This is a genomic window from Chitinilyticum aquatile DSM 21506 (assembly GCF_000430805.1).
Classification (GTDB): Bacteria; Pseudomonadota; Gammaproteobacteria; order Burkholderiales; family Chitinibacteraceae; genus Chitinilyticum; species Chitinilyticum aquatile.
In genome coordinates, this window is the sequence record NZ_AUMS01000015.1 from 54,037 (window position 1) to 109,273 (window position 55,237).

The 55,237-nt window shown below is 61.6% G+C and carries 60 protein-coding genes and 1 tRNA gene (2 of these 61 running past the window's edge); 25 read left to right on the forward strand and 36 right to left on the reverse strand.

Annotation, left to right across the window (positions count from 1 at the left end; translation table 11 throughout):
- Positions 1 to 770, reverse strand: the 5' portion of a protein-coding gene (locus H559_RS0111035) for a LysR family transcriptional regulator (protein WP_028452758.1). 130 nt of this gene lie to the left of the window's left edge; 770 of the gene's 900 nt are visible here — the first part of the coding sequence; the start codon lies at positions 768 to 770; its stop codon lies beyond the left edge, outside the window.
- 124 nt (positions 771 to 894) lie between these two features.
- Between H559_RS0111035 and H559_RS0111040 the strand changes: the two genes are divergently transcribed.
- The 5 genes from H559_RS0111040 (at position 895) to H559_RS0111060 (ending at position 4,512) form a co-directional block, all read left to right on the forward strand.
- On the forward strand, positions 895 to 1,488 hold the full coding sequence (locus H559_RS0111040; protein WP_028452759.1) for an FMN-dependent NADH-azoreductase: 594 nt from the start codon (positions 895 to 897) through the stop codon (positions 1,486 to 1,488).
- Between the two features lie 129 nt (positions 1,489 to 1,617).
- Positions 1,618 to 2,085 carry an NUDIX hydrolase gene (locus H559_RS19995; protein WP_034640876.1) on the forward strand — a complete coding sequence of 156 codons (468 nt, stop codon included), beginning with the start codon at positions 1,618 to 1,620 and terminating at the stop codon, positions 2,083 to 2,085.
- Complete coding sequence (gene mnmA / locus H559_RS0111050) at positions 2,082 to 3,152, forward strand: tRNA 2-thiouridine(34) synthase MnmA (RefSeq protein ID WP_028452760.1); 1,071 nt, start codon at positions 2,082 to 2,084, stop codon at positions 3,150 to 3,152. The genes H559_RS19995 and mnmA overlap by 4 nt, the downstream gene beginning before the upstream one ends.
- Complete coding sequence (locus tag H559_RS0111055; RefSeq protein ID WP_028452761.1) at positions 3,149 to 3,628, forward strand: WbuC family cupin fold metalloprotein; 480 nt, start codon at positions 3,149 to 3,151, stop codon at positions 3,626 to 3,628. The genes mnmA and H559_RS0111055 overlap by 4 nt, the downstream gene beginning before the upstream one ends.
- Before the next feature lie 125 nt (positions 3,629 to 3,753).
- Positions 3,754 to 4,512: a substrate-binding periplasmic protein gene (locus tag H559_RS0111060; RefSeq protein WP_028452762.1), complete on the forward strand. Its 759-nt coding sequence runs from the start codon at positions 3,754 to 3,756 to the stop codon at positions 4,510 to 4,512.
- A gap of 13 nt (positions 4,513 to 4,525) precedes the next feature.
- Here the strand turns inward: H559_RS0111060 and H559_RS0111065 are convergent, their stop codons facing one another.
- The 10 genes from H559_RS0111065 to H559_RS20010 all read right to left on the reverse strand — a co-directional run bounded on the left by H559_RS0111065 (position 4,526) and on the right by H559_RS20010 (position 11,926).
- The gene (locus H559_RS0111065) at positions 4,526 to 5,422 is read right to left on the reverse strand and encodes a tyrosine recombinase XerC (protein ID WP_028452763.1); all 897 of its coding nucleotides are present in this window, start codon (positions 5,420 to 5,422) and stop codon (positions 4,526 to 4,528) included.
- Between the two features lie 5 nt (positions 5,423 to 5,427).
- A complete protein-coding gene (locus tag H559_RS0111070) occupies positions 5,428 to 5,787 on the reverse strand; it encodes a hypothetical protein (protein ID WP_028452764.1) in 360 nt (119 codons plus the stop codon).
- Between the two features lie 9 nt (positions 5,788 to 5,796).
- The gene (locus H559_RS20000; protein WP_081413013.1) at positions 5,797 to 6,528 is read right to left on the reverse strand and encodes a DUF484 family protein; all 732 of its coding nucleotides are present in this window, start codon (positions 6,526 to 6,528) and stop codon (positions 5,797 to 5,799) included.
- Positions 6,529 to 6,650: 122 nt separating this feature from the next.
- On the reverse strand, positions 6,651 to 7,481 hold the full coding sequence (gene dapF / locus H559_RS0111080; RefSeq protein WP_028452765.1) for a diaminopimelate epimerase: 831 nt from the start codon (positions 7,479 to 7,481) through the stop codon (positions 6,651 to 6,653).
- A 90-nt stretch (positions 7,482 to 7,571) separates the two neighbouring features.
- Positions 7,572 to 8,360 (reverse strand): DUF3658 domain-containing protein, encoded by a 789-nt coding sequence (locus H559_RS21745; protein ID WP_081413014.1) that lies wholly within the window; start codon positions 8,358 to 8,360, stop codon positions 7,572 to 7,574.
- Positions 8,353 to 8,772 (reverse strand): CoA-binding protein, encoded by a 420-nt coding sequence (locus H559_RS0111090; protein ID WP_028452767.1) that lies wholly within the window; start codon positions 8,770 to 8,772, stop codon positions 8,353 to 8,355. Before H559_RS0111090 ends, H559_RS21745 begins: the two co-directional genes overlap by 8 nt.
- A 68-nt stretch (positions 8,773 to 8,840) precedes the next feature.
- Complete coding sequence (locus tag H559_RS0111095; protein ID WP_028452768.1) at positions 8,841 to 9,224, reverse strand: Rid family detoxifying hydrolase; 384 nt, start codon at positions 9,222 to 9,224, stop codon at positions 8,841 to 8,843.
- Between the two features lie 120 nt (positions 9,225 to 9,344).
- Positions 9,345 to 10,130: a substrate-binding periplasmic protein gene (locus H559_RS0111100; RefSeq protein WP_028452769.1), complete on the reverse strand. Its 786-nt coding sequence runs from the start codon at positions 10,128 to 10,130 to the stop codon at positions 9,345 to 9,347.
- Between the two features lie 84 nt (positions 10,131 to 10,214).
- Entirely contained in the window at positions 10,215 to 10,814 is a 600-nt protein-coding gene (locus H559_RS0111105; protein WP_028452770.1) for a flavin reductase family protein, read from the reverse strand.
- Between the two features lie 158 nt (positions 10,815 to 10,972).
- Positions 10,973 to 11,926 (reverse strand): TraB/GumN family protein, encoded by a 954-nt coding sequence (locus tag H559_RS20010; protein WP_051279314.1) that lies wholly within the window; start codon positions 11,924 to 11,926, stop codon positions 10,973 to 10,975.
- Between the two features lie 202 nt (positions 11,927 to 12,128).
- Here H559_RS20010 and arfB point away from each other — a divergent pair, with 202 nt between their 5' ends.
- On the forward strand, positions 12,129 to 12,530 hold the full coding sequence (gene arfB, locus H559_RS0111115) for an alternative ribosome rescue aminoacyl-tRNA hydrolase ArfB (protein ID WP_028452771.1): 402 nt from the start codon (positions 12,129 to 12,131) through the stop codon (positions 12,528 to 12,530).
- A 15-nt stretch (positions 12,531 to 12,545) separates the two neighbouring features.
- On the opposite strand, the gene H559_RS0111120 is transcribed toward arfB, so the two are convergent.
- From H559_RS0111120 to H559_RS0111140, 5 genes are all read right to left on the reverse strand, one after another.
- Positions 12,546 to 13,802, reverse strand: coding sequence for an ABC transporter permease (locus H559_RS0111120; RefSeq protein WP_028452772.1), 1,257 nt, complete (start codon positions 13,800 to 13,802; stop codon positions 12,546 to 12,548).
- A complete protein-coding gene (locus H559_RS0111125) occupies positions 13,795 to 14,514 on the reverse strand; it encodes an ABC transporter ATP-binding protein (RefSeq protein WP_028452773.1) in 720 nt (239 codons plus the stop codon). The genes H559_RS0111120 and H559_RS0111125 overlap by 8 nt, the downstream gene beginning before the upstream one ends.
- Positions 14,515 to 14,532: 18 nt before the next feature.
- A complete protein-coding gene (locus H559_RS0111130) occupies positions 14,533 to 15,027 on the reverse strand; it encodes a ZrgA family zinc uptake protein (RefSeq protein ID WP_051279316.1) in 495 nt (164 codons plus the stop codon).
- Positions 15,024 to 15,695: a DUF3299 domain-containing protein gene (locus H559_RS21750; RefSeq protein ID WP_051279318.1), complete on the reverse strand. Its 672-nt coding sequence runs from the start codon at positions 15,693 to 15,695 to the stop codon at positions 15,024 to 15,026. Before H559_RS21750 ends, H559_RS0111130 begins: the two co-directional genes overlap by 4 nt.
- A 220-nt stretch (positions 15,696 to 15,915) precedes the next feature.
- Positions 15,916 to 17,442 (reverse strand): PTS transporter subunit EIIC, encoded by a 1,527-nt coding sequence (locus H559_RS0111140; protein ID WP_211230928.1) that lies wholly within the window; start codon positions 17,440 to 17,442, stop codon positions 15,916 to 15,918.
- Between the two features lie 385 nt (positions 17,443 to 17,827).
- Here H559_RS0111140 and H559_RS0111145 point away from each other — a divergent pair, with 385 nt between their 5' ends.
- The 10 genes from H559_RS0111145 (at position 17,828) to H559_RS0111190 (ending at position 26,874) form a co-directional block, all read left to right on the forward strand.
- On the forward strand, positions 17,828 to 18,565 hold the full coding sequence (locus tag H559_RS0111145) for a response regulator (RefSeq protein ID WP_051279320.1): 738 nt from the start codon (positions 17,828 to 17,830) through the stop codon (positions 18,563 to 18,565).
- Positions 18,565 to 20,034, forward strand: a complete 1,470-nt coding sequence (locus H559_RS0111150; RefSeq protein WP_211230929.1) for an ATP-binding protein — start codon at positions 18,565 to 18,567, stop codon at positions 20,032 to 20,034. Before H559_RS0111145 ends, H559_RS0111150 begins: the two co-directional genes overlap by 1 nt.
- Positions 20,031 to 21,287, forward strand: coding sequence for an ABC transporter substrate-binding protein (locus H559_RS0111155; RefSeq protein ID WP_028452778.1), 1,257 nt, complete (start codon positions 20,031 to 20,033; stop codon positions 21,285 to 21,287). Before H559_RS0111150 ends, H559_RS0111155 begins: the two co-directional genes overlap by 4 nt.
- Before the next feature lie 114 nt (positions 21,288 to 21,401).
- On the forward strand, positions 21,402 to 22,037 hold the full coding sequence (locus H559_RS20020; protein ID WP_051279322.1) for a hypothetical protein: 636 nt from the start codon (positions 21,402 to 21,404) through the stop codon (positions 22,035 to 22,037).
- A gap of 84 nt (positions 22,038 to 22,121) precedes the next feature.
- On the forward strand, positions 22,122 to 22,478 hold the full coding sequence (locus H559_RS0111165) for a hypothetical protein (RefSeq protein ID WP_028452779.1): 357 nt from the start codon (positions 22,122 to 22,124) through the stop codon (positions 22,476 to 22,478).
- Between the two features lie 206 nt (positions 22,479 to 22,684).
- Complete coding sequence (locus H559_RS21755; protein WP_155845381.1) at positions 22,685 to 23,635, forward strand: helix-turn-helix domain-containing protein; 951 nt, start codon at positions 22,685 to 22,687, stop codon at positions 23,633 to 23,635.
- 156 nt (positions 23,636 to 23,791) lie between these two features.
- Positions 23,792 to 24,268, forward strand: a complete 477-nt coding sequence (locus H559_RS0111175; protein WP_155845382.1) for a GNAT family N-acetyltransferase — start codon at positions 23,792 to 23,794, stop codon at positions 24,266 to 24,268.
- Between the two features lie 283 nt (positions 24,269 to 24,551).
- Positions 24,552 to 25,718, forward strand: coding sequence for an NHL repeat-containing protein (locus H559_RS0111180; protein ID WP_028452782.1), 1,167 nt, complete (start codon positions 24,552 to 24,554; stop codon positions 25,716 to 25,718).
- Positions 25,719 to 25,720: 2 nt separating this feature from the next.
- A complete protein-coding gene (locus tag H559_RS0111185) occupies positions 25,721 to 26,221 on the forward strand; it encodes a hypothetical protein (RefSeq protein ID WP_028452783.1) in 501 nt (166 codons plus the stop codon).
- A 137-nt stretch (positions 26,222 to 26,358) separates the two neighbouring features.
- Positions 26,359 to 26,874, forward strand: a complete 516-nt coding sequence (locus H559_RS0111190) for a GNAT family N-acetyltransferase (protein ID WP_028452784.1) — start codon at positions 26,359 to 26,361, stop codon at positions 26,872 to 26,874.
- A 113-nt stretch (positions 26,875 to 26,987) separates the two neighbouring features.
- On the opposite strand, the gene H559_RS0111195 is transcribed toward H559_RS0111190, so the two are convergent.
- The gene (locus H559_RS0111195) at positions 26,988 to 27,914 is read right to left on the reverse strand and encodes a LysR family transcriptional regulator (protein WP_028452785.1); all 927 of its coding nucleotides are present in this window, start codon (positions 27,912 to 27,914) and stop codon (positions 26,988 to 26,990) included.
- Between the two features lie 97 nt (positions 27,915 to 28,011).
- On the opposite strand from H559_RS0111195, the gene metE reads away from it, so the two are divergent.
- The gene (gene metE, locus H559_RS0111200; RefSeq protein WP_051279324.1) at positions 28,012 to 30,378 is read left to right on the forward strand and encodes a 5-methyltetrahydropteroyltriglutamate--homocysteine S-methyltransferase; all 2,367 of its coding nucleotides are present in this window, start codon (positions 28,012 to 28,014) and stop codon (positions 30,376 to 30,378) included.
- A 53-nt stretch (positions 30,379 to 30,431) separates the two neighbouring features.
- Here the strand turns inward: metE and H559_RS0111205 are convergent, their stop codons facing one another.
- Complete coding sequence (locus H559_RS0111205; RefSeq protein WP_028452787.1) at positions 30,432 to 30,902, reverse strand: ecotin family protein; 471 nt, start codon at positions 30,900 to 30,902, stop codon at positions 30,432 to 30,434.
- Between the two features lie 184 nt (positions 30,903 to 31,086).
- Between H559_RS0111205 and H559_RS20030 the strand changes: the two genes are divergently transcribed.
- A complete protein-coding gene (locus H559_RS20030; RefSeq protein ID WP_051279326.1) occupies positions 31,087 to 31,578 on the forward strand; it encodes a GAF domain-containing protein in 492 nt (163 codons plus the stop codon).
- Positions 31,579 to 31,659: 81 nt separating this feature from the next.
- On the opposite strand, the gene H559_RS0111215 is transcribed toward H559_RS20030, so the two are convergent.
- The 14 genes from H559_RS0111215 to rtcR form a co-directional block, all read right to left on the reverse strand.
- Entirely contained in the window at positions 31,660 to 32,832 is a 1,173-nt protein-coding gene (locus tag H559_RS0111215) for an FAD-dependent monooxygenase (protein WP_028452788.1), read from the reverse strand.
- Positions 32,833 to 32,951: 119 nt separating this feature from the next.
- Positions 32,952 to 33,371 (reverse strand): BLUF domain-containing protein, encoded by a 420-nt coding sequence (locus H559_RS0111220; RefSeq protein WP_028452789.1) that lies wholly within the window; start codon positions 33,369 to 33,371, stop codon positions 32,952 to 32,954.
- 39 nt (positions 33,372 to 33,410) lie between these two features.
- The gene (gene folE, locus H559_RS0111225) at positions 33,411 to 34,112 is read right to left on the reverse strand and encodes a GTP cyclohydrolase I (RefSeq protein WP_028452790.1); all 702 of its coding nucleotides are present in this window, start codon (positions 34,110 to 34,112) and stop codon (positions 33,411 to 33,413) included.
- A gap of 118 nt (positions 34,113 to 34,230) precedes the next feature.
- On the reverse strand, positions 34,231 to 34,782 hold the full coding sequence (locus tag H559_RS21760) for an SMI1/KNR4 family protein (RefSeq protein ID WP_051279328.1): 552 nt from the start codon (positions 34,780 to 34,782) through the stop codon (positions 34,231 to 34,233).
- A gap of 46 nt (positions 34,783 to 34,828) precedes the next feature.
- Positions 34,829 to 36,172 (reverse strand): Xaa-Pro aminopeptidase, encoded by a 1,344-nt coding sequence (gene pepP, locus H559_RS0111235; protein ID WP_034640882.1) that lies wholly within the window; start codon positions 36,170 to 36,172, stop codon positions 34,829 to 34,831.
- 167 nt (positions 36,173 to 36,339) lie between these two features.
- Entirely contained in the window at positions 36,340 to 37,242 is a 903-nt protein-coding gene (locus tag H559_RS20040; protein WP_051279330.1) for a M48 family metalloprotease, read from the reverse strand.
- Positions 37,242 to 37,793: an SH3 domain-containing protein gene (locus H559_RS0111245; RefSeq protein WP_028452792.1), complete on the reverse strand. Its 552-nt coding sequence runs from the start codon at positions 37,791 to 37,793 to the stop codon at positions 37,242 to 37,244. Before H559_RS0111245 ends, H559_RS20040 begins: the two co-directional genes overlap by 1 nt.
- A complete protein-coding gene (locus H559_RS20045) occupies positions 37,793 to 39,610 on the reverse strand; it encodes an adenylate/guanylate cyclase domain-containing protein (RefSeq protein ID WP_155845383.1) in 1,818 nt (605 codons plus the stop codon). Before H559_RS20045 ends, H559_RS0111245 begins: the two co-directional genes overlap by 1 nt.
- Before the next feature lie 126 nt (positions 39,611 to 39,736).
- Positions 39,737 to 40,465, reverse strand: coding sequence for a YebC/PmpR family DNA-binding transcriptional regulator (locus tag H559_RS0111255; RefSeq protein WP_028452793.1), 729 nt, complete (start codon positions 40,463 to 40,465; stop codon positions 39,737 to 39,739).
- Positions 40,466 to 40,695: 230 nt separating this feature from the next.
- The gene (locus tag H559_RS0111260) at positions 40,696 to 41,538 is read right to left on the reverse strand and encodes a hypothetical protein (RefSeq protein WP_028452794.1); all 843 of its coding nucleotides are present in this window, start codon (positions 41,536 to 41,538) and stop codon (positions 40,696 to 40,698) included.
- Between the two features lie 3 nt (positions 41,539 to 41,541).
- Positions 41,542 to 42,414: a 4-hydroxybenzoate octaprenyltransferase gene (gene ubiA / locus H559_RS0111265; protein WP_028452795.1), complete on the reverse strand. Its 873-nt coding sequence runs from the start codon at positions 42,412 to 42,414 to the stop codon at positions 41,542 to 41,544.
- Positions 42,415 to 42,512: 98 nt separating this feature from the next.
- The gene (locus H559_RS0111270) at positions 42,513 to 43,457 is read right to left on the reverse strand and encodes a 5'-nucleotidase (RefSeq protein WP_028452796.1); all 945 of its coding nucleotides are present in this window, start codon (positions 43,455 to 43,457) and stop codon (positions 42,513 to 42,515) included.
- 34 nt (positions 43,458 to 43,491) lie between these two features.
- Complete coding sequence (locus tag H559_RS0111275; RefSeq protein ID WP_028452797.1) at positions 43,492 to 44,028, reverse strand: chorismate--pyruvate lyase family protein; 537 nt, start codon at positions 44,026 to 44,028, stop codon at positions 43,492 to 43,494.
- 179 nt (positions 44,029 to 44,207) lie between these two features.
- Positions 44,208 to 45,797, reverse strand: a complete 1,590-nt coding sequence (gene rtcR / locus H559_RS0111280) for an RNA repair transcriptional activator RtcR (protein ID WP_028452798.1) — start codon at positions 45,795 to 45,797, stop codon at positions 44,208 to 44,210.
- Positions 45,798 to 46,128: 331 nt separating this feature from the next.
- Between rtcR and H559_RS0111285 the strand changes: the two genes are divergently transcribed.
- From H559_RS0111285 to bioH, 7 genes are all read left to right on the forward strand, one after another.
- A tRNA-Asn gene (locus tag H559_RS0111285) sits at positions 46,129 to 46,192 on the forward strand.
- A 212-nt stretch (positions 46,193 to 46,404) separates the two neighbouring features.
- Positions 46,405 to 47,541: a slipin family protein gene (locus H559_RS0111290; protein ID WP_245579366.1), complete on the forward strand. Its 1,137-nt coding sequence runs from the start codon at positions 46,405 to 46,407 to the stop codon at positions 47,539 to 47,541.
- An 82-nt stretch (positions 47,542 to 47,623) separates the two neighbouring features.
- Positions 47,624 to 48,844, forward strand: coding sequence for an RtcB family protein (locus tag H559_RS0111295; RefSeq protein WP_028452800.1), 1,221 nt, complete (start codon positions 47,624 to 47,626; stop codon positions 48,842 to 48,844).
- Between the two features lie 73 nt (positions 48,845 to 48,917).
- Complete coding sequence (locus H559_RS20050) at positions 48,918 to 49,748, forward strand: nucleotidyltransferase domain-containing protein (protein ID WP_051279334.1); 831 nt, start codon at positions 48,918 to 48,920, stop codon at positions 49,746 to 49,748.
- A 12-nt stretch (positions 49,749 to 49,760) separates the two neighbouring features.
- Positions 49,761 to 50,798, forward strand: coding sequence for an RNA 3'-terminal phosphate cyclase (gene rtcA, locus H559_RS0111305; RefSeq protein WP_034640885.1), 1,038 nt, complete (start codon positions 49,761 to 49,763; stop codon positions 50,796 to 50,798).
- Between the two features lie 80 nt (positions 50,799 to 50,878).
- The gene (gene bioF, locus H559_RS0111310; RefSeq protein WP_028452802.1) at positions 50,879 to 52,036 is read left to right on the forward strand and encodes an 8-amino-7-oxononanoate synthase; all 1,158 of its coding nucleotides are present in this window, start codon (positions 50,879 to 50,881) and stop codon (positions 52,034 to 52,036) included.
- A gap of 78 nt (positions 52,037 to 52,114) precedes the next feature.
- On the forward strand, positions 52,115 to 52,882 hold the full coding sequence (bioH, locus tag H559_RS0111315; protein WP_028452803.1) for a pimeloyl-ACP methyl ester esterase BioH: 768 nt from the start codon (positions 52,115 to 52,117) through the stop codon (positions 52,880 to 52,882).
- Between the two features lie 100 nt (positions 52,883 to 52,982).
- Here bioH and H559_RS0111320 read toward each other — a convergent pair whose 3' ends face one another.
- From H559_RS0111320 to grxC, 4 genes are all read right to left on the reverse strand, one after another.
- The gene (locus H559_RS0111320) at positions 52,983 to 53,975 is read right to left on the reverse strand and encodes an NAD(P)H-dependent glycerol-3-phosphate dehydrogenase (protein ID WP_028452804.1); all 993 of its coding nucleotides are present in this window, start codon (positions 53,973 to 53,975) and stop codon (positions 52,983 to 52,985) included.
- Between the two features lie 62 nt (positions 53,976 to 54,037).
- Positions 54,038 to 54,490 carry an SH3 domain-containing protein gene (locus tag H559_RS0111325; RefSeq protein WP_028452805.1) on the reverse strand — a complete coding sequence of 151 codons (453 nt, stop codon included), beginning with the start codon at positions 54,488 to 54,490 and terminating at the stop codon, positions 54,038 to 54,040.
- Positions 54,462 to 54,941 carry a protein-export chaperone SecB gene (gene secB / locus H559_RS0111330; RefSeq protein WP_028452806.1) on the reverse strand — a complete coding sequence of 160 codons (480 nt, stop codon included), beginning with the start codon at positions 54,939 to 54,941 and terminating at the stop codon, positions 54,462 to 54,464. Before secB ends, H559_RS0111325 begins: the two co-directional genes overlap by 29 nt.
- A gap of 95 nt (positions 54,942 to 55,036) precedes the next feature.
- Positions 55,037 to 55,237: the 3' portion of a glutaredoxin 3 gene (gene grxC / locus H559_RS0111335; protein WP_028452807.1), read on the reverse strand. The gene runs 60 nt beyond the window's last position; only the last 201 of its 261 coding nucleotides appear in the window; its start codon lies beyond the right edge, outside the window; it ends in the stop codon at positions 55,037 to 55,039.

Genomic DNA, 55,237 nt, shown 5'->3' on the forward strand with positions numbered 1-55,237 from the left:
TGCAATTCACCGCTGCGCACGAAAGCATCGGCATAGAGCGTGCCGACTGCCGCAATGCCCAGCCCCTGCACGGCGAGCCTGGCGAGCATGTCGGGCGAGTTGATTGCCATGCGTGCCGATGGCTGGATGGTATGCAGTTCCGAGCCGCGCTGCAGCGACCAGCTCTCCGTCTCGCCATTGCCGCGCAGCAGGCACAGGCAGGGATGCTGGTACAGGTCTTCCGGAGTGAGTGGCATGCCGCTGGCTGCTAGATACGCCGGCGCCGCGTAGAGCTGGGGGCTGTAAAGCCAGATGCGCCGAGCCACCAGCGAGGTTTCCACCGGCTTCTGCCCCATGCGGATGGCGAGGTCATAGCCTTCCGCAATCAGGTCAACGCGACGCGGCGAGAGATCCAGCTGCAGCATCACCTGGGGAAAGCGCCGGCTGTATTCGGCAATCACCGGTGAAATCAGCTGGATCGCCAGATCGCCCGGCATGGAAATGCGCAGTGTGCCAGCCGGCTCCTGCTGGCGCTGCCGCGCCAGCGACAGCGCCGCTTCGGTTTCATTGTCGATCTGCCGCGCATGCTCCAGCACGGCCGCGCCCAGATCGGTAAGGCTGAGCGAGCGCGTGGTGCGGTGGATCAGCCGCTCGCCCAGCAGTGCTTCCATGTGCGAGAGGCGGCGCGACAATGTTGATTTCGGGATCTGCAGGCGCTCTGCCGCTCGGGTGAAACTGCCGGCATCAATGATGCGGGCAAACAACAGCAGGTCGTTGGGTTCAAGGTGCATGGCGCGTTATTGTTCCATTGATGAAACAATCATATCCGATTTGACGGGTTTATCGCGGTATTTGCGATGGATAGAATCGCTTCATCGACTGCAATCACGCAGCCAACCCAAACCGGAGCACACCATGAACATCCTGCAAATCAACAGCAGCGCCAAATCCACCGGCTCCCAGTCCACCGAACTGGCCAACCGCATCACCGCCCGTTTGCTGGAGCGCAATCCGGCCGCCAGCCTGACGCTGCGCGATCTCGCCGTAACGCCGCACCCGCTGCTCGACGAGGCGGCGCTGACCGCGCTGATGACGCCCGCTGAAGACCGTACCACTGAACAGGCCGCCCGCGTGGCACTCGACGATGCGCTGATCGCCGAAGTGCAGGCAGCCGACGTGCTGGTGCTGGGCGTGCCGATGTACAACTTCAGCGTGACCGCGCAACTGAAGAACTGGATCGATGCCATTGCCCGGGCACGGGTGACGTTCCAGTACACCGCCAATGGCCCGGAAGGCTTGCTGACCGGCAAGAAGGTCTACGTCGCACTGACCCGTGGTGGCGTGCATCGTGATCTGCCCAGTGACAATCAGGTGCCTTATCTGCGTACCGTACTCGGCTTTCTCGGCATGACCGATGTTGAATTCATCTATGCCGAAGGGCTGGCGATGGGTGATGCGGATGGCGTGCTGGCTGCGGCCAATGAGGCGATTGCGGCTGCCGTGGCTTGATTCCAAGGTATACCCTTGTAGCCTAAATAAATGATGGTTTGCAAGGGTATACATGACAGCGTACCAACTGGCGCCTGACGCCGTGCCGGCTTGCGGTAAAATTGCGTTTTGCCCTGCAGGCGCAGTCCCATGTGGAAACCCAATACCACCGTTGCGGCCATCATCGAGCGTGATGGCCACTTCCTGATGGTCGAGGAGCGTATCCTCGGCGAACTCAAGCTCAACCAGCCTGCCGGCCACGTCGAGAAGAACGAATCGATTGTGGCGGCCTGCGTGCGCGAAACGCTGGAAGAAACCGCCTACGCCTTCACGCCGACGGCGCTGGTCGGCATCTATCAGTGGACCGTTCCCGGCACTGATCTCACCTATCTGCGCTATGCCTTTGCCGGCGAGCTGGGCGCCCACCATGCCGAGCGCACGCTGGACGACGGCATCGAAGCGGCCGTGTGGCTCAGCCGTGATGAACTGCTTGCCCGCGGCGCCCAGCACCGCAGCCCGCTGATTCTTGCCTGTGTCGACGACTATCTGGCCGGCAAACGCTACCCGCTGGAGCTGCTGCGCGATTTCGACGCCCGCAACGAAGGAGCACTGGCATGAGCAAGATCGTGGTGGGGCTTTCGGGCGGTGTTGATTCCTCGGTCACCGCGCACCTGCTGAAAGCACAGAGGCACGAAGTGCATGGCGTCTTCATGCAGAACTGGGAAGACGACAACAACGACGAATATTGCTCGATCAAGGAAGACAGCATGGACGCCATCGCGGTGGCCGACCTGCTGGGCATCGACATTGAGCTGGTGAATTTTGCGTCCGAGTACAAGGATCGCGTGTTTGCCTATTTTCTGGCCGAATACCAGGCCGGGCGCACGCCAAATCCGGACATCCTGTGCAATAGCGAAATCAAGTTCAAGTGTTTTCTGGATTACGCGATTGCGCTGGGCGGCGCCAAGATGGCGACCGGCCATTATTGCGGCAACCGTGTGCGTGCCGACGGGCGTACCGAGCTGATCCGCGCGAAGGACCAGAGCAAGGATCAGACTTACTTCCTCTATCGCCTGTCCCAGGCGCAGGTCAGCCAGGCAGTGTTCCCGCTCGGTGACCTGCTGAAAAGCGAAGTGCGCGCGATTGCCGAGCAGATCCAGCTGCCCAACGCGAAAAAGAAGGACAGCACCGGCATCTGCTTTATCGGCGAGCGGCCGTTTCGCGAATTCCTGAACCGCTACCTGCCGACCAAGCCCGGCCGCATGGTCACGCCGGAAGGGCGCGTGATGGGCGAGCACATGGGGCTGATGTTCTACACGCTGGGCCAGCGCCAGGGGCTGGGCATTGGCGGCGACAAGTCGGGTAGCGGCGAGCCGTGGTTCGTGGCGGCCAAGGATATGGCCAGTAATGAATTGATCGTCGTCCAGGGCCATGACCACCCGCTGCTGCTGAAATCAACGCTGGTCGCGCAGGATTGCTCGTGGATCCTGGGCGAAGCGCCGGCCCCGGGCCGTTACACCGCGAAAACCCGCTACCGCCAGCAGGACGCCGCCTGCGAGCTGGTTGATTTGGGCGACGGTCGCTGCGAGTTGAAGTTCACCGAGCCGCAATGGGCGGTGACGCCGGGGCAGTCGATGGTGCTCTACGATGGTGATGTGTGTCTGGGCGGCGGGATCATCCTGTGACCACGCTGTTCGATGCCGCCCTGTTCAGTGATCTCTGCGCGCGTGCGGCCAGTGCGCCACGGTTGCGCGTGCACCACAATCTGCATACGCAGAACGAGGACCCGTGCCATCGGCTGCTGGTCGCGATCGCGCCGGGCAGTTATGTGGCGCCTCACCGCCATCTGGATGCACGCAAGAGCGAGCTGCTGGTCGTGCTGCAGGGCGAGCTGGGTGTGCTGCTGTTCGCCGGTGATGGCAAGGTCGAGCGGGCGCAGCGCCTGCGGGCGGGGACAGTTGAGTGCGGCATCGACATCGCACCTGGGCAGTGGCACTGTGTAGTTGCGCTGCAGCCGCAGACCGTTTTTCTGGAGTGCAAGGCCGGCCCCTACCAGCCGCTGGGTGCGGAAGAATGGGCTGCGTGGGCGCCGCGCGAAGGCGAGGAAGAGGTGGCCTCCTATCTGTGTGCCCTGCAGGCCAGCCTGGAATCGGCTGCATAAATTACGCCAGTTGTAGGGATTTTGCGACGGCGGTTGCAGTCAAGGGGCCCCATTTTCGCCTTGGCGCAGCAGTTGGCGCACAATGCAAGGCTGGATGGATCGCGGAGTGGTGTGCAGTGAGGAATATGACCAAGGGACTGGCTGTCGGCCTTTTCTCCCTGCTGGCGTCGCCGCTGCTGGCTGCCAGCCTGACGCTCTGCCATGAAGACGTTGATGCCTATCCCTGGATTTTCGGCGAGAAGGACGGACTGGATCGCTATGTGATGCAGACGGTCGCGAAACGGCTGGGGCTTGCGGTGAAATACCGGCCGCTGCCCTGGAAACGCTGCCAGTTCGAAGTGAAAAACGGCATGAGCCAGGGCATGTTTTCCGCCGCCTTCAGCGCCGAGCGCAGCGTATATGCCGATTATCCGCTACAGCCTGATGGCCAGCCCAACCGTGCCATGCGCATGGCACAGGATCGCTATCTGGTTTATCGCCACATGGGCAGCAATGCTGACTGGCGTGACGGCGAATTCCGCCATGTCCGTCTGGCCGGTATCCAGGCGGGTTACAGCATCGGGCCGGAATTGCGCACCATGGGCCTTACGCTCGACGAGCGCTCCAGTTCGACGGATGATCTTTTCCGCAAACTCGACTCCGGCGCTATCGACGTAGCGATTGTCCTGCAGGGGCAGGCCGCGCATGCACTGCAGCAATTCCCGCAATGGACTTCACGGCTGGAAGCGCTGCCCGAGCCTTACCGCGAAAATGACATGTATCTCGCGCTGAACAAGACGTTCTGCCGCCAGAACAAAGATCTCTGCCCGCGCCTCTGGCAGGAAATCAGAGCCGTGCGGGAGAGTCCGGAGTACCGCCAGCTGCAGCAGAAATACGGCTTCTGAGTGGGCGGCGTAATCACTTCTTGGCGCGCGGGTGTGCGGCGTCATACACCTTGGCCAGATGCTGGAAATCGAGGTGTGTGTAGACCTGTGTGGTGGCGATGCTGGCATGCCCCAGCAACTCCTGCACGGCGCGCAGATCGCCGGAGGATTGCAGCAGGTGCGTGGCGCAGCTGTGGCGCAGCTTGTGCGGATACAGTGGTTCGGCCAGTCCCAGTACCTGCTGCCAGTGTTTCAGGCGCAACTGGATCGCGCGCGGTGTCAGCGCACTACCATTCTGGCTGACAAACACCGTGTTCACGCCCGGATGCACCAGCAGCGGGCGCTGCAGCAGCCAGCGCCGCAGGGCTTCACTGGCCGCCTGGCCAATCGGCACCAGCCGCGTCTTGCTGCCCTTGCCCAGCACGCGCGCTTCACCCTGAACCAGATCAAGCTCGTGCAGTTTCAGGCCCGCCAGCTCGGAGACGCGCAGGCCCGACGAATAGGCCAGCTCGAATATGGCCTTGTCGCGGCAGGACAGCGGGTCATCATCGGGCATTGCATCGAGAAAACCGCTGGCGCTGTCCGCAGTCAGCGTCTCTGGCAGCGGTTTGCGCGATTTCGGCGGGCGTACGCCATCCACCGGATTGAGCGGCCAGTGAAAGTCGCGGCACATGATGCGGTAGAAGGCGCGCCAGGCCGACAGCGTGCGGGCAATGCTGCGCCCGGACAGGTTGCGGCTGGCAAGCATGCGCACCATGCCGCGAATATCCAGGGGGGTAAGCTCCTGCAGCCCTTTATCTTTCGCTAGTTCAGCCAGATACCCCAGGTCATGCCGGTAGGCTGCCAGCGTGTGCGGGCTGACCATGCGCTCACCCTGCAGGTGGCGGAAGAAATGCTCGAAGTGTGGGTGATGTGTAGTGTGCTCGGCCATGCTTGTTACCACACCAGTACCCAGCGTGGGAGAAGAAAGTCTGGAAAGAGCACGACATCACTGCCGTAAAGCACGTTCCCGCGCGCCATTGCAGTACGCTCCTCGCTATCCGGCAAACCGAAGTGGTAAGGGATAATCCGTGGTGGCCCGGCAACATCGCGCCAGCTGATCTCAAGCGGGATCAACATCGCAAACAGCCCCGCCACCAGCAGGGTGCCGGGGCGGATACTCGGGAAAAGCCGGCGCCTTGTCAGTAAACACATCAGTAACAGAGCTGCCCAGAACAGGTGTGCACTGAGCAGCAGGCAGAAAATGACGAGGCTGCTGGCAAGAATCCACAGCGCGCCACGCACGCAGGCCATCATCTGTGACGCTCACGCATCCACCGGCGCTTCTTCGTCCAGTACCGGCACGTCGTCAAGGCGAGCCTCTTCGGCGATCTGGTCACAGCGCTCGCCGCTGGTGACGCGGCGGATGGCGGCGGAAACCAGCTCGGACAGGCGCTGCAGATACAGTGTGCCCATGTCGGGGAAGAAGCGCTGCGGATCTTCGCTCGCCATGACCAGAATGCCGAAGGGCTCGCCGGCCGTTTTCAGCGCGAACTGGGCAAACGATTGCAGCGTGCCGGGTTCTGCGCCGAACCAGCCTTGCACCTCGTCGGTCGCATAGGGGCCGCAGTAGGGCGAAACCAGATTCTGCGCGAGCTTGCCGATGGCCTCGCCTACCGGGCTGAATTCGCGCAGATTGCTCTCCACGCCGCTAATCCACAGGCGCAGGGCCACATGCGGCACGCTGAAGCGCTGCTGCAGATGATATTCAAGGGTACCGATGATGCCGGGCAGATCCTGTGCCTGCATCAGGTCGACGGTAAGGCGGTGCAGCTTGTCGGAGATCTGGTCGTTTTCTTCGCCGAAAGCGAGCAGCTCGACGAGCTTGCCTTCCAGTGCCCGGTTGCGCTCGCGCAGCGTCTGCAGCTGGCGCTCGGTCAGCGAAACCGCCTGCCCGCCGTGGCTGTTGGCCACATAGATGTCGGCAATGTCATGGGCGTAGTGATCGAAAAATTCGGGATGCTGGCGCAGCCAGTCGAGCATGTCCTGTTCTTGCATCGCAGTTTCTGCCAATGGGAAAACAAAGGAACATTCAACCACAGAGACGCGGCGAAGAGAGAAAAAAACCGACAATCCGGCGGGGAAATGTCGGTTTTTCGCGCGAAGGCGGTGTCAGGAGCTCAGTCGGCCAGCTCGCCGCTGAAGACGGTCACCGCTGGCCCGGTCATGAACACCGGAGTACCGGCGCCAGCCCAGGCGATGGTGAGGTCGCCGCCACGGGTATGAACCAGCACGCGTTCATTCAGCAGGCCGCGGCGGATGCCGGCCACCACCGCGGCGCAGGCGCCGGTGCCGCAGGCCAGGGTTTCGCCGGCACCGCGCTCGAACACGCGCAGGCGGATTTCATCGCGGCTGACGATTTCCATGAAACCGGCATTCACGCGCGCCGGGAAGCGCGGGTGGTTTTCGATCAGCGGGCCCTGTTCCGCCACCGGCGCGGTGACGACCGAATCGACCACCTGTACCGCGTGCGGATTGCCCATCGAGACGACTGAAATATCCACGACCCGTTCGCCGACGATCAGCGGGTCGATCAGCGCTTCGTTCGGGGCTTCGAAGGGGATTTCTTCCGGGGCGAAACGCGGCACGCTCATGTTGACGGTAACATTGCCATCGGCTTCCAGCTTCGGGTAGATGATGCCTTTGGCAGTTTCGACCGCCAGCTCGTCCTTGTCGGTCAGGCCGGTGTCGCGCACGAAGCGGGCGAAGCAGCGCGCGCCGTTGCCGCATTGTTCCACTTCGTCACCATCGCAGTTGAAAATGCGGTAGCGGAAATCCACGCCGGGCTGGCTGCTTTGTTCCACCAGCAGCAGCTGGTCGAAGCCGATGCCGAAATGGCGGTCGCCCCATTGCTGGATCAGCTCCGGAGTGAGCGTAACCGGCTGGCTGACGCCGTCGATCACCATGAAATCGTTGCCCAAGCCGTGCATTTTGGTAAAGCGCAGTGCCATGTCGAGAAGTCCGCAGTGAAGTTTTCCGGCAATGTAAACCCGGCATGCAGCAGGCGTACAGCAATCTTTTCTGATTGCCGATCAAGCCGGCTAATCAGCGGCTTGCTCGGCCAGTGGCAGGCGCCGCACGCGCGAGCGTGCCAGCGAGAAATCCGGGTCGGCCTCGGCAAATTCGACGCGGCCAGCCTTGCCCAGTAGCGCCATGCGCCAGCTGCCCAGCCAGTCACTGCGGAAGAAACCGTGCGAATTGCCCATCCATTCACCCACGGCCTGGTAGGCCGCTTCCCAGCGGGTGCTTACGCACAGCCAGAGCTCGTCATCGAGGCTGTTGATCGGGCAGCAGCTGAACCGGCCATCCTGCCAGCTGCGCAGGCCGTCGCTGCCGCGCAGTGCTTCCCACTCGGCGGCCAGCGCAGCAAGGGTTTGCTTGCCTGTTTTCTCGCCCAGCTCCGCAGCCGCCTGCAGCTGGGCCGCTTCGCACATTCCTAGCGCAAACATGGCGTCGGGAAACACCGATTCAATCTGCGGCACGCGGATCAGCGTGAACGGGCGACCCCGACGCCACCAGGCGATGCGGCGCAGCATCAGCTCCTCACCGCAGGAATTGCCCACCCACACGGTCAGATCAGCGGGCAGGCTGGCGAGCATTGCGCGTTCCTCGGCGAGCTTGTCGGCAAAGCGGTAGGGGAAGAAAGGGTTGACCTCGCTCCAGAATGCCGCGCGCGCTCCGGCGTCCGCATCGACATCGGCCAGCGGGCCGACGGGCAGGTCGTCGCGGGCGACCAGAATGGCGGCGTCAGGCAGCGCCGCGCGCAATGCATCTGCCGCGCAGTCACCGAGAATCAGGTGGGTGGTCTTGCTCACTGAAGGCTTACTCACTGAAAAGGCGCCCGTACTCGACCATCAGGCAGCGGTCCATCACCACGGTCATGCCGGCGTCCTGCGCGCGCTGGGCGGCGGCGTCATTCACGACATCAAGCTGCAGCCACAGTGCCTGGGCGCCAATGGCCAGCGCGTCGTCGACGATGGCGTCGACTTCTTCCGGCCGGCGGAAAACATTGACCAGATCGACCGGCCCGGGGATGGCGAGCAGGTTCGGATAGCACTTTTCCCCCAGCACTTCGGTCAGGCCAGGGTTGACCGGAATGATGGTGAAGCCCCATTGCTGCATGAGCCGCGCCACGCCGTGGCTGGCACGGCCGGGCTTGTCGGAAATGCCGACCACAGCGATGCGCCGCGTGTTGCCCAGCAGGCTGCGGATTTCATCGTCACCGGGGTTGGGGAAACTCATGCAGGATTCCTTTGTTGGGTATATGGCTGCAGCCATTTTATATGAAGGGCTGCAGCTGTATACGGTGCTTATTCGCCAATCACCATCACGGCATCGGCTTCCACCAGCGCACCCTTGGGAAGCGCGGCGGCCTGGACGGCGGCGCGCGCCGGGAAGGGGGCGCTGAAGTATTCGCCCATGATTTCGTTGAGCTTGGCAAAGTTGGCCAGATCAACAACGAAGACGCCCAGCTTCACGATGTCTTTCAGGTCACCACCGGCGGCCTGGCAGACCGCGCGCAGGTTCTGGAACACGCGGTGTGCTTGCGCTTCGAAGCCATCCACGAGCACGCCGCTTTGCGGTTCCAGCCCGATCTGGCCGGACAGATAAACGGTGTTGCCCACTTTCACTGCCTGCGAATAGGTGCCGACGGCGGCGGGTGCGTGGTCGCTATGGATGATGGTCTTGCTCATGGGTTTATCCTTTGTAGCAGAGTCGGTGTGAAAGGCTTATTAAACCACAGAGAACGGCCTGACGAGCACGCCGGTACAAGCCGGATGGCCGTGTCTGCCAGACACTGGAAGGGCCGGGCGCTACATCAGATAGAAGCCGACCAGCCGCTCGATGTCGCCGTTTTGTCTGGCATCGCGCAGTGCGGCGTTGAGCTTGTCGATGAAATCATCGCGGTAAGCCGGCGGCAGCGCCACGCCGAAACCGACCCGGGCATCCTGGCTGGCCAGCTCGACCGTTTCTGCCAGTTGCAGTCGCTGGATGGCATCCGCAGTCGGGTGTGTTGCTTTCAGCTTTTTCAGCGCATGGGTAATGGCCAGCCGGTCGTTGGCGTAGCAGCCGATGCGTCCGGAGGCGAGTTTGAGCAGATTGGCTTCGTTGCCCTTGGCCTCTTCCACGCGGGCCTTGCCGGCACGGATGGCTGCCTGCAGGCTTTCCGTGAGCAGAAAGCCGGCATTGACACCGATCGTGATGTCGCCGAAATCATCGGGGAAGTGCTGGCGCGGGCGGCTCATCGCCGGCTGGCTGCAGACAATCACGATGGTTTCCCGCAGCAGCGGTGCGGAATACTGCGTAATGTAATTGCGCTCGCCCAACTGGTAGGGTGGAAACAGCGCCATGCTCTCGCCGCTTTTGAGCATGGCCAGGCCGTGTTTCCACGGCACCGGCTTCAGGATCAGGTCATAGCCTTCCAGTCCCGCACCGATCTGCCGCAGCAGATCGACATAGATGCCCTTGAACTGGCCGTATTCGACATAGGAATAGGGCGGGTAGGCGTCATCGCCATACAGGGTGATCTGCTCGCCTGCGCGCGCGGTCTGGACCAGGGCCAGCAGCAGGCCGGCAAGCAGTAGGCAAAGACGCGGCATCGGGTACCCCATTCAGGAAGGGCGGACGCTTCAGCATAGTCTGCCGGCGGGGAGTCTTCACCCCGCCCCCTTCTGTCCGGCGTGTCAGTCCCGGCTGGCCGGAAAGCGCTCGCCGATACTGGCGTAGTCCATGCCACCCAGGCGCATCAGGGGATTGAAGGGCTCGGGATGAATGCGGCCATCCTGCAGGATCGATTCGGCAGCATACACATGCACGATTTCGATCAGGCAGTGGTCGGCAATGACAGGGCTGCCAATCGGAATGTGCTGCCACAGGCGACCTTCCAGTGCCAGCACGGCATTGGCCAGTCGTGGCGGCCTGACCGCCGTGGCGGGGGCCAGTGGCAGGCCGAGCAGTTCCGCCTCGCTTTCGTGCGGCGCGAAATTGCGTCCGCTGGCGGCAACCTGTGCCACATCGTCGCGGCTGGGCAGGTGGATCACGCATTCGCCCTGCTCCAGCAGATTGCGTGCGGTGTCCTTAGCTACATTACCCTTGCCGCGGTTGATGCTGATGGCAACCAGCGGCGGGTCGTCCGTGACCATGTTGAACCAGGAAAACGGCGCAACATTCACGATACCGTCCGGGCTGATCGTGCTGACCCATGCAATCGGACGCGGTACAACCGCATCGCTGAGCAGCGTGTATTTTTCACCGGGCGGCAGCGCCGCCATCGACCATTCCATGTGTCTCGTTTCCTGCTATGGCAGTCTGCTCTGCAGCAGCCTGAACTCTGTGTCCAGCGGCAAAGCCGCTGAAAAGGGTTTGAAAAACAACGCGCCGGAGCTTGCCTGCTGCGTTGCAGGGGGCGGACTATGCCGCCTGGTCGCGTGCGATGCAAGCCTCAGGGGGCAAAGCTGATCCGCTCGACGGTGTAGCCCCGCTTCTGCAGCAGCTCGGGCAGACCGTCCTTGCCGACCATATGCAGCGCACCGACAGCGACAAACAGCCGCTTGCCGCTGCTGTGTGCCGCGTCGATTTTCGGTGCCATCTTGCGGTTGCGCTGCGGCCCCATGCGGTCCATGAATTCCCGGTCTGCCGCCGTTTTGACGCAGTCACACCATTGCTCATAAGCCGCAAGGTCTGCCGCATTGCTGCTGGCCCAGCTTTGCGCCAACCGGCCCGTCTGGGTCAGGACAGCTTTGCTGTCCAGCAGCGCCAGCGATTGCTGGATCATCTGCAGCGTATCTTCGCGCGGCAGTCGCTCGAAAAGGTCAAACTGTTCACGGGCGGACTCCAGTGCCATGACGGGCTTGCCGGTCTGCCTTGCTTGCTGCAGCCACATCATTTCGCTGCCCAGCGTGGCATCGAGGCCGATGCGGCGTGCTTCCAGCATCGTCAGTGTGACCGACAGCATGGCGGCGGACATCATGTCCTTCAGCTGTTCCGGCAGGCAGGCACGGCGCAGTTCAGCGAGGAGTTGCGCCTGCAGCGGCTCTGGCAGGGCGCTGAATGCCAGTCCCCAGGTGGCCGGGTCCTGCATGCCTTTCATCTGCGCTTCATCGGAAGGATCGATTTCCATCACCAGCGTATCGCTGGCGGCAAAAGCGCTTTTCAGTTTCGGGCCGGGAAACACCCATTCCGGCTTGCCCAGGTGCATGGTGCCGTAGAGCCAGGAGCTGTGACCGCCCTTGCTGATTTTCCAGAGCAGGCCGCGATCCCTGGCCTGGCCGGCCAGTGTCTTCCATTCGTCAGCAGTGGGGAGCTCGACAGCAGGGCAGGTGTCAGCGCGGGCGAAACCCTGCAGGCAGACCAGCAGCAGGGTGGCAAGGCAGAGCATCAGGCGGGATCGGAACATGAGGCGGGTCTCGGTCTTCTGTCTGTTTCCGGCAGGCAGGCAAAAGGGAATTATTCAAGGCGTGCCGGCGCCTGTATGGGGGGCTATCGTATAACAAAGCCACATCCGGCGGCTCGAAAATGGGGCATGAAGGCTGTACAGTAGCGACCTTGTCCCGGTTTCAGTTTCCTCCTTGCCGGCATCATCTTCCCAGGCTGAGTCCGTGCACATTACCCGCATTCCCGAGCATGAAATCGAGTTTTCCGCCATCCGTGCACAGGGTGCGGGCGGGCAGAACGTCAACAAGGTTTCCAGTGCGGTGCACCTGCGTTTCGTGATTGCGACGTCGTCATTGCCCGACTTCATCAAGGAGCGCCTGCTGGCGCTTCATGACCAGCGCATCAGCAAGGACGGCGTGGTCATCATCAAGGCGCAAACCTCGCGCAGCCAGGAGGCCAATCGTCTGGATGCCATTGCGCGGCTGCTGGAGCTGGTCAACAGCGTGGCGCACACACCGAAAGCCCGCCGCGCCACCAAGCCCACGCGAGGTTCGCAGCAGCGCCGTCTGGAGGGCAAGCAGTTGCGGGGCAAGGTGAAGGCCTTGCGTGGAAAGGTCTGCGACTGAGCCTGTGCCTTGCGGTCAGCCGGGGTTGAGGCCAGCTGCCAGTGCCATGCGCCAGGCGCGCCAGGCCGGAATGAGGCTGACGAGCATGCCAGCCAGCAGGGTGGCCGCCATCAGCATGAGTTCGCCACCGCCCGGCAAGCCGGGGCTGACCTGCAGGAGCAACTGATCGCGCAGCAGCCGGCCTGCGATCAGCAGCGCAAGCTGCAGCAGGCCATAGCCCAGTGTGATACCTGCCAGCAGCAGCAGCAGTGTTTCTCCAATCACCAGCACGAAGAGTTGCCAGGGGCGTGCACCGACCGAGCGCAGAATGGCCATTTCGCGCCGTCGTTCGTTCAGGCCGATCAGCAGTGCCGACATCATGCCCAGCAGACCGACCAGCAGCACGAACCATGACAGCACTCGCAGCGCCTGTTCGGCCACGCCCAGCAATTGCCACAGTTCCGACAACGCCACGCCGGGCATGATGGCCTGCAGCGGCTCGCCGTCGAAACGGTTTACCGCGCGCTGCACGCCGAAGATGGCGGTGCGTGATTTCAAGCCGACATAGAAGGCCGTGATGCTGGCTGGTGGCGGCAGGGCATGATCTCCGGCCGCGGCCAGGGCCCCGCTGCTGGCCAGTAGCGAGGGACTGCCGGATTCCCAGCCTTCATGGATGGCGCTCAGACCGTCGAGCGACACATGCAGGGTGTCGTCAACCGGCGTGCCGGTCGGCGCCAGAATGCCGGTGACGGTAAAGGGCTGGTCGCTGTGCTCGGTGAGCGCCGCTTCGCCACTGCCGTGCGCCAGCACCACTTGCTGGCCAAGCTGATACTGCAGGTGGCGGGCAATATTGGCGCCGAGCACCACATCATGGGTTCGGGCAAACACAGTGCCGCTGGCCAGCTGCAGCGCCCGATTATCCCCGTAGCGCAGATGGCGGAAATAGTCTGTTGTCGTACCCAGTACCGGGTAGCCCCGGTGGCTGTCACCCAGCGACACCGGGATGGTCCATGCCACGCGCGGGTCGCTGGCCAGCGTCTGATAGCTGTCCCAGCCGATGTTGTTGGTGGCGTTGCCTACGCGGAATACGCTGTAGAGCAGCAACTGGATCGAGCCGGTGCGTGCGCCGACGATCAGATCGGTGCCGCTGACCGTATTCGAAAAACTGCTGCGGGTTTCCTGCCGCAGGCGCTCGACGCCCAGCAGCAGCAGCGAGGCCAGCGCAATCGTCATGACGGTCAGCATGACGGTCAGGCGACGGCTGAAGAGACTGCGCCAGGCGAGTTCAAGCATGCATGTCTCCGTTGGCCGTGTTGAGTTCCGGCAGACTGAGGCTGCGATCGAAGCCACTGGCGAGCCGTGCATCGTGGCTGACCATCAGCACCGCCGTCTGTTGCTGGCTGGCGCAGTCGAACAGCAGAGATACAAAGGCATCGCGCCGTGCTTCGTCGAGCGCCGAGGTCGGCTCATCGGCAATCAGGATTTCCGGCGCACCGATCAGTGCCCTCGCCACGGCGACCCGCTGCTGCTGGCCTACCGAGAGCTGCCGGGCTTGCTGGCTGGCCAGCCCGCCAAGATCAAGGCGTTCGAGCAAGTCCATCGCTTGCCGTTCCGGCGTGCCGGCAATGGCCCGCGCCCGCTGCTGGCGCTGCCGGGAGAAGCGGCAGCCGAGCAGCACATTCTGCAGTACCGGCAGATAGGGTAGCAGGTTGAACTGCTGGAACACATAGCCCATATGGTCGGCCCGGAACTGATCGCGCGCGGAGGCGCTCAGTGCGGCCAGATCCTGTCCGAGAATTTTGATTTGCCCGGTTTGCGGCCAATGGATGCCTGCCAGCAGCGCCAGCAGGGTACTTTTACCGCAGCCGCTGGGGCCATAGAGGAACAGTTTCTCAGCCGGTGCCAGCGTAAATTGTCCGATGCACAGCGCCGGGCTTTTGCTGCCCGGCCAGCCGAATTCGAGTTCACGCAGGTCGATCAGCATCCTGGCAGGTTCGCTGTTCATGCCGTGGTTTTTCCCAGGTTAGCGCAGGCTGATGGCCTGGCCGGGTTGCAGTTTGAGCTGGCGCTGGCCCCGGTCGGTGGCGATGTTCACGATCAGCTGGCGGATGCCCGGGTAGCGTTGCCAGATGGGCAGGGCAATCGTTGCGGGAGCTCGCTTGCAGTTGAAGCCGTATTCGGCGTCCACATCGCTATGTCCGCCCTTGCCCCAAACTGGAGCACTCACCAGCGGGGGCGAAGCCTGGCATTCAGCCGCCGGCTCGGGATTGAACAACAGCTCGGCTTGCGCGAGGTTTTTCACCAGCTGGTCAACTTTGGCGCGTTCGGCTGCCGTTTTCGGCGCATGCTCGAAGCCGAGCAGGTTATCCGCCGGGCTGGACAACTCCAGTTGCAAGGCATTGCCCTCAACGACCACGTCAAGCGTTGCCACACCATGCTGGTGTGCGCCATGCCCGTGGCCTGCGCCATATACCAATGCTGGTATTGCCATAAAGCCAATGATCAAAAAGCGCTTCATTGTGATACCTCCTGTTTTTTTGTGTCCTGGCGTTTGTAGGGACGCACGTCATCGGCCTGCATGCGGTAGCCGGCCTCCACCATGGCCGAGCCGTCCACCAGCGAGAGACTGGCCTTGCTCGTGCCCACCTGCAGCTTGCCGCTGATCGTGACCGGCGCAAACATGCCGGATTGCAGGTAGCCCTGGGGATAGCTCACTACGATCATCTGGTTGGGTGGTGGGGCGGGAACATGGATGCAGGCACCGATGACCGGAACCAGCAGAAATTCGGTGACCTTGCGATCAGTCTGTTTCAGCGGCAGCAGATAACCATCAATACGGACCTCTTTCTGGTTCAGCGCCTGCTTCAGTTCCGAGGTGCGCTTTTTCTCGAAGTTGGCGATCTCGTCAACAAAAGCCGACAGGTCACGCAGATCTTCTTTCAGCAGCTGGCGGTCCTTTTCCGAAAGGGCATCCGGCTTGACGTTGTCCTTCTTCATGGCCTGTTCCAGTTCGCGCTTCTGGACCGCGCGGATCAGGCGGTTTTTCTCGGCGCTGTTCAGTGCCGCCACCCGGGCGCGCAGGGCCGGGTCATCCGGCTGCAGGTCGGCCCAGTTCAGCGTACTGGGTGCGGCGATTGCTGCGCAGCTAAGGCAAAGCAGTGCGATCAGTATCCAGTTACGGATCATGTTATCTCCCGGTGGGGGCAGTCAGTACTCGAGAAGGACATGCCATTGCAGGATGCAGAATAAGGATTGCCCATGATTAATGCAACATTGTTGCGCTACAGTGGCCTGCCATCAGGATCGCTCTCCCATAAGTAAAAACCGGCCCTGGCAATCGAAAGACTGCAAGGGCCGGTTTCCCGGGAGGGTGCGTGCCGGATTCGGCAGCGCTATCCTGCGTGGCTTAACTGCCGTTGCGCATCACATTGATGGCATCCGCGATTTCCTGGGCCTTGGCGCCAAATACCACCTGCACACCATTGCTTCCCAGCGTGATCACGCCCATTGCACCGAGATCCTTCAGGCCCTGCGCGTCGACCTTGCTGGCATCCTTCACTTCCAGCCGCAGGCGGGTGATGCAGGCGCCAACGGAGGTCAGATTGTCCAGCCCGCCCAGCCGTACCAGCACTAGTGCGGTCAGGTCTTCTTCTGCGTGCGTGATTTCGGCCTTCACTTCGCTGGTTTCGGCCACCTTGTTGTCACGGCCCACGGTCTTCAGGTCGAACTTGCGGATCACGAAGCGGAACACGAAGTAGTACGTCACCGCCATCGGAATGCCGTACAGAACAACCTTCAGGTAGTTGGTCTGGTAGCCGTTGAGCGAGGGAATGATGCCGAAGGAAATGTAATCGATCATCCCGGCCGAGAAGGATTTGGCGATGTGGACTTCCATCAGGTACATCGCCATGTAGGACAGGCCCGCCATGATGACGTTGAACAGATACAGCACCGGCGAAACGAAGATGAACATGAATTCGACCGGTTCGGTAATGCCGGTGACGAAGCAGGTCAGGCCGGCCGAAAACAGCATACCGGCGGCGATCTTCTTCTGGCTGGTCTTGGCTTCGTGGTACATCGCCAGGCAGGCAGCCGGCAGCGCGAAGAGCATCAGCGGGAATTCACCCTGCAGGAATTTCCCGGCGTTGGAGTAGGTCGGCGACGAGAACGATTTCACGCCTTCGGCATACATCTTGAACCAGATGGTCTGGTCTCCGTGGATGATCTGCCCGGTACTGGTCGTATAGTCGCCAAAGGCAAACCAGAACGAGGGATACCACACATGGTGCAGGCCCAGCGGAATCAGCGCGCGCTCTACTGCACCGAAGATGAAGGTCGAGATCGCCTGGTTTTCGCCGTTGACCACACTGGACAGGCCGGAAATCATGGCCTGGATGTAGGGCCACAGTTCGGCCAGCAGCAGGCCCATGGCAAACGCCGCCAGTGCAGTGACAATCGGCACGAAGCGCTTGCCGGCGAAAAAGCCCAGAAAGGCCGGCAACTTGATGGTGTGGAAGCGGTTATACATGGTCGCCGCCAGAATGCCGGCAATCAGGCCGCCGAATACCCCGGTTTGCAGGGTGGGAATGCCCATCACCATGGCGTATTTGCCGCCGCCCGAAGCCATCTCGGGCGTGATGCCCAGCGTGGTGCCCATGGTGCCGTTCATGATCAGCATGGCGATCACGGCGGCCAGAGCGGCGACGCCGGCCTCGCCGGCAAGACCGATGGCCGAGCCCACGGCAAACAGCAGCGCCAGGTTGTCGAACAGCACGCCACCGGCGAGTTTTACCAGCGGCAGCTGGAATTTGTCACCGAAGGCCAGCAGCAGGCCGGCTGCCGGCAGTACGGAAATCGGCAGCATCAGTGCGCGGCCGATCATCGACAGCTTTGATACGCCACCGGACAGGGAATTGCCCATTGTTTTCAGCATGATGCCTCTCCTGCATGAATTGGGGTTTGCCCCGCGGAACCAAGGGAGGGGCGGGAAGCGGGAAGGTGGAATCCGGAGCTGGCGCCGGGTGGTTCATTGCCGGACAGATGATGTGCTGACATGGTTGACTCCTCGGTGTCTGTTTATTGTTCTGGCCATTCGACCGTGACAAACCCAGTGTACGAGGGGGGGCGACAGCAATGCGGCAACGTTTGATTGCCGAAATATTGCACCGCTGCAACATATCGCCGGAATGCTGCAATACATTGAGAAAAACGTCGCTTTACTGCGGTGCGGCTGCATTTTTATGGGTAAATCACCGGATTTCTCCATTACTATCTGGCCTTGATAATGAGCCGTCGAAACCGCAAAGGGAGGCCGAATCATGGCAGTGCAGAGCGTATCCCCGGGAGCGCAGGGCAATATCCTGCTGGTGGATGACGATGCGGAAATCCGTGCGCTGCTGGGGGAATACCTCGGCAAGAACGGCTTTCAGGTCAAGACGCTGCCTGATGGCCGTCTGCTGCAGACTGAACTCAAGCGCGAGCAGACCGATCTGGTGATCCTCGACATCATGCTGCCGGGGCTGGACGGTTTCAGCCTCTGCCAGATGATCCGGCAGTTTTCCTCGGTGCCCATCATCATGCTGACCGCCGCCTCGGAAGAAACCGATCGCGTGGTCGGGCTGGAGCTGGGGGCCGACGATTACATGGCCAAGCCCTTCAGCGCCCGCGAGTTGTTGGCCCGCATCAAGTCGCTGCTGCGGCGCAATCGCATCGCCCAGAGCGGCGCCGGCCTTTCCGAGCCGCGCTTTCTGGTGTTCGGCGACTGGAAGCTCGACTTGTTGCGGCGCGAGCTGCTGCATGCCGATGGCGAGCTGGAAATCCTCTCGGGCACCGAATTTGCCCTGCTGCAGCTTTTCCTGCGCCATGCCAATGAAGTGCTCGACCGTGATGCCATTTCCGAAATCACGCGCAACCGCGAAAGCAACCCGCTCGACCGCGGTGTCGACGTGCAGGTCAGCCGCCTGCGCCATCGCCTGCGCGACCAGCAGCGCGAGCTGATCAAATCCGTGCGCAATCAGGGTTATATCTTCCGCGCCAGCGTGCAGCGCTCAGGCTGATGCTGCGCATGCTGTGGCAGCGCCTGTGGCGCGCCTTGTCCCGCATCTACCCGCGCACGCTCACCGGGCGCGTAGCCTTCATGCTGGTGGTGGCCCTGCTGTTTGCCGAAGTGCTCGCGGGCGGCCTGTGGTACTACCAGTACAACAAGCAGCTGCAGACCGGCCTTGGCAGCACCATCCGCAGCATGACGCAGAGCGCGGTGGCCACGCAGAATTTCATGGGTACGCTGCCCCGCAATTACCGCCAGCTGGTCTTGACCCAGCAGCGCAGGCTGGGCGGCTCGAACTATTTCGTATCGATCAACCGGCAGGCGCTGGCGCAGCCGGCGTTTCCGGAGGGCTGGCTGCAGAAGGAGATTCTCGCGGTGGCCGGCAAGGAGCTGGGGCAGGCGCTGGATGAACGCACGACGTATCAGGTCAATCTGGTGCGCATCGATGAACTGCGTGTTTTCAATGCCGGCGTGAAAATGATCGAACTGCCGGAAGGCTGGTCGCGCTTTGCCTTCCCGGCAATGCGCGGCGATACGCCCGTGCTGGTCATGCAGTTGCAACTGCCCACCCGCGAGTGGCTGTTTGTCGCCGCCCCGCTGCCGCCGCCCTACGACACGATAGACCTGCCGTTTTTCACCCAGCGCCAGCTGGTGTTCACCCTCACCGGCCTGCTGCTGATCCTGCTGATCATCTGGCCCTGGCTGCGCCGCGAGCTGCGTCCGGTCGAGGCGCTCGCGCATGCCGCCGAGAACCTCAATACCCGGCTGGAGGTGCCGCCGGTGGCCGAGCAGGGCAGTGCCGAATTCATCACTGCCATCCGGGCGTTCAACCAGATGCAGGTGCGGCTGCGCACTTACCTGCGCAACCGCGAGCTGCTGTTCAGCGGCATCAGCCACGATCTGAAAACGCCGCTGACGCGACTGCGCCTGCGCATGGAGATGCTGGACGACGAAGTGGTGCAGCTGAAATTCGAGCGTGACATCAACGATCTGGAAATGATGATCAAGGGTGCGCTGCAAAGCATGAAAGACACTGACATCTACGAAAATCCCGAGGACGTGAACATCATGCAGTGGCTGGCGCAGCTGCAGGAAACCAGCCAGGGCAAGCTTGCCATTCGTGGCGTGATGCGCCCGTTCCGCGGCCGGCCGCTGGCGCTGCGCCGCTGCATCGGCAACCTGATCGACAACGGCATCAAGTACGGCGGGCATGTGGTCGTGCAGCTGGAAGACCGCAGCGACTGCATGGCCCTGCTGGTGATCGATGACGGCCCCGGCATTCCGGCGGACGAGCTGGAAAAGGTGTTCGAACCGTATTACCGCCTGCATGACGACCAGCAGGGCTCCGGCCTCGGGCTGGCGATTGCCCGCAATATCGCCCGCAATCATGGCGGCGACCTGACACTGGCCAACCGCCCGGAAGGCGGCGTGATCGCCACGCTGATCCTGCCGCGCACTTCTGCAGAGGAGCAGCCATGAAACGACTGACGGGTTTGTGCCTGCTGGCTCTGCTGCTGGCGTTGCGCATGACCGGCAACGCCAGCGCGCAGCCGGTGGAAGTGCTGCATTACTGGACGTCCACCAGTGAAACCGCTGCGCTGGACGTCATCAAGAGCGGGCTGGCGCAGAAAGGGCTGGTCTGGAAGGATTTCGTCATTCCCGGCGGGGGCGGCGAAAGTGCCTACGCCGTGCTGCAGGCGCGTGCCATTGCGGGCGATCCGCCGGTGGCGGCCCTGCTGGAAGGGCCGACGGTGCAGGAATGGGCATCGCTGGGTTTTCTGGCTTCGCCCTATCCGGCCAGCCTTGAAAAAAGCTGGGATGCGGTACTGCCGCAGGTGGTGCAGCAGGCCGTGAAGTACAAGGGGCGCTATGTGGCGCTGCCAACCAATATCCACCGCATCAACTGGCTGTGGGTGAATACCGACGTGCTGGCCGCCGTGGGCGCGGCCCCGCCCAAAACCTGGGATGATTTCTTCGTGCTGGCACCGAAGCTCAAGGCCGTCGGCTATACCCCGCTGCTGCTGGGCAACGAGCCGTGGCAGGAGGGCACCCTGTTCGAAGCCTTCCTGCTCGGCATGAGCGACGCCGCGTTCTACCGGCAGGTCTTTGTCGAACACAATAGCGACGCCATCCTCAGCTCGCGCATGCAGTACATCCTCGAGCGTTTCCGCGCCTTGCGCCCGTACACGGGCCGCCCTGATGCCGGGAAGAGCTGGACGCAGACGATTGCCGCACTGCGGCAGGGCAAGGCGGCGATGCTGGTGATGGGCGACTGGGCCAAGGCCGAGCTGCAGCAGCAGGGCATGGGCCGGCAGCTGGATTGCGTGCCGGCACCGGGAACGGCATCGGCCTTCATCTACGGTGTGGACAGCTTCGCATTGCTGCATGCCGAAGGCGAGGCCGGCGACAACAAGGTGCAGGCACAGTTCGCCGCCGTTCTGATGAGCCCGGCACTGCAAAGCCGGCTCGCGCAGCGCAAGGGCGCCATCCCGCCACGGCGTGACGCCGATCGCAGCAAGCTGGACCGCTGCGGGCAGGCTTCCTACGCCGCCTTTGCGGCCGCGGAAAAAACCCGGCAGCTACTGCCCAGCATGGCGCACTCGATGGCCGGCACGCAGGTCGCCCGCGAGGCCATCTTCCGGGTCGTCAGCCACTATTTCAATCACCCGCAACAGGATAGCGGGCAGGCCACGCAACAGCTGAACGCCGCACTGCAGGCGCTGCAGCAGTAAGCGGGGCAACATTCCCCCGGCTGCAACAGGGCTTGCAGGTCGTGACAGCAAATGGCCGCCGGCGGGCTTATGATGGGGGCGGAGCAGTATTCCGCAGCCACGGGGACCTCAGCAATGCGCAGAATTGCCGGCATGATTTGCACCATCACCTTCCTGCTGGCCGGCCTGGCGCAGGCCGACCTGATTCCGCCGCAGCAGGTCAAAGCCGAAGCGCGCATGGCGCAGAACCCGAATCTGTATGACCGCAGCGACCAGTATTGCCTGAACAAGAAGATCAAAGCGGCCTGCCTCATCGACGCGCACCCCGTGCTCGGCGGCGGGCCCGGCCGCTGCGAGCGCCTCATCGACAGGAACACATGGACGATTGATCTGCAGTGCCAGGTCGATGACCTCGTCCTGCCAGAGGGGCCGGAAAACGCGCCGTTTTATCCGCCGCATGATTTCTGCAGCAACGGCAAGGTGCCGCCGGCGTTCGTATCAACCATGGCCTGCCCGCCGCAACGTACGATCCCGGCAGATCGATTCTGCCAGGGCCGCCAGATCGGGCAGGCCTGCACGCTCGAATACCGGAGCAGCAAGGGCAAACCGGGCAGTGTCGCCGGGCAGTGCCAGCGCATTCAGGAGTTTGACGATTTCTACTTCGCCGGCTGGCGACAGGCACAACGAACGGTCATTGTCTGCCGCCCACCCGGCCCGGCCCCCGTGCGGCAGTGGACCGAACGCAGCCTGCTGAAGAAGCTGCTGAACTGATGTTATCGGGTATGTGCCTGCAGGCTATTGAATGAATTGCCTCTGCGTTTATAGGTGCATGGGTATTATTCGGGCTTTTGCGCCGTGTTGCTGACAGCAAACTCCGCCACGCTGCTGACCCTGGCCATCGAAGTCGCCGCCGTCAGTGCCTGGCGCTGGGCACAGCCCGTGCCGTTTCGCGCTGTCTCCTGGCCACACTGGCTGGGCCTGTGCGTGCTGGCCAACCTGCTCACGCACCCGCTGGCCTGGCGGCTGGCGGCGCTGCTGGCGCCGGCAGATTACCGGACGGGATTCTGGCTGATCGAGTTGGGGGTATGGCTGCTTGAAACGGGGGCTTACTGGACGGTGTGGCGCAGCAGGCGGGGCTTGCTGTGGGCCGCCGCAGTATCCCTGCTGGCGAATCTGGCCTCGCTGCTAAGTGGATTCCTGCTGTTCGCGTGATCATTTGTGGCGAGGGTATGATGGAGTGCTTCACGAGTTATGCAGGGCTTAGGTGGCACCTAGGAAAGTCCCTGTTTTATGAAAAACCAATCAGTAACTCATTGATCCGCAATGGGGCGAATTCTGAAATCTCTGAAAAATGAGCCTTTGAGATACCCACTATCAGAAAGCCAGTTTGAAAAGCAGACTCCGAGCGATTTTTTGCCTTGCCCTCGGAAGACTCACATAATCCGCCAATTATGATAATCGATCCGCGTACCCGACGAATTCTGCAGCTCACCAGCCTGATCGAGCATTCGCTGGCCGAGCCGCTTACTTTGTCGGATATGGCACGGTACGCCTGCTATTCCCCGTTTCATTTCGAACGAGTATTTGCCGGTCTGGTCGGCGCCACGCCGGCGGATTTCGTGCGCCAGCGTCGGCTGGTTCGGGTTGCGGCACGGCTGCGTTACGATCTGGATAGCGTGTTCGACATCGCACTGGATTGTGGTTTCACCAATGCCAGTTCTTTTAGCCGGATTTTTCGCCAGCACTTTGGTTTTTCACCGCGTGACTGGCGGCACGGGGCATGGTATGACTTCATGTGGCAGTCCCATCAGAAACAGCTGCATTCCATCCAGACCGAAGGAAACACTCGCAGCCGGGAATGGCTCGCTTGGCAAGCTGCACTGCAGCAAACCCGCTTCAATGTCACCAGCCGCATCCGCATCCACCAGCTTGCTCCCACCCGCTACTGGCATATGCGTCATTTCCGCTCGTGGGACGAGCGAGCGCGGAAAGAACAACTGCGCATGGTGTGTTCCTTGCAAGAAAGTCATCAGGCCAATGAGGACAGCATCTGGTGCAGCGTGATGCACAATGACAACGGTTTAACACTCAATGGCACGGATATGTTCGACTGGGGGATACTGGCAAATGAGGTAGCACCGGAAGGGCTAATGCACAGCACGCTTCCGGGCGGATACTATGCCTCACTGGATATCTTCAAGAGTGATTGCATTTCGCAGTGGCTGCATGAGGACTGGCTGGACAAGCAATCGGTTTGGACTTTCGACCCAAGTCGGCCCTATATCACACTGTTCTACAATCTCCGGGTAAACGAGCTCAGTAATGGCCGTCATATGGTGCCAATTCGGCGGCGACTTGATCAGCGCTGACGACACATTTTCGCAATTTCTGCACAGAACGGGGTGCAGGGCTTTTCTAAACTAGCGCTCCATCACTGGGTCTTTTCGGACGCGAATGCGCACGCATCGGTCGCTCGCCCGGCAAAGGCATGCCAGTACTCTGCGGATACTTCGAGGTGATTTGCCGTGAATCCTGAACCCCCTCCCTGCCTAGCCATACCCTGCAAGGTGATGCCCTATGAGCCACGTTTTATCGAGGCTGCAGCACAATGCCTCATAGAGACCTTTGCTCAGCCACCGTGGAACGAGAACTGGACGCCAGACTTTGCCCGCGAGCGCATCGAACTCATCACCTGCAGCCCAGCCTCGCGCAGTTGGTTGCTGCTGGGTGATCGCGATGAAGTGCTGGGCGCACTGTTTGGCCGGAAAATGCGTTATCTGGATTTCACCGAACTGTTTGTCGACGAGCTGTTCATTTCACACCGTTACCAGCGCCAGGGGCTGGGGCGCCAGCTGATCGCCGAGGTTAGCCGCCATCTGCGCGATGAGGGGATGGCCTGCATGGTGCTCAATACCGAGCGCGACTACCCGAGCGAGCAGTTCTATCGCAACAGCGGGTTCGAGCAGATCGAATCCATCATCATGCTGTACCGCAATGTCTGAATGAAATCGGTCCGTTGGAAAATCCTTGCCATCCTTTTGGCATTGAATCGAGTCCACAAGTAGTGATCTCAGAAACCCGGACTTGCACGATTGGGGGCTCGCAGGTTTCGGGGTGGTCATACATGTGTCATGATATTTCCTTGATATCGAAAATATTAACACCTTCATAAGAAAAATATTCACAAGCCATGATTCCGACCATACAACACACTCGAGCTAATTTCATGCAGAAGAAGAACAAGTATGGACAGCTACTGTTCTTGGTATTTTCCTGAGGTGCAAAATGAAAATCAAAAAACCCCTTTCCCTTGCCACCTGCTTCGTCATACTAACAACCCTCGCTTACATTGCTTTTCTACTCTTGGAAGATCCACGCGACGGATTCATAAGACAAATGATTAATGATCTTGAATCCGACCACTCTCGCGACGTCTCCATACACATTCGCAAGATTGCAGACCCGCACGAAATAAGCCGTGGCGACATTGTTGATTTTCCATGGGATTTAATAGCAACCGATGAAAACGGGAATATCTATACAGTCGCCACTACACAGGAAAAAGTCAACCAAGAAACCCCCGGCAAGCTGCTTAACCGGATGGATACAGCTCAATACGCGGGTCCAGTATATTTAATAAAGGTAACGCCCGACGGGAAAATTCATCCTCAATATGAATTTTTAGTAATGGAGTCCAGTCATCCGAAATACTGGGTGCAAACAGTCAGCTTCTCCATGCCACATGGGCTTGCACTCAAGACAAACGGAGGATTCTTATTGACAGAGCCCAATCATGGATTAGTAATAACAGTGGATCCCGACTCAAAAGTCCATGCTTACTATAACAACAAAAAGCAGTATGAATTTTATTTTTTTGATGACAAGGGCACAGCCAGTAGCGTTGACATCGACTACCCGTATGATCTGGCACGAGACCCAACAGGAAATATCCTCATTGCAGATGGTGTGATTCGGAAAATCATGCCCAATGGCAGCATTAGCACTTTTCATCAAACAAAAGACGTCAAGACATTTACCACGGACAGCAATGGCTATGTTTTTGCCGTAAATGAACAAGGTATCGTAAAAATCGCCCCCAATGGAACTGCATCCCTTATTGTGGCCAACAACAAACAGCCCGATGACACCAGCAGGGGCGAAGTCGGCCAAGCTCTGGATATCGACAAAATCACCGACATAGCCGCGGACGACAGTGGCCACCTGTACATTATCGAGAAAGAAAGCAATGACATAAAAAAAATTTCGCCCGGTGGAAAGTTGACGTCCATCAGCGCCATTGAAAATAGCGTGCTCACAAGCACCGAGACTCCAGAACTCGAACGGGATGTGATTGGCGCACCGCTGGCCCTTGCTTTCAACCGACACACTAAAAATATCGTAGTGCTCAGAAACAGTGGAATATTCACCATAGAAGATAACGAAAGGAAATAGCCATGAAATACTACATACTTTTCGCTGGTGGTCCAATCTCCATTTCGGTGGCGTTCTATTTTTTCATCTTCATGAAGGCAGTAAATAAAAAGGCACTTCCTTTGTCCGCACTTGTTTTTCTGGCTACGCTGTTGATTTTGACTCTATCTTTTTCTGACGGATACAAACCAGAACACGTCCCGACAATACCTTTATTATTTTTTTACTACTTCGTTTTCTGGTTGCCGGTTACTGCCACACTGTTTTTCATAGTCCCACTGGCAATGATAAAAGCAATCAACAGAAAAACAATACTTACCAATGTCCTCCCTGCTGCATGCACATTCATTCACGCAGTAATAGTAACCATCACATGCGCATTTATCCTTGAATCTTTTGATTCCATCGCTTACAAGGACAGGTTCTCAATGGTTGACCTCTCGGTTATTGCTATCGGGCTGATCATCATATATCTACCGGTCATAATTTATGGAGTTGGCTCCCGAACCAGCCGTTTATCATAGATAATTAATACCAAACTTCTGTTTTTTTCGATAACGGCCATTGCCGTGGAGGGCGCAGATTGACAAAGAGCTCCGTCAGCTTTTGTGTTGTTGTGCGGCCGCTAAGGTTATTCTGTAGACAAACTGGATACTTGATCATGCTGACATTGACTCCACTAGCCCCTGCGCATGCCGAGGCGCTTTTTCCGATCTGGTCGGACTGGCAGGTCACGCGCTTTACCTATGTGCGCGACATCGCCACGCTGGAGGATTGCCGCGCGCGCATCGACTGGATTCTGGAGCATGGCGAGGGGGTGGGGCCGTTTGTGTTGCAGGAGGGCGGGCAGGTGGTCGGCTTGGCTGGCGCAATCACGGATGCCCTGCCGGGGGAATATTCCGCGTATTACCATCTGGCGCGCCCGCATTGGGGGCGTGGATTGGGTGGGCAGGCGATGGCGCTGCTTTTGCGGCACCTGTTTCTGGACAGGCAGGCTTCTGTTGTGCGGGCCAAGGTCGTTTCAGATAACGTGGCAAGCTGGCGTTTGCTGGAACGCGCCGGTCTGCACCGCACGGGGGCGCAGCCGGATGGCTTTGCCAATCGGGACGGGGTTTACGATTTATTCAGCTACGCCATTGCGCGTGATGCCTATCTGGCGGGGCTTTCTGGCGAGTGACGCGCGCAGCTGCGGCAGGCGCGGCTTGTTCGGGCGATGCCGGCATGACGGCTGGCCCACGCCACTGCCTGATCAGCTCTTGCCTTTGGGTATGTCCGGCCAGCCTTTTTTAATCAAGGGTTAAGCAGCGATACCCCCGGCAAATTCTCCATGCTCACTTCCCGCATCAGCGTCAGAAAGTCCTGCATATACGCGTGGCTGGCGTGTGTTGCCGGTACGGCGGCGTAGAGTTCGCTGCGCAGGCCCTGCTGTGTGACCGGCCGCGCGGTGACATAGCCCTTGTCCAGATAGCCTTGCACGCTCCAGCGCGGCAGGGCGGCAATCCCCCGTTTGCTGGCGACGAGCTGCAGCATGGCCACCGTCAGTTCGGTCGTGCGGCGTTTCGGGTTGATGCCGGCGGGTTTGAGCACTTTGCGCAGCAGGTCAAGCATTTCGTCCGGCACCGGGTAGGTGATTAGCGTTTCGTCGCGGAAATCCTCGGCGGCGAGCCAGGCTTTGGCGGCCAGCGGGTGGTCGTTGGCAATGAGCGCGACCATGTCGTAGGCGAACAGCGGCTGGCAGTACAGCGCCGCGTCGTCTTCCGGTTCGCTGACGATGGCCAGGTCGGCGCGTTCTTCAAACAGCAGCTGCACCGGGTCGGCATGAAAGCCGGACACGATGTCCAGCTCGACCTCGGGCCAGTGCGCGCGAAAGCGGTCCATCGCCGGCATCAGCCAGTCAAAACAGGTGTGGCATTCCACCGCGATGCGCAGCGAGCCGGCCTCGCCCTCGCGCAGGCGCGCCAGATCGCGTTCACTGGCCGCCACTGCCGGCAGCACCATATTGGCCAGACCGAGCAGTTTTTCGCCGGCGGCGGTCAGCTTCAGTGGTGTGCTCTTGCGGTTCAGAAGTGGCAGGCCGTAGTGCTCTTCCAGCTGGCGCAGCTGGTGCGAGAGTGCCGACTGGGTGAGAAACAGGCGCTCGGCGGCGCGGGTGAGGTTGCCGGTGGCGGCGATGGCCTGCAGGGTTTTCAGGTGGCGCAGTTCGAGGATGGATTGCATTGAGCGATACTCATCGTAATGCTGAAAATTATGAATTGGAATAATACGCGGCAGGCGCGGATGATGCAAAGCACATTCATCATTCGAGGTGTTAGCAATGAGCAATACTCATCAGTCAGCAGGGAAGGTCGCCGCCCACATTCTCGGCTTTCCGCGCATCGGTGCGCGCCGCGAGCTGAAGTTCGCGCAGGAGCAGTTCTGGCGCGGTGAAATCGGCGAGGCCGAGCTGGTGACAGTTGGCAAGACGCTGCGCCGCACGCACTGGCAATGGCAGCGCGAGGCCGGCCTGGATGTCGTGACGGTTGGCGACTTTGCCTGGTATGACCAGATGCTGGGCGCGGCGGTGCTGTTTGGTAGCGTGCCGGCACGCTTCGGTTTTGACGCGAAAACGCTGACGCTGGCGCAGTATTTCGAGCTGGCGCGCGGTAATGCGGCGCAGCCGGCCATGGAAATGACCAAGTGGTTCGATACCAATTACCACTATCTGGTGCCGGAGCTGGACGCGAAAACCACCTTCAACGGCGGTGTGGACTGGCTGTTTCACGAAGTTGAAGAGGCGCTCACGCAAGGCCATCAGGTCAAGGTCGTGCTGCCCGGCCCGCTGACCTTCCTGTGGCTTTCCAAAGCCAAGCAGGCGGGGTATGACAAGCTGACCCTTCTGCCTGCTTTGCTGCAGGCCTATACCCGTGTGATTGATCGCCTGGCGGCGCTGAAGGTGCAATGGCTGCAGCTCGACGAGCCGGCGCTGGCGCTGGATTTGCCGCAAGCCTGGCTCGACGCCTGCCAGCCGGCGTACGACGCGCTGGCCGCGCGCGGCGTGTCGCTGCTGCTGGCGACCTATTTCGACGATGTGTCGGCGCATGCCGGCCTGATCAAGCGCCTGCCGGTGCAGGGCGTGCACCTCGATCTGGTGCGCGCACCGCAACAATTGCAGGCTTTTGTCGATGGCTGGCACAGCGAGAAGGTGTTGTCGCTGGGTGTGATCAACGGCCGCAATGTGTGGGTGAGCGATCTGAACGCCATTCTGGTCACGCTGCGTCCGCTGGCAGAGCGGCTGGGCGAGCGCCTGTGGCTGTCTGCCAGCTGCTCGCTGCTGCATGTGCCGGTGGACTTGGCGCAGGAAAGTAAACTGGATGGCGAGCTGCAGGCCTGGCTGGCATTTGCCAGGCAGAAACTTGCCGAGCTGAGTGTGCTGAAGGGCGCGCTCAACGGCGCCGATGTGCATGCCGCGCTGGCGGCCAATGCGCAGGCCATCGCCAGCCGCAAGACTTCGCCGCGCATCCACAACCCGGCCGTTTCTGATCGTGTCGCGGCGCTGACGCTGGCCGATAGCCGCCGCCACAGCCCGTTTGCCGAACGCCAGGCCGCGCAGCGCGCGCGCTTCAATTTGCCGCTGTTGCCGACCACCACCATCGGCTCCTTCCCGCAGACCGCCGAAATCCGTGCCGCGCGTGCCGCCTTCAAGCGCGGTGAATTGTCTGCCGCCGCTTACGAGGCCGCGATGCAGGCCGAGATCTCGCTGGTGGTGCACAAGCAGGACGAGCTGGGCCTGGATGTGCCGGTGCACGGCGAGGCCGAGCGCAACGACATGGTCGAGTACTTCGGCGAGCAGCTGAGCGGCTACGCGTTTTCCGAATACGGCTGGGTGCAGAGCTACGGCAGCCGCTGCGTGAAGCCGCCGCTGCTCTTCGGCGACGTGGCCCGCCCGCAGGCGATGACGGTGGCGTGGAGCCAGTACGCGCAGAGCCTCACCACCAAGCCGATGAAGGGCATGCTCACCGGTCCGGTGACCATCCTGCAGTGGTCCTTTGTGCGCGACGACCAGCCGCGCGAAACCACCTGCCTGCAGCTGGCGCTGGCGATCCGCGACGAGGTCTGCGATCTGGAAAAGGCAGGCATCGGCATCATCCAGATCGACGAGCCGGCCTTCCGCGAAGGCCTGCCGCTCAAGCGTGCCGAGTGGGCCGCGTATCTGGAATGGGCTGGCCGGGCGTTCCGCGTGTCGGCCAGCGGCGTGGCGGACGCGACGCAGATCCACACCCACATGTGCTATTCGGAATTCAACGACATCCTGCCGGCGATTGCCGCGATGGATGCCGATGTGATTACGATTGAAACCAGCCGCTCGGACATGGAATTGCTGGAAGCCTTTGGCGAGTTCCACTACCCGAACGAGATCGGCCCGGGCGTGTACGACATCCACAGCCCGCGCGTGCCGCCAGTGGCAGAGATGCTGCGGCTGATCGCCAAGGCGCTGGAAGTGATCCCGGCTGATCGCCTGTGGATCAACCCCGACTGCGGCCTGAAAACACGCGGTTGGCCGGAAACGGAAAGCGCGCTGGCAAACATGCTGGACGCCACCCGCCAGGCGAGAGCGGCATTGATTGAGGGGCGCAAGCTGGTGGTGGATGCCGCAGCGGCCACGCCGGTGGCGGCAGGGGCTTGCGCTTGCAGCGGGCATTAAAAGGGGAAAACAAAAACCGGCCGAGTGGCCGGTTTTTGCTGTGGCAGACGAGCTTATTCCGCCTTGGCCGTTTGCGCTGCTTCCGGCGCCGTCCAGACCTTGTAGTGCAGTTCGCTGCCTTTGGGGATGTAGACCACCAGTGGCAGTTTCGGGTTGTAGCGGATCAGCTGCTCGTGATACACCGGGACGAATTTGTCGCTGGCCGCTTCCGGGCAGGCCATCAGGGTCGATGGGCCCGGCTGGATCTGGCCGACGGTCCAGTAGGTGTAGCCCCAGCCCTGTACCGTGACTTCGCTCAGCTTGGCGCGCAGGGAGCGGGTGTTGCAGTCGGCCTTCACCACCTTGCCGGGAATCAGCTGCACGCGGTACAGCTCGGGGTTCGGCACTTCCGGCAGGCGGATCACCTTGCGTTCATAGCCATCCTTCGCAGGCGGGAAGGCTTTGAGGTCATCGCTGGCGAGCGCGCTGCCTGCGCCAAGCATGGACAGGGTAATGAAGGGAAGCAGGATGCGGGTGTGATTCATGGCGTTCTCCTTTCGGGCTGCCGCAGGGCGGCGATGGATGGCGTCAGCATAAGGGCTGCATGTGCGGCCTGTATATCAACTAATCACGTTTTTCCGGTGAGGCCGTTCACGCTGCTGTTGGCCCGCAGTGATGGGCAAGGTGGTTTGGTCGCGTTACAGTAGGGGTAACGAGAGGAAGAAAGCCATGCAAGCCCCGCAATTGCCAGCCGATGAAGCCGAGCGCATCGAAAATCTGCGCAGCCTGCTGATTCTTGATACGCCGCCCGAAGAACGTTTCGATAACCTCACCCGTGCTGCAGCCGGTTTCTTTCGCGTGCCGATTGCCGTGGTCAGTCTGGTCGACAGCCAGCGCCAATGGTTCAAGTCGATTTGCGGGCTGGATGCCCGCGAAACCGGGCGCGATATTTCCTTCTGCGGCCATGCCATCCTGCAGGATGAGGTGATGGTGGTGGAAAATGCCCTGGACGACCCGCGCTTTGCCGACAACCCGCTGGTGACCGGGGCGCCCGCCATCCGCTTTTACGCCGGTGCACCACTGAAATCGGCGCAGGGTTACAATCTGGGCACACTCTGCCTGATCAGCTCGCAGCCACGCACGATTGATGCGCTGGAAATGCAGATGCTGCAGGATCTGGCCCGGCTGGTAGTGGTCGAGCTGGAGCGCGGAGCGGGATAGATAGAAATGACCAGGTATAAACACAAAGCCCTCGTTTTACGAGGGCTTTGTGTTTATGGGGTGATGGGTATGTGGTCGGGATTATCGTGCGCCGTAGACCATGCGCCGGGCGAAACCGCGCCGCATCGGGCCGACACTGTCCATTGCCAGCAGGCCGAGGCTGCGGGCGTGTTTCAGTAGCGGATGCGGCGTTTCAAACAGCGTGATCAGGCTGTCGGTGAAGTGGGTGACCAGATTGGCGTCCTGGCTGCGCAGGCGCTTGTAGCGAGCCAGCTGGGCCGCTTCGCCCAGCTGGGCATCCGGGCTGCCGGCGAGCAGTTCGGCGAGCGTGATGGCGTCGCGCAGGCCCAGGTTCAGGCCCTGGCCTGCGACCGGGTGCAGCGTCTGTGCGGCATTGCCGACCAGAACTACACGCTGTCCCACGACCGAATCCACCGTTTTCAGCGCCAGCGGCCAGCTGGCGCGCGCGCCAACGGCCACCAGCTGCGGGGCGCGCTGGCCCAGTCGGGCGTTGATCTGCGCCAGGAAGTCCGCTTCCGGTAGCGCGAGTTTTTCGGCAGCCCTTTCCGGCGTCTGCGTCCAGACCAGCATGAAGTTGCGGCCATCGGGCAAGAGTGCCAGCGGGCCGTCGTCGGCAAAGCGTTCAAACGCCACGCCATCATGCGGCGTGGCCGGTGTGACCTCGGCAAGCACGGCGGATTGTCCGTAGGCTTTCACGCGCGGGTGGATATCGTGCAGATCGCCGAGCAGTTTGCCGCCTTCGGCCAGAATGACCAGCCGGGCGGTGAGGGTGTGCTCGCCCTTTTCGCTGGCCAGTGTGACTGCGGCGTAGCGTGGCAGCTGGCGGATGCGGGTGACCGGTGTGCCGAGGCTGATGCTGGCATTGCCATCCAGCAGCACCCGCTGCGCGTGGCGTGCCAGCGCGGCATAGCGCACGGTATAGCCCAGCTCCGGCAGGTCGATGTCGGCAGCGTTGAGTTCGGTACGCCCCAGCGTGCCGGCCTGTGACACATGCACGCGGCGGATCGGCGTCGGCGCTAGCGCGGCGTCATCCCACAGCCCGTTCTTTTCCAGTGCCTCGCGGCTGGCGTGCGATAGCGCCAGTGCGCGCGGGTCGTCCGGCACGCTAAAGCGTGCCTCACACAGCAGCACGGAAAGCCTGCTGGCGGCAAGCCGCTGGGCAATCAGTGCGCCGACGGGGCCGCCGCCGACGATGAGGATGTCAACATGGGAAGGAAGTGCGGTGCAGTGCATGGCATCAATACTTTATCTGGTATCTGCCTGTGGCCATTTTTATGGAAAGGCTGCAGGGAGATACCCTGGTTTTCTGGCAAGGCAGGGCAGGCGCGTCTGGCCCGCCTTGCCCTCATGCCTCATTTGTTGATGGCGGCGGTGGCGATCAGCTCGTCCACCAGGCGCAGGATGGCCTGGCTGCTGCAGGCATAGGGGTCGAATTCGGCGCGCGGCAGGTAGCGCAGCAGGATGCTGGGATTCACCTTGCCAAGATTGACCTGCCCCATTGTCCAGCCGGAAAACTGCCGTTCGATGATTTCGCTGAAGTCGAGCAGCTCGACACGTTCGTGGCGGGCATCGCTGACGATGCGGTTATACAGTGCCGAAACCGCGCTGCGCTCGCCTTCGAGTACCTGCACGAAGGCGCTGCCGCCAAAACACAGTACGCCGGTGATGCCGTGCGCCTGGTTGTGGCTGCGGGATTGCTGCAGGATGGTGTCGAGCACGGCAGGGGTAAGGCCATCAGCCGCGTGGCTGGCATAGATCAGTCTGACTAGCATGGGTGTCCTTGGTGGCAGAGGTTGCTGGACTGTGGCCGCCTAGCGGCGGATCAGCGACAGGAATTCGCGACGCAGGTTGGCGTCCGTCATGAAAATGCCGCGCATCACGCTGTTGATCATTTTCGAATCATTATCCTTCACGCCGCGCCAGTGCATGCAGAAATGGTCGGCTTCCATGACGATGGCCAGGCCGTCCGGGCTGACCTTGTCCTGCAGCAGGTTGGCGATCTGGGTGACGGCTTCTTCCTGGATCTGCGGGCGGCTCATGATCCATTCGGCCAGACGCGCGTACTTCGACAGGCCGATCAGGTTGGAATGCTGGTTGGGCAGAATGCCGATCCACAGCTGACCCATGATGGGGCACAGGTGGTGCGAGCAGGCGCTGCGCACCGTGATCGGGCCGACGATCATCAGCTCGTTGAGCGATTCGACATTCGGGAATTCGGTGACCGGCGGCGGTGCCACGTAGCGGCCACGGAAGATTTCCTTCAGATACATCTTGGCCACGCGCCGCGCCGTGTCCTGCGTGTTGTGGTCATGGTCGGTATCGATGACCAGGCTTTTCAGGACTTCACGCAGCTTGCCTTCGACTTCATCAAGCAGCTCGTCCATTTCGCCGTCTTCGATAAAGGCGGCGATATTGTCATTGGCGTGGAAGCGCTGGCCAGCCGCGAGCAGGCGGTAGCGAATGCGCTCGGATGCGGGTTGGGTAATCTCGGCGGGATGGTTTTTGGCAGACATGGAGCCTCTCGTTCAGAATGCGCGCCAAACAGGTGGCGCACCCGGCAAGTATATGCAGAAGGCTGGCGGCTGTGTGCGCAACAAAACCGCAAATTTTTCATGGTTTTGCCCGCTGGTTTTAATCATCGAGCTGCAGGCAGTCGATCGGGTGCTCCTGCAGCATCTGCAGCGAAGCGGCCAGAAAGGCGGCAAAGTTCGCCGCTGCAAACGTAATCCGGTCGGGGTCGTGGTCATACGCGATGATCTGGCCGTCGCTACCGCTTGCCGCCGGGCAGCAATCGACCAGCAGCAGGCAGTCGCAATATTCCGCAAAGGGCAGCCAGCCTTCGTGAAACCAGCCTGGGTGAATGCGCGGGTCGCGTGGTTCCGGGTCGGTATAGCCGGCGTACTGCGGCACCCGCCGCCGCAACGCCGCGCGGGCCGTCTGCGCTTCGGCAATACTCAGCAGCCGGTAGCCTGATAGATAGCCGCTGCGGGCAAAGAGTGGCTGCCAGTCCTCACTGCCATCACCCTGCTGCCAGAGTGCCAGCAGGCTCTCCGGCAGCGGGAAGGGGAATGCCTGCCGCAGCGCGGCAAGGCTGGCCGCACTGGCCGGTGGCGCCAGTGTCAGCTGCTGGCCTGCTGCGCCAAACAGCGCAGCGGTTTGATCCAGGTAAGCGCTGATGTGCATGCTCGTCTCCGGGCGCAGAGTATGGCACTACTTGTGTCGGGCCTTGTCAGCCGGCCATCAGCGCTTCGATGGCGGCAACCGATTTCGGGCAGCTCTCGGTCAGGTTTTCATGGCCATCCGTTGTGATGATGATGTCGTCCTCGATGCGGATGCCGATGTGCTCGAATTCCCTGGGCACATTCGCGGCCGGGCGGATGTAGAAACCCGGTTCGACGGTGAACACCATGCCCGGAGTCAGCGTGCGCCACTGGCCGTTGACCTGGTAATCCCCTACATCGTGCACATCCAGCCCCATCCAGTGGCCGGTGCGGTGCATGTAGAACTGCTTGTAACTGCCATTCTCGAGGATTTCATCTGCCGAGCCGGTGAGCAGCTTCAGCTCACGCATGCCGTCGATCAGCACGCGGGTCGCAGCGTCGTGCGGCATGTTCCAGGTGTTGCCGGGTTTGGCGGCATCGAAGGCGGCCTGCATCGCCGCCAGCGTGATTTCATACACGGCCTTCTGTGCCGGCGTGAAGGTGCCGTTCACCGGGAAGGTGCGGGTGATGTCACTGGCGTAGCCGTTGATTTCGCAACCGGCGTCGATCAGCACCAGTTCGCCATCCTGCATGCGGCGGTTGTTCTCGCCGTAATGCAGCACGCAGGCATTCGGGCCGCTGGCAACAATCGAGGAATACGCCGGGAAGCGGCTGCCCTGGCGGTAGTAGTCGTGCAGGATTTCGGCTTCCAGCTCGTATTCCATCTGGCCGGGGCGGGCGAAACGCATCGCGCGCTGGTGTGCTGCGGCGTTGATGCGGCCGGCCGCGCGCAGGATGGTGAATTCGTGTTCATCTTTCACGAGGCGCAGTTCATTGAGCGCACTGCGGATGTCGATAATACGGGAGGGCGCCTGTACGCCGGTGCGCACCTGGGCGCGCACGGCATTCAGCCAGCCGGCGACGCGCAGATCCCATTGTGCATTCACGCCGAGCGCGAAGTGGATGGCCGGCTGGTTCGCCAGTAACTGCGGCAGGCGCGTGTCGAGTTCCTCGATCGGATAGGCGGCATCGAAGGCAAAGGCTTCGCGCGCGGCATCCGGGCCGTAGCGGTAGCCATCCCAGATTTCGCGCTCTTCATCCTTCTGGCGGCAGAAAAGGATGTTCTCCACCTTGTCGCTGCCGATCACCTGCACAAGTACCGCATCGGGCTCGGTGAAGCCGGTCAGGTAGAAAAAGCCTGAATCAAAGCGGAAGGGGTAGGTCGAGTCGGCATTGCGGTTGATTTCCTCTGCGCCGGGCACGATGGCAACACCGGGGCCGAGGCGGGCGGCCAGTTGCGCACGGCGGGCCGCATGAGCGGCAACCGGCTGGGCGGCGACGGGATGGGAAACAGGGGAATGGGCGGTAGACATGCGGACTCCTGATGGCCTGATGCCAAAATTATAACGGCCACCCGTTGCGGGGTGGCCGTGTTTTTACTGGTGAAATTGCCAGTTTCGTCCTCTGGTGTATTGCGGTAAAGCCCTTGCAAGACAAGGACTTTGTGGCAATACGTTGCCGGGTATCGCCCGGGTTTCGGCTAGCGCTTCACCGGCTTTTTCGGAGTAACCGCCGCCGGCTTGGTATTGCCGCGCTTGATGGCGGTGAAGCGGCTGGTTTGCTCGACCCCGCCTGCATAGGGCTCCAGCTTGTCGCCGACCGAGGCTTCAATCACGTCCTGCCGCGCGCGCGGGTCGGAGTGGGTGTTGAAGACTTCGAGTCCACCGCTGTTGCTGTTGAAACGCTCGAGCATCTGCAGCACGGTCACCATGGCGTAGGGGTTGTAGCCGGCGCGGGCTGTGAGCACCATGCCGTAGACGTCGGCATCGTATTCATCGCCCTTGTCGAGGCCACGCACGGCTATTTCGGACGCACCCTTGCCCAGGTTGCCGATCAGCTGGCGCTTGTCGCCACCGCCTTTTGCGGAAACGGCGAGGTCAGCCAGATTGCCCAGCGCCTTGCGGCTGGCTTCGCTTTTCATGGCGCGCAGGTGGTGCTGCTTCACGACGTGGGTGATTTCATGCCCCAGCACCGCAGCCAGCTCGGCTTCGCTGCTGAGCCGGTCCCATAGCCCCTTGGTGATCAGGATATTGCCGCCCGGCGTGGCAAAGCTGTTGACAGTCGGATCCTCGATCACGGCAAAGCGCCAGGGCAGATTTGGTTTTTCCGACTGGCTGGCGACCCAGACGCCAACCTGGTTCACATAGCGCTGCAGTGCCGGGTTATTCACCAGCGGCTTGGCCCCCAACAGCTTGGCGGCAGCTTCGTCACCGATCGCGACTTCAGCTTCCGGGCTGATGTCTTTTGCGGCATCGGCGGCATTCTTGGCAAAGTCGGCCGCCTTGTTGATGTTTTCAGTGGTCAGCAGCTTGCCGAGATCCAGTGCGCATGCACTGCTCATGCAGCCGCTGGCGAGCATCAGGGAGAGCAGGATCTTGTTCATCAGCGCCTCATCTGCGGGTTGGAGGAGGGATTCTGGCTGCCATTGCCCGAGCTGCCGGATGAGCCGCTAACCGCGATCTCGGGCACCTGGACGGCCGTCAGTCTGGCCAGATTTGCCTGCTTGCCGGCATCTGCCGGCGTGGTACTGAAGCCCTTCATCCGTTCCAGTTCGCCATAGTCGGGCTGGGAGTGCGAGAGCTCTTCTTCACTGAGACCTTTCACGCCGGTTGTGACGGTCTTGCCCGAGGAGCCGGTGGTGGCGACCTTGACGCCCTGGCCGATAACCGAGCCGGCATCAGCACTGCTGCCGTTGCCAACACGCACGCTGAGCATTTTTACCCAGCCTGCCTGGCCATTGCTGCTGACGTTCATCCACGCGCCCTGGCGGGACAGGATCTCGACCTGGGTGCCACTGCTGACTGTCGCTACGACTGCGGCATCGCTGAAGGGTTTTTGCCGCAGTTCGGTATTGCGGATCACGCTACCGGATTCGGCCAGCGCGGCTCCCGTCAGCAAGGCTGGCAGCAGTGCAGCCATGAAAGGGATTTTCATCAACGTTTCTCCCGGGGTTCGAACAGATCGACCGGCTGTTCCCGGCCTTTAACATGATGGCTGCCGTGCGGGATGAATTCAAACTCATCCGCACAGGCGGCACGCGTAGCATCGGAAACCAGTACGCGTGACACTCCTTTGGTCAGCCCTTCAATTCTTGAGGCCAAGTTTACAGTGTCGCCAATGGTTGTGTAATTGGTTTGCGCCTCGGCACCGATGAAGCCGACAACGGCGCGGCCGGTATGCAGGCCGATGCCGATATCGAAATCAGCGCCAAGGTCGGTGAGTTCAGTCTTGAAACGCTCCAGCTCGGCCGACATTTCGATGGCTGCGGCGACGGCGTTGCGGGCATGGTCGGGGTCGTCGACCGGTGCCCCCCAGAAGGCCATGATCGCGTCGCCGATGAATTTGTCGAGCGTGCCGCCGTGCTTGAAGATGATCTCGACCTGGCGTGAGAAATAGCGATTGAGCAGGTTCACGATGTATTCGGGGCTGCGGGTTTCCGACAGCGTGGTAAAGCCGCGGATGTCGGAAAACAGCACGGTGATCTCGCGCGAACCGGCTTCCTTCAGTTTGTGGATGTCGCCGGCATTCATCAATTCGGCGACCACTCGCTTGTCGATGACGCGGCCGAACATGGCAATGGCCTGCTCGCGCTGTGCCTTTTCGGCCAGGTACGCAAGCAGCGCTGCGCCCCAGAAATAAACCCAGGCCCAGGCGAGCGGCGCGGCCAGTGGCAGGAAATAGCGCCGTGACAGCCCGTACCAGCCCAGTGCCAGAGCCAGCACACTCAGTCCGAGCAGTAAAGTGCCGAGCTTCAGCGTGTTGACCTTGCGCTGGAAACCGAGCGTCAGCAGCAGCAATAGCGCTGCGGCCAGCACGGCAAACCAGCCGCGTGGCGGGCTGTGCAGCCAGTCACCATGCTGCAGGTTGTCGATGGCTGTAGCGAGAATATCAACACCGGGATACAGGCTGTCGAGCGGTGTCGGGCGCAAATCCCACAAGCCGGGGGCAGCCGTGCCAATGATGACGATCTTGTCCCTGAATTCGTTCGCCGGGCGCTGCTTCTTCTCCCGCTGCGCATCCTGGTAGACATCGGCAAAGGGAATGTGCTGGCGCTCGCCATGCCAGTTCAGCCGGATGCTGTCGGCGTGCGCGGGCAGCGGCCAGCCGAATTGGCGGGCGAGTACCGTAGGCAGCGCAGGAATGCGCCAGCCCTGGTAGTCGCGGTACAGGTAATAGTTGCGGCCGATGCCATCACCGTCGGCTGCGAAATTGATCAGGCCACCACGCTGATGCTGGGGCAGCACGATATTGGGTAGCAAGAGCGGCGGGCGTGCCTGCGGATTGGCCCCGGGCAGCGCGGTGATCTGCAGCGATTTCGGTAGCTCGCCAGCCTTGAAATTGCTGCTGCCTTCATTGAGCAGTAGCGTCGGGAACAGCACGTTCGGCGTGGTTGCGACGGTCTCGCGAAAGAGCGCATCGGCATCCGGGCGGTCGACATCCAGTTCGTTGAACAGAATGTCGAAGACGATGGCTCGCGGCTGCTGCGCACTCAGCGCCATGATCAGCTCGGCGTGGGTCGAGCGGGGCCAGGGCCATTTGCCGGCATCTTCATTCATGACTTCCAGGCTTTTCTGGTCGATGTCGATGACCACGATATCGCTGGTGGCCGGGTGGCGCGGCGCGTGCCAGCGCAGCAGCTGGTCACCGGCACGTTCATCAATGATGCGGCTGAAATTCAGCCAGCCGTAGTCCGCGGCCAGCAAGGCCAGCAGCACCAGCAGCAGGGTCAGGTAGGAAAAGCGGCGCAGCATGGCCAATTCCAAGGAGAATATGCAGAGTTATATCTTACTTCGCTGAATCCTGCCTGAACCAGCACCATGCAGTCATGAAAACAACAAAGCCTGCGCGAAGGCAGGCTTTGTCGGGAGCTGGGACGCTTACTCTTCGTCCATCACGGCGGTGGTATACACCTCCTGCACGTCGTCCAGGCTTTCCAGTGCATCGAGCAGCTTCTGCATTTTCGCGACATCGTCACCGGTGATTTCGGTTTCGGCTTGCGCCTTCATGGTGACTTCGCCCATTTCAGCCCTGAAGCCGGCCGCTTCCAGCGCTTCCTTGATGTTCACGAATTCATACGGCGGGGTGATGACTTCGATCGAGCCGTCGTCATTGGTCACCACGTCATCGGCACCGGCTTCCAGCGCCGCGTCCATCAGGGCATCTTCGTTGGTGCCCGGCGCAAAAATCAGATAGCCGCAATGCTTGAACTGGAAGCTCACGCAGCCATCCGAACCCATATTGCCGCCATATTTCGAAAAGGCATGGCGGACATCGGCAACCGTGCGGGTGCGGTTGTCAGTCAGGCAGTCCACCATGATGGCTGCACCGGCTATGCCGTAGCCTTCGTAGCGGGTTTCGATGTAATCGACACCTTCAAGCTGGCCGGTGCCGCGCTTGATGGCGTTTTCGATATTGTCCTTCGGCATCGATTCGGCCTTGGCCTTGTCGATGGCCAGACGCAGGCGCGGGTTCATGCCCGGATCGCCGCCGCCATTCTTGGCCGCAACGGTGATTTCCTTGATCAGACGCGTGAAGATCTGGCCGCGTTTGGCATCCTGGCGACCTTTACGGTGCTGGATGTTGGCCCATTTCGAGTGACCTGCCATGATTTTTCCTGAGAAAACAGCAATAAAAACAGGCGGGGATTCTAGCACGTCGGCGCGCGGCAGGGGGCATGTGCGGTGCTGGCCGGCTTGATCTGCCTTAGGTTCTGCTGATGTTTTTCTGTCCGACTCCGCATGTGCCGATTCTGGCCCGGCATTGCGCTCGGCCGTGGAAGGGGGGGCGGTAGCCGTTACACCGCTTGCGTATCCGGTTTCCGTGCTTCATGGGCGGCTTAGAGCAGGCGCAGCAGCCAGGCCAGCGCCGCAGCTCCAGCCCATGCCCCCAGCATCAGCATGATCTGGGGGCGCCGCGTCCGGGCAATCAGCGCCAGACCGAGCAGCAGGCTGAAGGATGCCAGATGGTTCCAGGGTATAGGTGTGTAGCCGTTTATTTTAGAGAGGAATAGGCTAATACCTGCCCATGTAATCAGCATGGTGCGCCAGCGCAGCCATTTGCCATGCATGGGTTGCTCGGTGAGTTCGGGCAGCGCTGCAACCAGTAGCGGCAGTGCTGCGTCGGGTTTGCTGCGCAGCATCTGCACCAGTACCGGCGCGGTTGCCGCCGGGCAGCCGCGCGCGAGCAGCATGCCGGTTAGCCCGATGCTGGCTTCTGCACCGGGCAGGGCTTCTTCATCAGCGAAATCGCTTTCGGGACGGGACGGCGTGCGCCAGGTTCGCCAGCCGGCCAGCAGCAAGGCTCCGCAGCAGGCCAGCCAGATCGCGAACTGGCTGCTGGCCGGCAGCCAGCCGAAGCCGGCGCAGACGGCCAGCACGCAGCCGATGCCCAGCAGGGCATCATTGAGCACGCTCTGCCAGCGCTCGATCCGGGACTGGTGGGCCGCCTGATACAGTGCCATGGCCGGAATGCCGGCGCGTTGCAACAATGGCAGCAGGCGGCCGGGGCCCAGCCAGCGCAAAAGCAGTCGTATGCGCCGGGTGCGTACGCTGAGCTGTGGTGCTGGCAGGCTACTGGCAGCCTCCAGCCAGAACCATTGCCGTGCGGAGCCGGATTCCAGATCCGACAACTCGCGCATCAGCGCAGCGCGTTCTTCCGGGGTGTAGATGGCGGTTGGCATGCCTTACCAGCCGGATACAGTATCAAGTAGCAGGCCGGCAAACAGCAGCGCGCCTATGCGGTTGTTGGCGAGAAAAGCGGCAAAGCACGCCATGCGCTCGCGGCCACGGATGCGGCGGTATTGGTCGGCAATCAGCACGAAGCAGCCGGCCAGCGCCGCGTACAGCGGCCAGCCCAGCCCCTCGGTGAGCGCGATGCCCAGCCAGATCACCAAGAAGCCCGCATAGCACAGCAGGATCGCGGCAATGTCGTAGCGGCCAAACGTAATTGCAGACGTCCGGATGCCGATTTTCAGGTCATCCTCGCGGTCGACCATCGCATATTCGGTGTCGTACGCCACCGTCCACAGCAGATTGGCCAGCACCAGCCACCACGCGAGTTGAGGGACTGCGCCCGTCTGCGCGGCAAACGCCATCGGGATGCCGAAGCTGAACGCCAGCCCCAGATACGCCTGCGGAATCGCCAGAAAGCGCTTGGTAAACGGATAGCTGCCGGCCAGAAAGACCGCCGGCAGCGACAGCAGCTTGGTCAGTGTATTGAGCGGCAGCACCAGCAGAAATGCCGCCAGTGCCAGTGCGGCGGCCAGCAGCAGCGCCTCTTTCGGCTTGACTTCGCCAGCCGCCAGCGGCCGCGCCTTGGTGCGCTCGACATGGCCGTCGAAATCGCGGTCGGCGTAATCATTGATCACGCAGCCGGCCGAGCGCATCAGAAAGGTACCGGCCACAAACACCAGCAGAATGAAGGGATCCGGCTTGCCGGCGCTAGCCAGCCACAGCCCCCACAGTGTCGGCCACAAGAGCAGCAGCGTGCCAATGGGCTTGTCGATGCGCATCAGGCGGGAGTAGGCGGACAGGCGGGCGCAAAACGGTGAGGGCATGGGGATGAATCATCTGCAACAAACCGGCGAGACTGTGCGCCGCCCGGGCAAAAACGTCAATTCGGCCGGCACGTTTCCGGTGCGCGACACGACGCAACTTATCCGGCCGGCGAGTCCTGATTGGTGATTCCGAACGGAATGTGTACCGAGGGTACTACCGTACTGGCGGATTGCAGATGGCCGGACTGGTCATCGAAAAAGATGTGCGGCTTCAGGACGCCCAATACGCGGCCTTTTTCGATGCCGCCAAGGAAAAAGGCGTCGTTGGCCATCACGCCCCAGCTTTTCAGCGTGGCCAGTGCGCGCTGGTGCGAGGGCGCATTGCGTGCCGTGACAATCGAAATGCGCAGGCGGTTTTCATAGCCCGGCTGGCTGGCCTTGTGCTGTTCCTCGATCGACTGGATTCTGGCCATGCGCACCAGAAATTCCTTCAGCGGCCCCGGGTTGTGGGGCTGCATCACATTGCGCACTTCATGCGCATGAAACTCGGCGAGGCCACCTGCCTGCATGACTACCTCCGCCTCGTCGCCAGCCAGTACGCCATCAAAGTCGAAGGCAATGCGCAGCGTCTGATCGGCCTCGTCATCGCTGAAGTGCGAATCCAGCACCTGCCCGGCGGGGTAGCCCGCACGAATCGCCGCATCCACATCCGGCTTGTTTGCGGATAGAAAGAGCGCAATATTCAGCGCCGGAATGTAGGCATGGGGTGACTTGCCCTGCATGAAAATGGCGCGGGTGATATTGAGGCCGTAGTGGGCAATCGTGTTCATTACTCGCAGCCCGGTATCCGGGTCGTTGCGCGACAGCAGTACCACTTCCACCAGCGGATCGTCCTGATTCGGACTCAGGTCGTTCAGCGACAGCAGGCGTTTGATAAAGGGGAAGGCAATGCCCCTGGGCAGCGGCTCGTCGAGGTGCGCTTCCTGAAACTGGCGGTATTGCTCCTCACCCTCGCGCCGGAACACCGCATCCGATTCGCCGAGATCAAAGACGGCGCTGGATGCCACGCCGATCACCAGGCGGTTTTCCAGATCGTAGGGCATGCTTGTCTCCTGTCGGGATGGCGTGGTGTTGGGTTTAACTGGCGTTAGCCAACGCCGGCAAAAAAACTTCGGTCACCAGCAGCACATCGCGCCCGGAATGAAACAGTGAGCGCCGCGCCCACAGGCGTGGCGGCAGCGGGCCGACGGCGGCGCGGGCGCTCTGGTAGAGCGGATGGCGGGCGTCGATGCAGCGCCAGGCCAGTGGCGAGCGGCGGATGGTCGGGTCGGCGAACAGCAGTGCGCCAAGCGGGCGGCTGCCGGTGCGCCCCAGCAGGTGAAAGCCACGCGCCAGCGCACTGCGGGCAGTGATGCTGTGTGCGTACACCAGCGGTGTGCCGCGGCTGGCGAGGATGACTTCGCGCACAGCAACCTGGGTGCCGCCGCGCGGCAACTGCATGATGGCGATTTCGTCGCCATGTGGTTGATCCCAGCCCTGTCGCAGTACGGAAACCCTGATCTCCGGAAAGTGCGCCATCAGCCGGGCTGTGAGCGAGCCGCGCGCGGCCAGCCACGGGCGCAAGTCGCGCGGGGCAAGGGCAAGCGGATGGCGCCAGAGGCGGGTGCTGGTCATGCAGGGTTTCTCGGCAGGCAAGACAAGTGATTATGCCACAGCGTGCATGGGCCGCCGCCTTGGCGCTATCGGCAGTGCGCGGCGTTTATGGCAGGCAGGGCTGGCGAGTTCTGTCTATGGGGGGCTGGGTATTGCCTTGCAGGCTTTGAATATGCTTGGCTGTGAATGTATACCTGTTGTCAATCTCGGCCCTGAAGGCTTGCCCAGTCCAGCCCGAAGCGCGCCAGATACTTGCGCAGGCGGTCGGCGTCGTTGCTGCTGGATTTTTCCTGCCGCGATACATCGAACAGTCGCCGTCCTGCTTCAGAAAGCGTGCGGCATTCGCGGCAAACCTTGATGACTTGCTCCAGCTGCATCCGGTCGAAGAGGTCAAGCGTTCCGGCAGCGTCGCCTAGCAGTTCGCGCAAGGTGTCCGTTTGGTCATCCTGCCAGCCGGCCTGCAGGCGGGTGATTTCTTCGTCGACCTCATCGATGCCGATGCGCCCGCTGTCGGCCAGCGTCGCCATGCGCGTCACCGCCGCGCCCAGCTCGCGGAAATTGCCGCGCCAGCGTGCCTGCGAGGAGGTGGCAAAACGCAGGAAGCGCTCGCGTGCCTCGCGGTTGAAGCGCACCTGCTCGCCGTGCTCGCGCGCAAAGCGTTCCAGCTCGTAATCGAGATTGGGGGCCAGATCTTCCGGGCGCTCGGCCAGCCCCGGTAGCGTGTAGCTCCACAGATTGATCCGTGCGTAGAGGTCTTCGCGGAACTCGCCGCTGGCAACCATGGCGCGCAGATCGCGCACGGTGCCGGCGATCAGCTGGAAGTCGCTCTCCACTTCGCGGTCGCTGCCCAGCGGGAAAAAGCGTTTTTCCTCGATGGCCTTGAGTAGCATCGCTTGCTCGTCCGCGCCCAGTTCGCCGATTTCATCGAGGAACAGCAGGCCGCCGTCGGCGCTGCGCAGCAAGCCCGCACGTTCGGTTTGTGCACCGGTGAAAGCACCTTTCGCGTGGCCGAATAGCGCTGACATCGCGGCATCGCCACGCAGTGTCGCGCAGTTTACTTCGACAAAGCGCCCGGTGAGCTGGTGGCGCGCCCTTTTCAGCTCGAACACGCGCCGTGCCAGAAACGACTTGCCTGCACCGGTCGGCCCGCACAGCAGCATCGGCGCTTTCGAGCGCGCCGCCACGCGCTCGATCTGCTCAATCATGCGGTTAAACGAAGGATTGAGCGTGGCAATGCCGGATTTCAGCAGCGACAGCGAGGCGTCGCGCTCGTGCGCAAAGCGCGTGGCGATCTTGTCGTAGCGTGACAGATCCAGGTCGATGATCGACACCCGCCCCTCGGGGCCCTGGCCCAGACGCTTGATCGGCGGCGAAGTCTGCACCAGCCGCGCCGGGAAATGCCGCGATTCGGCGAGCAGAAACCAGCAGATCTGTGCGACGTGTGTGCCGGTGGTGATGTGCAGCAGATAGTCCTCGTGCTCGGTGTCGAAAGCATAAGCGCTCGCCAGATCATGCAGTGCCGCATATACCTCTTCGAAATCCCACGGGTCGCGCAGATTGATCTCGTGGCTGATGACTTCGGTGTTTGGCGAAATTTGCGCGATGTCGCGCTGCATGCGGCTGAACAGGCCACGATTGCGCTCGTCGTGCAGCAAGACCAGCGTGTCGATCAGCAGGTCGGCTTGCTGGCAGAGCCCGACGGTCGGTCGCCACTTCTCCCAGCGCTCGCTGCCTTTGCCGACGTAATCGAGCACGGTGCCGACAAAGCCAAAGACAACGGTGCGCTTCATGGTTATCTCAAAAGATAAATTCGGATATTAAATTATCGCAATTTATCACTTGTCTGTCTGCGCGGCCCAAGGGTGTGTGTGCGCGGCAGATCTGGATGTCTAATAAAAACAGTGAATTATCGTTTTTTCTACCTGCGCTGGCATTGCTGGCATGTCACTTGCAATCGGTATGGCATGCAGCAACGCAGTGCTGGCAACAGGCAGCGGTTCAACAGCCGCTCCGGTGCCTCCCGCCTCTGGCGGACAGGTATGCCGCCACACCCGGCGTCTGCATGACGGTGATGGCAAGTCGGTTGCGTCATCCGGGTTCAAGCCCCGGCTCACCACCTCTGGATAGCTCAGACGGGTAGAGCATCGGCCATTGGCCGACTGTCGCGGGTTCGACTCCCGCTCCAACGCCTGCAAGGGCATTTGATTGAAAACGCAGTGCCCGGTGTGAGCGAAGCTCACCGCAGCGATGCAGCCGGTGCCCGGCGCGCCGCCCACCAGCGGAAACGACAGGATAGGCAGGTTTGATGGCCGATTCCCCTTGTTTCTGCCCGTGAGCTGGCCCGCCTGGCGTCCGCCGTAGCGCTGCAGCCGGGATCAATGAAAAAGGATAATGATGATGTGGCAACGCTTTCTGGTACGCAAAAACGAACGCGGCATCCTGCTGCGCGATGGCGACTTTGTGCGCGTGGTCGAGCCGGGCGAATTCCGCCTGTGGAACCGGCGGCAGCGTTATGCGCTGCTGAGCTTCTCGCTGGACGAAGCGGCCTTTACGCACGCGCTGGCCGAATACCTGTGCCGCAATGAAGCACAGGTCGTCGAGCAGCACTTCCTGCGCGTCGAACTCGCCGATCATGAGGCTGCGCTGCGTTATGAAAACGGCGTGCTGGCGGAAATCCTGCTGCCGGGCTCGCGCCAGTTGTACTGGCGTGCCGCTGCCGGACAAACCTTCGAACGGGTTGATCTGCGTGATTGCTACGAACTGGCCCCGGCACTGATTGCCGGCTTCACCCAGCCGGCGCTGCGAGCCAGAGCCGTGCGCAACGCCAATGGCGTGCTGCTGGCGCAGGTGCCGGAAAACCACGTCGGGCTGCTGCGCGTCGATGGCAAGCTGATGCGGCAATTGCCGCCTGGGCGGTATGGCTTCTGGCGTTTCAACCGCGAGATTGCCGTCGAGCTGGTTGATGTGCGCATGCAGGCGATGGAGGTCAGCGGGCAGGACATCCTGACCCGCGACAAGGTAAGCCTGCGCCTGAACCTGGCGGCCAACTGGCAGTTTGACGATGTCGAGCTGGCGTTTGCCCGTTTGCCCAAGCCGGCCGAGCATGTGTATCGCGAACTGCAGTTCGGCCTGCGCGCCGCAGTGGGGGCGCGTACGCTGGACGAGTTGCTGGAAAACAAGCAGGTGATCGACGAGGTGGTGTCGGCGCACATGCAGGCACGGCTGGCCGGCTTTGGCGTCAGTGTGCACAGTGTCGGCGTGAAGGACATCGTGCTGCCGGGTGAAATGAAGACCCTGCTGGCGCAAGTCGTCGAGGCCGAAAAAGCCGCGCAGGCCAATGTGATCCGCCGCCGCGAGGAAACGGGCGCCACCCGCTCGCTGCTCAACACGGCGAAGGTGATGGAAGACAACCCGACCGCGCTGCGGCTGAAAGAACTGGAAACGCTGGAGAAACTGGCTGAGCGCATCGACCGGATTTCGGTCTTCGGCGGCTTCGACCAGTTGCTCAATGGCATGGTCAAACTGACAAACTAGCTGGGTATGTGCGGCTAGCCAATTGAAATGAATGGTTATGGATTAATGCCGCTACGGGTATGCGTGGCGGCGGGAGAAAGAGATGAGCAAGGCAACGATTCTGGAAGTACAAGACGGAAAACCCATCAAGCTGTGGACGGCCGGTGTGCCGGTGGAAGACGAGGCGCGCGAGCAGCTGATCAACACGGCGAGAATGCCCTTCATCTACAAGCATCTGGCGGTAATGCCGGACGTGCATCTGGGTAAGGGCTCGACCATCGGTTCGGTGATTCCGACCATCGGTGCGATCATTCCGGCTGCGGTCGGCGTGGACATCGGTTGCGGAATGATGGCGGCGCGCACCACGCTTACCGCCAGCGACCTGCCGGACAATCTGTTCGGCCTGCGCAGCGCCATCGAGGCCGCGGTGCCGCATGGCCGGAGCAATACCCGGGGTGGCCGGGATAAAGGATCGTGGGATACACCGCCGGCATCGGTGGATGTGATGTGGGGTGAGCTGCATGAAGGCTTCAAGCGTATTACCGATAAATACCCCAGATTGAAAAACACCAACAACTACAAGCATCTGGGAACACTGGGAACAGGAAACCACTTTATCGAAGTCTGTCTGGATGAGGTCGACCGGGTGTGGTTGATGTTGCATTCCGGATCACGCGGGGTGGGTAACGCCATTGGTTCGCACTTTATCGAACTGGCACAAGCCGATATGCGGCAACACATCGCCAACCTGCCGCACCGCGATCTGGCCTATTTCGAGGAAGGCGCACAGCATTTTGATGATTACGTCGAGGCCGTGGGCTGGGCGCAGGATTTTGCCCGCCGCAACCGTGAAGTGATGATGCAGAACGTCATCGCCGCTGTGCGCAAGGTGATCAGCAAGCCGTTTAGCGCCGATGTGGAGGCGGTGAACTGCCACCACAACTATGTGCAGAAGGAAACGCACTTCGGCCGCGAAGTGCTGGTGACGCGCAAGGGTGCGGTGTCGGCGCAGAAGGGGCAGCTGGGGATCATTCCGGGGTCGATGGGGGCGAAGAGCTTCATCGTGCGCGGACTGGGTAACGAAGAGGCGTTCTGTTCGTGCAGCCACGGCGCGGGCCGCACCATGAGCCGGACTAAAGCGCAGAAACTGTTTACGGTCGAAGATCAGATCAAAGCTACTGCGCATGTCGAATGCCGCAAGGATGCCGACGTGATCGACGAAATTCCGATGGCCTACAAGGACATCGACGCCGTGATGGCTGCGCAGTCCGAGCTGGTGGAAGTAGTGCACACCCTGCGGCAGGTGGTGTGTGTGAAGGGATAATCAATATTTATAAGGGTATTGCCATGCAGCCTTTTCTGAAAAATGGCTGCAAGGCAATACATCGGGAGGTTTTATGGATACGCGTTTTGCGCATCCGCTGGATGAGTCCGTCCGCCAGCGTGTGTTGCACGAACTGCAGGTCATCGAGGCGCGCCATGCGGTTCGTGTACTGTTTGCCTGCGAGTCGGGCAGCCGTGCCTGGGGCTTTGCCTCGCCGGACAGCGACTACGATGTGCGCTTTGTCTATGTGCATGAGTCGGAGTGGTATTTGCGCGTCGAGCCGCAGCGCGACGTGATCGAGTTGCCGATCTCGGACGAGCTCGACATCAGCGGTTGGGAGCTGCGCAAGGCGCTGCAGCTGCTCAATCGCTCGAACCCGACGCTGTTCGAGTGGCTGGCGTCGCCGCTGGTTTATCGTTCCGAACCCGACTGGGTAGAACAGGTGAGCGTCCTTGCGCCCTGCTTTTATTCGAGCAGCAAGGGTTACTGGCATTACCGCAGCATGGCGAAGAAGAATTTCCGGGGTTACCTGCAGGGCGAAACGGTCAGGCTCAAGAAATACCTGTACGTGCTGCGTCCGCTGCTGGCCGCGCAATGGATCGAATCCGGGCGCGGCATCCCGCCGATGCGTTTTGCCACGCTGGTTGATGCTCTGCTGGCGGATCAGCCAGCGCTGTGTGCCGAGATCGACGCGCTGCTCGCGCGCAAGATGGCGGCCAGCGAGGGTGAGTATGGTGCGCGGATGCCATGTATCCATGACTGGATCGCTAGCCAGCTGGCTGAGGATGTTGAACCCCCGGATTTTGACCGGCCGCCGACCGACTCCGCCCGGCTGGATGCACTGCTGTGGCAGCAGGTTAGCGGGATGAATGAATCAATGCTTCGGCTTGTCGAGCCGGCGTAGCAGGAGAAAACAATGAAGATGGAAAATCCGGCTCTGGTCGAGCTGGACGGTGCCGCCGGTGAAGGTGGCGGGCAGATTCTCCGCAGCGCGCTGACGTTGGCGATGATCACCGGGCGGCCTTTTGTGATTCGCCGTATCCGGGCAGGGCGGGCGCGGCCGGGCTTGCTGCGCCAGCATCTGACTGCCGTGCAGGCTGCAGCTGCCATCTGTGCGGCGCAGGTCGAGGGAGCCGAGCTGGGCTCGACACAATTGCGCTTTGATCCAGGGGCGGTGCGGGCGGGCAACTACCGCTTTGCCATCGGTTCAGCCGGCAGTGCCGCTCTGGTGCTGCAGACGGTGTTGCCGGCGCTGTGGCTGGCCGGTGCGGCTTCCTGCGTGAGTGTCAGCGGTGGCACGCACAACCAGTCCGCACCACCGTTCGAATTCCTGGCGCAGGCCTGGACGCCGCTGCTGGCAAGAATGGGTGTGAAACAGACGCTATCTCTGTTACGCCATGGTTTCTATCCGGCCGGTGGTGGCGAGATCATTGCGCACGTTGAGCCGGTCGCCGGGCTGCAGGGCATCAGCCTGCTGGAGCGAGGGCCCTTGCAGGACATGCATGCTGAAGCACTGGTGGCGGGCGTGCCCTACAAGGTGGCGCTGCGTGAGCTGGAGTCGGTGCTGGCCGCTTTTCCCGCGGCAGGGCAGACGGTGATTGAGCTGCCGATGGAGCAGGGCCCGGGCAATGCCTTGTTGCTGAGGGTTGTGCACGAGGTGGGTTGCGAGGTGTTTTGCGGGTTTGGCGAGCGTGGTGTGAGCGCCGAGCGTATTGCCAACGGCGTCGTGCAGGCCGCCCGGCGCTATCTGGCGAGCCCGGCGGTGGTCGATGCACACCTCGCTGACCAGTTGCTGCTGCCCATGGCCTTGGCCGGCGCCGGTGAGTTCACGGCCACCGAGGCATCGGCACACCTGCTGAGCAACAAGGCGGTGATTGAGGCGTTTCTGCCTGTCTCGATTGCATTGTCGCAATGCCAAGCTGCGGTGCATGTACGTGTATGCGCGAGTGGCTGATCGTGCGTCAGTAGAAGGACTCGGCAGCAGGGTGCTGTCCGCTCTACAATTGCGCTTTGCTTTCTGCAGCGAGCTTTGCCATGGTTTTTTCTTTGCTGGATGAGTTGCAGCAGTCATTGCGCGAGCGCGCTGACGCCGGCCTGCTGCGCCGCCGTCGCACACTGGCCACGCCGCAGGGGGCGCTGGTCGAGGTGGACGGGCTTCAGCTCGTCAATTTTTGCAGCAACGACTATTTGGGTCTGGCCGCACATCCCGATTTGATTGCCGCCGCGCAGGCGGGGGCCGCGCGCTGGGGCGTGGGTTCGGGTGCGGCACATCTGGTTGCCGGACACTTCGTCGCGCACGAGGCATTCGAGCAGGCGTTTGCCGCTTTTGTCGGCCGGCCGGCGGCACTGTCGTTTGCCACCGGCTATCTGGCGAATCTGGCGGTGGTGACGGCGCTGGTCGGGCGTGGCGATGCCGTGTTTGCCGACAAGCTCAACCACGCGTCGCTCAATGATGCGGTGGTGCTGTCCCGTGCCGATTTCAAGCGCTTTGCGCACAATGACCTTGTCCAATTGGAGCGCCTGCTGGCCGAGTCCACTGCACGGCGCAAGCTGATCGTGGTCGATGCGGTGTTCAGCATGGATGGCGACCTCGCGCCCTTGGCCGAGATGCTGGCGCTGGCCGAGCGTTACGACGCGCTGTTGTATGTCGACGATGCACATGGCTTTGGTGTGCTGGGCGACGGGCGTGGCACGCTGGCGGAGCTGGGCTTGCAATCGCCACGGCTGATCCAGCTTGCCACGCTGGGCAAGGCGGCCGGGCTGGGGGGGGCGATGGTTGCGGCCGAGCCGGTGCTGATCGACTGGCTGGTGAATGCGGCGCGGCCGTATATCTATACCACCGCCGCGCCACCACTGTTGGCGCAGGCCGGGCTCGCGAGCCTGCGGCTGATTACCGAGGGCGCCGGGCTGCGGGACACGCTGCGTCGGCATGTGGCGGCCTTTCGTGGTGCGATGCAGGCGTGTGGCGCGCAATTGCTCGACTCGGCTACACCTATCCAGCCTATCCTTGTTCAGGACAATCAGCGCGCGCTGGCGCTATCCGATGCACTGCGCGAGCGCGGTTACTGGGTGGCAGCGATCCGCCCGCCGACGGTGCCGACACCGCGCCTGCGCGTGTGCTTCTCGGCCGCGCACAGTGATGAGCAGGTTGCCGGCTTGTGTGCGACGCTGCAGGAATTGTTACGCGCCTGACGGGTATTGCCCGGTAGACTTTTCCAATCAATGGTTACAGGCTCATCCATGCTTGGGTATGGGGAGCAGGACAAGGCAATGTCTGTGTATTTCGAATCGCTGGGGCGTGGCCCCGATCTGGTGCTGCTGCACGGCTGGGCCATGAACGGCACGGTGTGGCAGCCGGTGGCCGAACAGCTGGCCGAAGATTACTGCGTGCACGTGGTGGATTTGCCGGGGCACGGCAAATCGCCGGCAACCGGCCCGCTGACACTGGATGACATGGTGGCAGCGGTCGATGCCGCCTTTCCCTGGCCGGTGCATGTGGTGGGCTGGTCGCTGGGCGGGGCGGTCGGCACGCGCTGGGCGCTGGCGCAGCCGGACAAAATCCGCAGCCTGACGCTGGTGGCTTCAAGCCCCTGCTTCATGCAGCGCGCGGACTGGCCGCATGCGATGGCCGAAGCCACGCTCGGGCAGTTCGCCGAAAGCCTTGCGGCCGACTGGCGCGGCACGCTCAAGCGCTTTATCAGTCTGCAGGCCATGGGCGACGCGCAGGCGCGTGCGGTGACGCGCACGCTTGCCGATGATCTGTTCCTGCATGGCGAGCCGGCGCTCGGCGCACTGGCCGAGGGCCTGGATATCCTGCGCGATACCGATCTGCGCACGGAGATGGCGCGCCTCGTCCTGCCGGTGCTGCTGCAATATGGTGACAAAGATACGCTGACGCCCGTGGCGGCAGCACATTGGCTGGCCGACGCCTTGCCGCTGGCGCAGTGCCATATTCATGCCGGTGCCGCGCACGCACCGTTCCTGTCCCACCGGGACGAATTCATCGCCGTGCAGAAGGCGTTTCTGGCCGGCGCCTGATTGCCCCCACAAACAAACAGGCTGGATGAATCAGCCTGTCTGGGTATATGCCGCTAGCCTTTGCAGTTGAACGGCTTTGGATGTATGGGTTGTCGGGTAATTAGTGGGCGTTTTCCATCTTCGGTGCGCGTCCCATTAGCTCGCCGATGATGGCCTGCACCGGCTGGTTCTCGAACAGCATCTGGCACACGGCGCGGGTGATCGGCATTTCGATACCCATGGCGTCGGCCTGGCGCAGCACTTCCTTGGCCGTCGGTACGCCTTCGGCGACGTGCCCGAGGTGGACGAGGATGTCGTTGAGGCTCTTGCCTTCGGCCAGCAGCAGTCCGACACGACGGTTGCGCGACAGATCGCCGGTGGCGGTCAGCATCAGGTCGCCAATGCCGGCCAATCCCATGAAGGTTTCGGCACGCGCTCCAAGCGCCACACCAAAGCGCGCCATCTCGGCCAGACCACGGGTCAGCAGCGCGGCGCGGGCATTCAGGCCCAGATCCAGTCCGTCGCACACCCCGGCGGCAATCGCCAGCACGTTCTTCACTGCCGCACCGATTTCCACGCCGACCAGATCGGCGCTGGCATACAGGCGCAGCACATTGGTGTTGAGTTCTTCAACGACCAGCCGCGCAAAGGCCGCATCGCTGGCGGCGATCGTCACTGCGGCGGGTTTGCCGGCGGCGACTTCCTGCGCGAAGCTCGGGCCGGACAGCATGCCGCGCGGGATGGTCGGGTCGAGTTCTTCTTCGGCCACCTGGTGCGGCAGCTGCATCGTGCCGGCTTCGAGGCCCTTACAGGCCCACAATACCGGGGCCTTGTTGCCGAGTTTGGCCAGCAGTTGCAGGGTGGGGCGCAGGCCGGCGAGCGGCGTAACGATGAGGATGAGTGCGACGTCACGGATGGCTGTTGCCAGCTCGCTTTCAACCTGCAGCGATGCGGGGAAAGCCAGTCCGGGCAGAAAGCGTTTGTTTTCGCGGTCCGCACGCATGGCGTCCACTTCGCTCTGTTCGCGGGACCAGAGTCTGATCTGGTGACGGTCGGCAAACCGGATGGCCAGGGCGGTGCCCCATGCGCCGGCGCCAAGCACGGCGATCTGCATATTGCATTCCTTTCAGTTCAACAAAAAAGCCCGCAGGATCGCCGCGGGCTCATTGGCCGGGGTTATACGCCCCAGACATCTTCAATCCGGATAAAGCCGGTTGCACCATCACGGTGACGCACTTTCAGCCAGCCATTGCGGGTGTTTTCCTGCAGTTCCAGCAGCAGATCCTTGTCGGCCTTGAATACTGGCGCAGCAGTATTCTGCGGCCCTGCGAGCACCATGCTGCTGCGGATGACCTGCACGGTACGCTGCCTGCCGAGGTCGGTGGCTTTCATCCATGCCAGTGTGCCGGAGCTGTCGCGCACACGCAGCCAGCCAGCCTGTTCGCTCAGGATTTCCACCGGCATGCCCTGACTGAGCACGAAAAGCTTCTTGCCGGAATCCGCAGGGGCGTCATACCAGATGGCGCCGCTGCGGTTCACCGAGCGAAATTCCAGCGCATGCGCCTGGCCGGCCGCCAGCAGGCTGCCAGCCAGCAGCAGCTTAGTGAGTGGTCGCTTCGGCAGTTTCATTGCCAGCCGCCTGTTGTTGCGCGCGCTGTTGCATGAAGATGGCTTCGAAATTGATCGGCTGCAGCAGCAGCGGCGGGAAGCCGGCGCGGGTGGTCAGATCGGAAACGGCTTCGCGCAGGTAGGGGAACAGAATGCTCGGGCAACCGATGCCCAGAACCGGCTCGAGTTCGCTTTCCGGAATGTTCTCGATGTTGAACAGGCCAGCCTGGGTTACTTCGACCAGGAACAGGGTGCGCTCACCTACTTTCGCTGTTGCGGTGACGGTCAGGGATGCCTCGAAGAAACCGTTGTCAAAGCTGCGGGCCTGGTTGCGGAACTGGATGTTGAAATCCGGTTGCTCCTGTTCAACGAATGCACCCGGAGCATTCGGAGATTCCAGAGATACGTCGGTAACATAGATTTTTTGCAGGGCAAAAACGGGTTGAGTATTTTCCTGGGCCTGTTCGGACATTTCGATTCCTTCCTGTTTTATTGGTTTGTGTGCTTGATGTATGAAATGACCATCAGCAGAGTGCGGGCAATCATCGCACGTTTGCAGCCGGTGGGCTAGTTGCCTGCTTGCAGTAATGGGTCGAGCTTGCCGGCGCGATCCAGTGCAGCCAGGTCGTCAAAGCCGCCGACATGATGATCATCAATGAAAATCTGGGGGACGGTGCGGCGCTGACTGCGCTCCATCATGATGGCGCGCTGGTCTGGATCGAGATCAACGCGGATTTTCTCGATCACCACACCCTTGCTGACCAGCAG

Coding starts and splice junctions, on each gene's coding strand:
- H559_RS0111040 (WP_028452759.1), top strand. CDS start 895: ATGAACATCCTGCAAATCAACAGCAGCGCCAAATCCACCGGCTCCCAG.
- H559_RS19995 (WP_034640876.1), top strand. CDS start 1,618: ATGTGGAAACCCAATACCACCGTTGCGGCCATCATCGAGCGTGATGGC.
- mnmA (WP_028452760.1), top strand. CDS start 2,082: ATGAGCAAGATCGTGGTGGGGCTTTCGGGCGGTGTTGATTCCTCGGTC.
- H559_RS0111060 (WP_028452762.1), top strand. CDS start 3,754: ATGACCAAGGGACTGGCTGTCGGCCTTTTCTCCCTGCTGGCGTCGCCG.
- H559_RS0111065 (WP_028452763.1), bottom strand. CDS start 5,422: ATGGCCGAGCACACTACACATCACCCACACTTCGAGCATTTCTTCCGC.
- H559_RS0111070 (WP_028452764.1), bottom strand. CDS start 5,787: ATGATGGCCTGCGTGCGTGGCGCGCTGTGGATTCTTGCCAGCAGCCTC.
- H559_RS20000 (WP_081413013.1), bottom strand. CDS start 6,528: ATGCAAGAACAGGACATGCTCGACTGGCTGCGCCAGCATCCCGAATTT.
- dapF (WP_028452765.1), bottom strand. CDS start 7,481: ATGGCACTGCGCTTTACCAAAATGCACGGCTTGGGCAACGATTTCATG.
- H559_RS0111090 (WP_028452767.1), bottom strand. CDS start 8,772: ATGAGTTTCCCCAACCCCGGTGACGATGAAATCCGCAGCCTGCTGGGC.
- H559_RS0111095 (WP_028452768.1), bottom strand. CDS start 9,224: ATGAGCAAGACCATCATCCATAGCGACCACGCACCCGCCGCCGTCGGC.
- H559_RS0111100 (WP_028452769.1), bottom strand. CDS start 10,130: ATGCCGCGTCTTTGCCTACTGCTTGCCGGCCTGCTGCTGGCCCTGGTC.
- H559_RS0111105 (WP_028452770.1), bottom strand. CDS start 10,814: ATGGAATGGTCGATGGCGGCGCTGCCGCCCGGTGAAAAATACACGCTG.
- H559_RS20010 (WP_051279314.1), bottom strand. CDS start 11,926: ATGTTCCGATCCCGCCTGATGCTCTGCCTTGCCACCCTGCTGCTGGTC.
- H559_RS0111120 (WP_028452772.1), bottom strand. CDS start 13,802: ATGCTTGAACTCGCCTGGCGCAGTCTCTTCAGCCGTCGCCTGACCGTC.
- H559_RS0111125 (WP_028452773.1), bottom strand. CDS start 14,514: ATGAACAGCGAACCTGCCAGGATGCTGATCGACCTGCGTGAACTCGAA.
- H559_RS0111130 (WP_051279316.1), bottom strand. CDS start 15,027: ATGAAGCGCTTTTTGATCATTGGCTTTATGGCAATACCAGCATTGGTA.
- H559_RS21750 (WP_051279318.1), bottom strand. CDS start 15,695: ATGATCCGTAACTGGATACTGATCGCACTGCTTTGCCTTAGCTGCGCA.
- H559_RS0111140 (WP_211230928.1), bottom strand. CDS start 17,442: ATGCTGAAAACAATGGGCAATTCCCTGTCCGGTGGCGTATCAAAGCTG.
- H559_RS0111145 (WP_051279320.1), top strand. CDS start 17,828: ATGGCAGTGCAGAGCGTATCCCCGGGAGCGCAGGGCAATATCCTGCTG.
- H559_RS0111150 (WP_211230929.1), top strand. CDS start 18,565: ATGCTGCGCATGCTGTGGCAGCGCCTGTGGCGCGCCTTGTCCCGCATC.
- H559_RS0111155 (WP_028452778.1), top strand. CDS start 20,031: ATGAAACGACTGACGGGTTTGTGCCTGCTGGCTCTGCTGCTGGCGTTG.
- H559_RS20020 (WP_051279322.1), top strand. CDS start 21,402: ATGCGCAGAATTGCCGGCATGATTTGCACCATCACCTTCCTGCTGGCC.
- H559_RS0111180 (WP_028452782.1), top strand. CDS start 24,552: ATGAAAATCAAAAAACCCCTTTCCCTTGCCACCTGCTTCGTCATACTA.
- H559_RS0111185 (WP_028452783.1), top strand. CDS start 25,721: ATGAAATACTACATACTTTTCGCTGGTGGTCCAATCTCCATTTCGGTG.
- H559_RS0111190 (WP_028452784.1), top strand. CDS start 26,359: ATGCTGACATTGACTCCACTAGCCCCTGCGCATGCCGAGGCGCTTTTT.
- H559_RS0111195 (WP_028452785.1), bottom strand. CDS start 27,914: ATGCAATCCATCCTCGAACTGCGCCACCTGAAAACCCTGCAGGCCATC.
- metE (WP_051279324.1), top strand. CDS start 28,012: ATGAGCAATACTCATCAGTCAGCAGGGAAGGTCGCCGCCCACATTCTC.
- H559_RS0111205 (WP_028452787.1), bottom strand. CDS start 30,902: ATGAATCACACCCGCATCCTGCTTCCCTTCATTACCCTGTCCATGCTT.
- H559_RS20030 (WP_051279326.1), top strand. CDS start 31,087: ATGCAAGCCCCGCAATTGCCAGCCGATGAAGCCGAGCGCATCGAAAAT.
- H559_RS0111215 (WP_028452788.1), bottom strand. CDS start 32,832: ATGCACTGCACCGCACTTCCTTCCCATGTTGACATCCTCATCGTCGGC.
- H559_RS0111220 (WP_028452789.1), bottom strand. CDS start 33,371: ATGCTAGTCAGACTGATCTATGCCAGCCACGCGGCTGATGGCCTTACC.
- folE (WP_028452790.1), bottom strand. CDS start 34,112: ATGTCTGCCAAAAACCATCCCGCCGAGATTACCCAACCCGCATCCGAG.
- H559_RS21760 (WP_051279328.1), bottom strand. CDS start 34,782: ATGCACATCAGCGCTTACCTGGATCAAACCGCTGCGCTGTTTGGCGCA.
- pepP (WP_034640882.1), bottom strand. CDS start 36,172: ATGTCTACCGCCCATTCCCCTGTTTCCCATCCCGTCGCCGCCCAGCCG.
- H559_RS20040 (WP_051279330.1), bottom strand. CDS start 37,242: ATGAACAAGATCCTGCTCTCCCTGATGCTCGCCAGCGGCTGCATGAGC.
- H559_RS0111245 (WP_028452792.1), bottom strand. CDS start 37,793: ATGAAAATCCCTTTCATGGCTGCACTGCTGCCAGCCTTGCTGACGGGA.
- H559_RS20045 (WP_155845383.1), bottom strand. CDS start 39,610: ATGCTGCGCCGCTTTTCCTACCTGACCCTGCTGCTGGTGCTGCTGGCC.
- H559_RS0111255 (WP_028452793.1), bottom strand. CDS start 40,465: ATGGCAGGTCACTCGAAATGGGCCAACATCCAGCACCGTAAAGGTCGC.
- H559_RS0111260 (WP_028452794.1), bottom strand. CDS start 41,538: ATGCCAACCGCCATCTACACCCCGGAAGAACGCGCTGCGCTGATGCGC.
- ubiA (WP_028452795.1), bottom strand. CDS start 42,414: ATGCCCTCACCGTTTTGCGCCCGCCTGTCCGCCTACTCCCGCCTGATG.
- H559_RS0111270 (WP_028452796.1), bottom strand. CDS start 43,457: ATGCCCTACGATCTGGAAAACCGCCTGGTGATCGGCGTGGCATCCAGC.
- H559_RS0111275 (WP_028452797.1), bottom strand. CDS start 44,028: ATGACCAGCACCCGCCTCTGGCGCCATCCGCTTGCCCTTGCCCCGCGC.
- rtcR (WP_028452798.1), bottom strand. CDS start 45,797: ATGAAGCGCACCGTTGTCTTTGGCTTTGTCGGCACCGTGCTCGATTAC.
- H559_RS0111290 (WP_245579366.1), top strand. CDS start 46,405: ATGTGGCAACGCTTTCTGGTACGCAAAAACGAACGCGGCATCCTGCTG.
- H559_RS0111295 (WP_028452800.1), top strand. CDS start 47,624: ATGAGCAAGGCAACGATTCTGGAAGTACAAGACGGAAAACCCATCAAG.
- H559_RS20050 (WP_051279334.1), top strand. CDS start 48,918: ATGGATACGCGTTTTGCGCATCCGCTGGATGAGTCCGTCCGCCAGCGT.
- rtcA (WP_034640885.1), top strand. CDS start 49,761: ATGAAGATGGAAAATCCGGCTCTGGTCGAGCTGGACGGTGCCGCCGGT.
- bioF (WP_028452802.1), top strand. CDS start 50,879: ATGGTTTTTTCTTTGCTGGATGAGTTGCAGCAGTCATTGCGCGAGCGC.
- bioH (WP_028452803.1), top strand. CDS start 52,115: ATGTCTGTGTATTTCGAATCGCTGGGGCGTGGCCCCGATCTGGTGCTG.
- H559_RS0111320 (WP_028452804.1), bottom strand. CDS start 53,975: ATGCAGATCGCCGTGCTTGGCGCCGGCGCATGGGGCACCGCCCTGGCC.
- H559_RS0111325 (WP_028452805.1), bottom strand. CDS start 54,490: ATGAAACTGCCGAAGCGACCACTCACTAAGCTGCTGCTGGCTGGCAGC.
- secB (WP_028452806.1), bottom strand. CDS start 54,941: ATGTCCGAACAGGCCCAGGAAAATACTCAACCCGTTTTTGCCCTGCAA.